The 57,093-nt window shown below is 71.0% G+C and carries 48 protein-coding genes and 4 pseudogenes (1 of these 52 cut by a window edge); 18 read left to right on the top strand and 34 right to left on the bottom strand.

The window, feature by feature from the left end:
• Positions 1–91: 91 nt before the first annotated feature.
• The 3 genes from ACFQUZ_RS13515 to ACFQUZ_RS13525 form a co-directional block, all read right to left on the bottom strand.
• Positions 92–1,345, bottom strand: a complete 1,254-nt coding sequence (locus tag ACFQUZ_RS13515; RefSeq protein ID WP_377441827.1) for an RNA polymerase sigma factor — start codon at positions 1,343–1,345, stop codon at positions 92–94.
• A complete protein-coding gene (locus tag ACFQUZ_RS13520) occupies positions 1,342–1,698 on the bottom strand; it encodes a YciI family protein (protein WP_377442010.1) in 357 nt (118 codons plus the stop codon). The genes ACFQUZ_RS13515 and ACFQUZ_RS13520 overlap by 4 nt, the downstream gene beginning before the upstream one ends.
• A 139-nt stretch (positions 1,699–1,837) precedes the next feature.
• Complete coding sequence (locus ACFQUZ_RS13525; RefSeq protein WP_377441829.1) at positions 1,838–3,034, bottom strand: MFS transporter; 1,197 nt, start codon at positions 3,032–3,034, stop codon at positions 1,838–1,840.
• A gap of 313 nt (positions 3,035–3,347) precedes the next feature.
• Here ACFQUZ_RS13525 and ACFQUZ_RS13530 point away from each other — a divergent pair, with 313 nt between their 5' ends.
• Complete coding sequence (locus ACFQUZ_RS13530; protein WP_377441831.1) at positions 3,348–4,565, top strand: lycopene cyclase family protein; 1,218 nt, start codon at positions 3,348–3,350, stop codon at positions 4,563–4,565.
• Positions 4,566–4,606: 41 nt separating this feature from the next.
• Positions 4,607–6,097 carry a flavin-containing monooxygenase gene (locus ACFQUZ_RS13535; protein WP_377441833.1) on the top strand — a complete coding sequence of 497 codons (1,491 nt, stop codon included), beginning with the start codon at positions 4,607–4,609 and terminating at the stop codon, positions 6,095–6,097.
• A gap of 10 nt (positions 6,098–6,107) precedes the next feature.
• On the opposite strand, the gene ACFQUZ_RS13540 is transcribed toward ACFQUZ_RS13535, so the two are convergent.
• From ACFQUZ_RS13540 to ACFQUZ_RS13600, 13 genes are all read right to left on the bottom strand, one after another.
• Positions 6,108–6,341, bottom strand: coding sequence for a zinc-ribbon domain-containing protein (locus ACFQUZ_RS13540; protein WP_377441835.1), 234 nt, complete (start codon positions 6,339–6,341; stop codon positions 6,108–6,110).
• Positions 6,342–6,504: 163 nt separating this feature from the next.
• Positions 6,505–7,491, bottom strand: coding sequence for a sulfite exporter TauE/SafE family protein (locus ACFQUZ_RS13545; RefSeq protein ID WP_377441837.1), 987 nt, complete (start codon positions 7,489–7,491; stop codon positions 6,505–6,507).
• Between the two features lie 195 nt (positions 7,492–7,686).
• Entirely contained in the window at positions 7,687–8,115 is a 429-nt protein-coding gene (locus ACFQUZ_RS13550) for an ATP-binding protein (RefSeq protein WP_377441839.1), read from the bottom strand.
• A 126-nt stretch (positions 8,116–8,241) separates the two neighbouring features.
• Entirely contained in the window at positions 8,242–11,130 is a 2,889-nt protein-coding gene (locus tag ACFQUZ_RS13555) for a hypothetical protein (protein ID WP_377441840.1), read from the bottom strand.
• An 8-nt stretch (positions 11,131–11,138) separates the two neighbouring features.
• A complete protein-coding gene (locus ACFQUZ_RS13560) occupies positions 11,139–12,926 on the bottom strand; it encodes an HSP90 family protein (RefSeq protein ID WP_377441842.1) in 1,788 nt (595 codons plus the stop codon).
• 160 nt (positions 12,927–13,086) lie between these two features.
• The gene (locus tag ACFQUZ_RS13565; RefSeq protein ID WP_377441844.1) at positions 13,087–14,625 is read right to left on the bottom strand and encodes a glucoamylase family protein; all 1,539 of its coding nucleotides are present in this window, start codon (positions 14,623–14,625) and stop codon (positions 13,087–13,089) included.
• 10 nt (positions 14,626–14,635) lie between these two features.
• A complete protein-coding gene (locus tag ACFQUZ_RS13570) occupies positions 14,636–15,466 on the bottom strand; it encodes a carbohydrate ABC transporter permease (protein ID WP_377441846.1) in 831 nt (276 codons plus the stop codon).
• A gap of 10 nt (positions 15,467–15,476) precedes the next feature.
• Positions 15,477–16,427 carry a carbohydrate ABC transporter permease gene (locus ACFQUZ_RS13575; RefSeq protein ID WP_377441848.1) on the bottom strand — a complete coding sequence of 317 codons (951 nt, stop codon included), beginning with the start codon at positions 16,425–16,427 and terminating at the stop codon, positions 15,477–15,479.
• Between the two features lies 1 nt (position 16,428).
• Positions 16,429–17,700, bottom strand: coding sequence for a sugar ABC transporter substrate-binding protein (locus tag ACFQUZ_RS13580; protein ID WP_377441850.1), 1,272 nt, complete (start codon positions 17,698–17,700; stop codon positions 16,429–16,431).
• Between the two features lie 368 nt (positions 17,701–18,068).
• Positions 18,069–20,741 carry a glycosyl hydrolase gene (locus ACFQUZ_RS13585; protein WP_377441852.1) on the bottom strand — a complete coding sequence of 891 codons (2,673 nt, stop codon included), beginning with the start codon at positions 20,739–20,741 and terminating at the stop codon, positions 18,069–18,071.
• A gap of 119 nt (positions 20,742–20,860) precedes the next feature.
• Positions 20,861–21,157 carry a BON domain-containing protein gene (locus ACFQUZ_RS13590; protein WP_377441854.1) on the bottom strand — a complete coding sequence of 99 codons (297 nt, stop codon included), beginning with the start codon at positions 21,155–21,157 and terminating at the stop codon, positions 20,861–20,863.
• A 27-nt stretch (positions 21,158–21,184) separates the two neighbouring features.
• Positions 21,185–21,898: an STAS domain-containing protein gene (locus tag ACFQUZ_RS13595; RefSeq protein ID WP_377441856.1), complete on the bottom strand. Its 714-nt coding sequence runs from the start codon at positions 21,896–21,898 to the stop codon at positions 21,185–21,187.
• A complete protein-coding gene (locus tag ACFQUZ_RS13600; RefSeq protein WP_377441858.1) occupies positions 21,895–22,293 on the bottom strand; it encodes an STAS domain-containing protein in 399 nt (132 codons plus the stop codon). Before ACFQUZ_RS13600 ends, ACFQUZ_RS13595 begins: the two co-directional genes overlap by 4 nt.
• Positions 22,294–22,443: 150 nt before the next feature.
• Between ACFQUZ_RS13600 and ACFQUZ_RS13605 the strand changes: the two genes are divergently transcribed.
• The 4 genes from ACFQUZ_RS13605 (at position 22,444) to ACFQUZ_RS13620 (ending at position 25,490) form a co-directional block, all read left to right on the top strand.
• Complete coding sequence (locus ACFQUZ_RS13605) at positions 22,444–23,118, top strand: response regulator transcription factor (protein WP_377441860.1); 675 nt, start codon at positions 22,444–22,446, stop codon at positions 23,116–23,118.
• Positions 23,115–24,470, top strand: coding sequence for a sensor histidine kinase (locus ACFQUZ_RS13610; RefSeq protein ID WP_377441862.1), 1,356 nt, complete (start codon positions 23,115–23,117; stop codon positions 24,468–24,470). Before ACFQUZ_RS13605 ends, ACFQUZ_RS13610 begins: the two co-directional genes overlap by 4 nt.
• A 19-nt stretch (positions 24,471–24,489) precedes the next feature.
• Positions 24,490–25,083: a GerMN domain-containing protein gene (locus tag ACFQUZ_RS13615; RefSeq protein WP_377441864.1), complete on the top strand. Its 594-nt coding sequence runs from the start codon at positions 24,490–24,492 to the stop codon at positions 25,081–25,083.
• Positions 25,084–25,220: 137 nt separating this feature from the next.
• Complete coding sequence (locus ACFQUZ_RS13620; RefSeq protein ID WP_377441866.1) at positions 25,221–25,490, top strand: GlsB/YeaQ/YmgE family stress response membrane protein; 270 nt, start codon at positions 25,221–25,223, stop codon at positions 25,488–25,490.
• 122 nt (positions 25,491–25,612) lie between these two features.
• Here the strand turns inward: ACFQUZ_RS13620 and ACFQUZ_RS13625 are convergent, their stop codons facing one another.
• Positions 25,613–26,371, bottom strand: coding sequence for an alpha/beta fold hydrolase (locus tag ACFQUZ_RS13625; protein WP_377441868.1), 759 nt, complete (start codon positions 26,369–26,371; stop codon positions 25,613–25,615).
• A 28-nt stretch (positions 26,372–26,399) separates the two neighbouring features.
• On the opposite strand from ACFQUZ_RS13625, the gene ACFQUZ_RS13630 reads away from it, so the two are divergent.
• Positions 26,400–27,035 carry a TetR/AcrR family transcriptional regulator gene (locus ACFQUZ_RS13630; protein WP_377441870.1) on the top strand — a complete coding sequence of 212 codons (636 nt, stop codon included), beginning with the start codon at positions 26,400–26,402 and terminating at the stop codon, positions 27,033–27,035.
• A gap of 101 nt (positions 27,036–27,136) precedes the next feature.
• Here the strand turns inward: ACFQUZ_RS13630 and ACFQUZ_RS13635 are convergent, their stop codons facing one another.
• On the bottom strand, positions 27,137–28,111 hold the full coding sequence (locus tag ACFQUZ_RS13635; RefSeq protein ID WP_377441872.1) for a PhzF family phenazine biosynthesis protein: 975 nt from the start codon (positions 28,109–28,111) through the stop codon (positions 27,137–27,139).
• Between the two features lie 103 nt (positions 28,112–28,214).
• Between ACFQUZ_RS13635 and ACFQUZ_RS13640 the strand changes: the two genes are divergently transcribed.
• Entirely contained in the window at positions 28,215–29,297 is a 1,083-nt protein-coding gene (locus tag ACFQUZ_RS13640) for an NYN domain-containing protein (protein WP_377441874.1), read from the top strand.
• Positions 29,298–29,384: 87 nt separating this feature from the next.
• On the opposite strand, the gene ACFQUZ_RS13645 is transcribed toward ACFQUZ_RS13640, so the two are convergent.
• A complete protein-coding gene (locus ACFQUZ_RS13645) occupies positions 29,385–29,975 on the bottom strand; it encodes a L,D-transpeptidase family protein (RefSeq protein ID WP_377441877.1) in 591 nt (196 codons plus the stop codon).
• Here ACFQUZ_RS13645 and ACFQUZ_RS13650 point away from each other — a divergent pair.
• Together ACFQUZ_RS13650 and ACFQUZ_RS13655 are read left to right on the top strand one after the other, a co-directional pair.
• Positions 29,974–30,267 carry a hypothetical protein gene (locus ACFQUZ_RS13650; protein ID WP_377441879.1) on the top strand — a complete coding sequence of 98 codons (294 nt, stop codon included), beginning with the start codon at positions 29,974–29,976 and terminating at the stop codon, positions 30,265–30,267. The genes ACFQUZ_RS13645 and ACFQUZ_RS13650 overlap by 2 nt on opposite strands.
• 141 nt (positions 30,268–30,408) lie before the next feature.
• Positions 30,409–31,224, top strand: coding sequence for a VOC family protein (locus ACFQUZ_RS13655; RefSeq protein WP_377441881.1), 816 nt, complete (start codon positions 30,409–30,411; stop codon positions 31,222–31,224).
• On the opposite strand, the gene ACFQUZ_RS13660 is transcribed toward ACFQUZ_RS13655, so the two are convergent.
• The 8 genes from ACFQUZ_RS13660 to ACFQUZ_RS13695 all read right to left on the bottom strand — a co-directional run bounded on the left by ACFQUZ_RS13660 (position 31,199) and on the right by ACFQUZ_RS13695 (position 43,662).
• Positions 31,199–31,990, bottom strand: coding sequence for a helix-turn-helix domain-containing protein (locus ACFQUZ_RS13660; RefSeq protein ID WP_377441883.1), 792 nt, complete (start codon positions 31,988–31,990; stop codon positions 31,199–31,201). The two genes, ACFQUZ_RS13655 and ACFQUZ_RS13660, sit on opposite strands and share 26 nt — an antisense overlap.
• Positions 31,984–32,178, bottom strand: coding sequence for a hypothetical protein (locus tag ACFQUZ_RS13665; protein WP_377441885.1), 195 nt, complete (start codon positions 32,176–32,178; stop codon positions 31,984–31,986). The genes ACFQUZ_RS13660 and ACFQUZ_RS13665 overlap by 7 nt, the downstream gene beginning before the upstream one ends.
• Positions 32,179–32,301: 123 nt before the next feature.
• Entirely contained in the window at positions 32,302–33,531 is a 1,230-nt protein-coding gene (locus tag ACFQUZ_RS13670; RefSeq protein ID WP_377441887.1) for a TIGR02679 family protein, read from the bottom strand.
• Between the two features lie 53 nt (positions 33,532–33,584).
• A complete protein-coding gene (locus ACFQUZ_RS13675) occupies positions 33,585–37,712 on the bottom strand; it encodes a TIGR02680 family protein (protein ID WP_377441889.1) in 4,128 nt (1,375 codons plus the stop codon).
• A gap of 11 nt (positions 37,713–37,723) precedes the next feature.
• Complete coding sequence (locus ACFQUZ_RS13680) at positions 37,724–39,115, bottom strand: DUF2398 family protein (RefSeq protein ID WP_377441891.1); 1,392 nt, start codon at positions 39,113–39,115, stop codon at positions 37,724–37,726.
• On the bottom strand, positions 39,112–40,680 hold the full coding sequence (locus tag ACFQUZ_RS13685; protein ID WP_377441893.1) for a TIGR02677 family protein: 1,569 nt from the start codon (positions 40,678–40,680) through the stop codon (positions 39,112–39,114). Before ACFQUZ_RS13685 ends, ACFQUZ_RS13680 begins: the two co-directional genes overlap by 4 nt.
• A 1,011-nt stretch (positions 40,681–41,691) precedes the next feature.
• Entirely contained in the window at positions 41,692–42,954 is a 1,263-nt protein-coding gene (locus ACFQUZ_RS13690; protein WP_377441895.1) for an ATP-binding protein, read from the bottom strand.
• Positions 42,955–43,095: 141 nt separating this feature from the next.
• Positions 43,096–43,662 (bottom strand): hypothetical protein, encoded by a 567-nt coding sequence (locus tag ACFQUZ_RS13695; RefSeq protein WP_377441897.1) that lies wholly within the window; start codon positions 43,660–43,662, stop codon positions 43,096–43,098.
• 151 nt (positions 43,663–43,813) lie between these two features.
• On the opposite strand from ACFQUZ_RS13695, the gene ACFQUZ_RS13700 reads away from it, so the two are divergent.
• The 5 genes from ACFQUZ_RS13700 (at position 43,814) to ACFQUZ_RS13720 (ending at position 49,206) form a co-directional block, all read left to right on the top strand.
• Positions 43,814–44,509: a response regulator transcription factor gene (locus tag ACFQUZ_RS13700; RefSeq protein ID WP_377441899.1), complete on the top strand. Its 696-nt coding sequence runs from the start codon at positions 43,814–43,816 to the stop codon at positions 44,507–44,509.
• Positions 44,506–45,933 (top strand): sensor histidine kinase, encoded by a 1,428-nt coding sequence (locus tag ACFQUZ_RS13705; protein WP_377441901.1) that lies wholly within the window; start codon positions 44,506–44,508, stop codon positions 45,931–45,933. The genes ACFQUZ_RS13700 and ACFQUZ_RS13705 overlap by 4 nt, the downstream gene beginning before the upstream one ends.
• Positions 45,934–46,031: 98 nt before the next feature.
• The gene (locus ACFQUZ_RS13710; protein ID WP_377441903.1) at positions 46,032–46,739 is read left to right on the top strand and encodes a DUF2993 domain-containing protein; all 708 of its coding nucleotides are present in this window, start codon (positions 46,032–46,034) and stop codon (positions 46,737–46,739) included.
• Complete coding sequence (locus tag ACFQUZ_RS13715) at positions 46,736–48,859, top strand: MMPL family transporter (protein WP_377441905.1); 2,124 nt, start codon at positions 46,736–46,738, stop codon at positions 48,857–48,859. Before ACFQUZ_RS13710 ends, ACFQUZ_RS13715 begins: the two co-directional genes overlap by 4 nt.
• Entirely contained in the window at positions 48,856–49,206 is a 351-nt protein-coding gene (locus ACFQUZ_RS13720) for a hypothetical protein (RefSeq protein ID WP_377441907.1), read from the top strand. The genes ACFQUZ_RS13715 and ACFQUZ_RS13720 overlap by 4 nt, the downstream gene beginning before the upstream one ends.
• A 616-nt stretch (positions 49,207–49,822) precedes the next feature.
• On the opposite strand, the gene ACFQUZ_RS13725 is transcribed toward ACFQUZ_RS13720, so the two are convergent.
• The gene (locus ACFQUZ_RS13725) at positions 49,823–50,194 is read right to left on the bottom strand and encodes an ArsR/SmtB family transcription factor (protein WP_377441908.1); all 372 of its coding nucleotides are present in this window, start codon (positions 50,192–50,194) and stop codon (positions 49,823–49,825) included.
• A 122-nt stretch (positions 50,195–50,316) separates the two neighbouring features.
• Between ACFQUZ_RS13725 and ACFQUZ_RS13730 the strand changes: the two genes are divergently transcribed.
• Entirely contained in the window at positions 50,317–51,363 is a 1,047-nt protein-coding gene (locus ACFQUZ_RS13730; RefSeq protein WP_377441910.1) for an ArsO family NAD(P)H-dependent flavin-containing monooxygenase, read from the top strand.
• A gap of 42 nt (positions 51,364–51,405) precedes the next feature.
• Here the strand turns inward: ACFQUZ_RS13730 and trxB are convergent.
• The 6 genes and pseudogenes from trxB to ACFQUZ_RS13760 all read right to left on the bottom strand — a co-directional run bounded on the left by trxB (position 51,406) and on the right by ACFQUZ_RS13760 (position 56,637).
• A pseudogene (gene trxB, locus ACFQUZ_RS13735) lies at positions 51,406–52,340 on the bottom strand (thioredoxin-disulfide reductase).
• Between the two features lie 93 nt (positions 52,341–52,433).
• Positions 52,434–53,659: pseudogene (locus ACFQUZ_RS13740) on the bottom strand (IS110 family transposase).
• Positions 53,660–53,900: 241 nt separating this feature from the next.
• Positions 53,901–54,308, bottom strand: coding sequence for an arsenate reductase ArsC (locus ACFQUZ_RS13745; RefSeq protein WP_377441912.1), 408 nt, complete (start codon positions 54,306–54,308; stop codon positions 53,901–53,903).
• 206 nt (positions 54,309–54,514) lie between these two features.
• Positions 54,515–55,232 (bottom strand): annotated as a pseudogene (locus tag ACFQUZ_RS13750) (aquaporin); the annotation flags it as partial.
• A 54-nt stretch (positions 55,233–55,286) separates the two neighbouring features.
• A complete protein-coding gene (locus tag ACFQUZ_RS13755; RefSeq protein WP_377441914.1) occupies positions 55,287–55,949 on the bottom strand; it encodes an arsenate reductase ArsC in 663 nt (220 codons plus the stop codon).
• Positions 55,942–56,637 (bottom strand): helix-turn-helix domain-containing protein, encoded by a 696-nt coding sequence (locus ACFQUZ_RS13760; RefSeq protein ID WP_377441916.1) that lies wholly within the window; start codon positions 56,635–56,637, stop codon positions 55,942–55,944. Before ACFQUZ_RS13760 ends, ACFQUZ_RS13755 begins: the two co-directional genes overlap by 8 nt.
• A 104-nt stretch (positions 56,638–56,741) precedes the next feature.
• Between ACFQUZ_RS13760 and ACFQUZ_RS13765 the strand changes: the two are divergent.
• Positions 56,742–56,825: pseudogene (locus ACFQUZ_RS13765) on the top strand (hypothetical protein); the annotation flags it as partial.
• 244 nt (positions 56,826–57,069) lie between these two features.
• Positions 57,070–57,093 carry the start of a transposase gene (locus tag ACFQUZ_RS13770; RefSeq protein ID WP_377441918.1) on the top strand. It continues 435 nt past the right edge of the window, so only the first 24 of its 459 coding nucleotides appear in the window; it begins with the start codon at positions 57,070–57,072; its stop codon lies beyond the right edge, outside the window.

Below are 57,093 nucleotides of genomic sequence, written 5' to 3' on the forward strand. Positions count from 1 at the left end.
CGGCGGTCCCGTGCGGATGTCACCTTCCCGCCGGGAGTTCCGCACCGTCGGCCCAGGCCCGCCGGGTGTTCCGCACGGTCGTCCGGGCCCGTCACCGCGAGAGCAGGCGGGCCGCCCGTCCGGTCAGGTAGCGCTGTTCCGGCAGGCTTGTGGTCCGGCGGGCGGCTTCCTGGTACGCCGTCCTGGCGCCGGCGTCGTCGCCGGCCAGCTCCAGCAGGTGGGCGCGTACGGCAGCGAGGCGATGGTGTCCGGCCATCCGCTCGTCGGACTCCACATCGCGGAGCCGGGCGAGGCCGGCGTCCGGCCCGTCGACCATCGCGACCGCGACGGCCTCGTTGAGGGTGACCATGGGGCTCGGGGCGAGCCGCGACCACAACCGGTACAGGGCCACGATCTGTGGCCAGTCGGTCTCCTCGGCCCGGTCCGCCTCGGCGTGCACCGCCGCGATGGCCGCCTGGAGTTGGTAGGGCCCGGGCGGTGACCACGTGAGCGCCTCGGTGATCAAAGCGGTCCCCTCCGCGATGGCGGCCCGGTCCCAGCGGCTGCGGTCCTGCTCGGCCAGGGGGATCAACTCGCCGGCCGGTCCGGTGCGCGCGGCGCGGTGCGCGTCGGTGAGCAGCATCAGCGCGAGCAGCCCCGCCACCTCGCCGTCGTCGGGTAGCAGGCCGTGCAGCATCCGGGTGAGGCGGATCGCCTCCGCGGTCAGGTCGGCGCGGTGCAGATGCGGGCCGCTGGTGGCGGTGTACCCCTCGTTGAAGATCAGATAGAGCACCTGCAGCACGGCCTGGATGCGCTTGTCGCGTTCCTCGGGGCCGGGCATCGCGAACCGCGCCCCGGACGCCTGGATGCGGTTCTTGCCCCGGCGGATGCGTTGCGTCATGGTCGGCTCGGGAACCAGGAAGGCTCGGGCGATCTCGGCGGTGGTCAACCCTCCGACGGCCCGTAGCGTCAGGGCCACCTGGGCGGGTTTCGACAGGGCCGGATGACAACAGAGGAACAACAGCTTCAGGGTGTCGTCGCCGGTTGTACCCGGGGGCTCGTCACCCGGGGCAGGCACCACGCCGGTGTGCTCCGGCTCCCGGACCGCCACCGCGGTCTCCCGATCGCGGCGCGCGCGTTCGCTGCGCCACTCGTCGGTCAACCGCCGGCTCGCGACGGTGAGCAGCCAACCGCTCGGATTGTTCGGTACGCCCTGGTCGGGCCATTGCACCGCGGCGGCGAGCAGTGCCTCCTGCACGGCGTCCTCGCAGGCGTCGAACTGGCCGTGCCGGCGGACGAGGGTCCCGAGGACCCGCGGCGCGAGCGTGCGCAGCAGGTCCTCGGCATCCCGCGGAAGCGGTGTCACATCTCGGTCCCGCCGTCACCCATCACGGCGCGCACCTCCACGGCACCGCCCAACCGGACGTCGGGCCAGCGGGCGGCGATCTCGACCGCCCGGTCGATGCTCTCGCAGTCCACGAGCGCGTACCCGGCGAACTGCTCCTTGCTCTCCAGGAAGGGGCCGTCGACGATGTCCGGTCGGTCGGCCGGCTGGCGGACCGTACGGCCGGTGGACGGGTCCGCCAAGCCCATCCCGCCGACCCATTCGCCCGATTCGGTGAGTTCCTTCATGATCGTATCGACCTCACCGAAGAGTTCGGTGCGCTCCTGTTCGGTCAGTTCCTCGGCGAAGCCGGGGCGGTTGTAGATCAAGAGCATGTACTTCACGGTGTCTCCCTCTCGGCGCCGGCCATCCGCGTACCGGATGGTCTCGTTACAGGGTCGGAGCCGGCACGGCGATACCGACATCCTGCCTCGGGCGGTGGCGGAGACGGGCGGTGACGCGGTCCGGATGGGGTCAACCGTTCGCCGGCCGCCCGCCCGCCGGTGCGAGCTGGTGCCGGCGGGCGCGCAGCAACACCGCCGCGCCGAGGACGAGCAGCGGTGCCGGCAGGAAGCCGGCGAGCACCACGCCGGTGCCGTCCTGTACCGCTCCGTCCAAGGCGGAGCCGGCCGCGCTGCCCAGCGCGAAGGCGGTGGCCACCCAGGCGAACGACTCGGCGGCCGTTCCCGGGGGTGCGACCCGGTCGGCGAGCAGGAACACCCCGGTAAGTGCCGGCGGCAGCGCCAGGCCACTGATCGCCAGGCATCCGGCCATCGCCAGCGGTGGTGGCAACAGCAGCAACGGCAGATGCCCGGCGGCCAGCACCAGGACCATGATTTCGAGACCGCGTTGCGGGTCGGCCGGCGGGCGGCGGGCGGAGGCGATGCCGCCGACCAGCGCACCGGTCGCCTGGGCGGCGAGCAGCCAGCCCGCCCAGCTCGGCACGCCCTCGGCCTCGGCGTACCCGGCGGTGGCGACCGTTGTCGCCCCGACAGCCGCCCCTACCAGCAGGGTGGCTGCCAGCAGGATTCGTAGCCGGGCCGCCCGCAGCGGCCCGGCCCAGTGACGGGCCGCGGGTGTCCCGGACCATCCGCGTACGACTGGTGCGGTGGCGAACGCCACCGCGCCGGCGACCTGGATGGCGGCGATGGCCACCAGCGCCCACGCCGTGTCGAGCATGGCGATGGCCGCCACGGTGATGATGGGTCCGATGATGAAAATCAGCTCTTGGGCGGTGACGTCCAGGGTGTACGCGGCGTGCAGCAGTCGATCGGCCACGAGGTCCTTCCACAGCACCCGCAGGAACGCCTCGAACGGTGGTGCGCCCAGCCCGGCGGCGGCGGCGGCGAGCACCGCGTACACCGGATCCGGTCGGATCGCGGTGAGCGCGAAGCCGGCGGTGGACAGGGTGACCGCCGTCCAGATCACCGGTGGTTGGCGCCACCGGTCGGCCATCCGGGCCAGCATCGGCTGGCCGACCGCCAGCCCCGCGCTGTACGCGCCGACCAGCAACCCGGCCGTCGAGATGGTCATCGTTTCGCGGGCGAACAGCAGCAGCGCGAGTGGCGCCGAGCCGAGCGGGATGCGTCCCACCAGGTTGGCGAGCAGCACCCAGGGCACCTGCGGAGCGCGCAGGACGGCGCGGACCGGCGAGCGCGGTCCAATAGACAATTCGGACATGGTGGATCGCTCCCGAACAGGACGAGGGGGACAGGTGGCGGGCAGGAGCCGGTCTGTCAGGGAGCGAAATCAGAGCGTTCGTGATCGTTGCCGTAGAGCGGCAGGTGCGGCATCACCCATTGGGCGTAGGCGGCAGCCACGGCTTCCAACGGGATCACGACGGTCAGAATAGCAGCGCTGAGAAGCGCTTTCTGCCGCTGACGTCCTGCGGCTGGAGAGCCATACTCGCTACGGCCGGTGCGAGTCGTCGGGACGACCGGGGATGCGGGCCGAGCCAGAATCCCGGATGTGACAGCGTGTAGGGATGAGCAGCGCAGCCCCGCTCGACGTCGACCTCGCCCTGGTGGGCGGGGGTGGTGCCGCCTCCCTCCTGCTGGCCGCGCTGGATCGGCATGGCGTACGGGACCTGCGGATCGCCGTGGTCGATCCGGTGCACCGCCGCGGACAGGACCGCACCTGGGCGTTCTGGGGACCACCGGGCGGTGACCTGGAGCCGATGCTCAGCGCCAGGTGGGACCGGGTGGAGGTGATCGGCCGGTCCGGGCCACGGGTCCTCGAACTCGCCCCCCTGCGGTACGCGATGCTCCGCTCCGGGCCGGTCTACGAGCGGGCCGCCGAGGCCGAGCGGCGGCTCGGCGTCACCCGGATCGTCTCCCCGGTCGGTGCCCTCGACGACGACGGGCACCGGGTCCTGGTGCGCGGCGCGGACAACACGCCGCTGGTACGCGCCTCCTGGGCGCTGGACTCCCGCCCCCGCCGGCCGGACCGGCCCGGCCGGACCAACTGGCTCCAGCACTTCCGGGGCTGGTGGGTGGCGGCGGACGCGCCGATGTTCGACCCGGACCGGGCGGTGCTTATGGACTTCCGCACCCCGCAACCGGCCCGCGGCCTGTCGTTCGGCTACGTCCTGCCGGTCGACAGCCGGTACGCGCTCATCGAGTACACCGAGTTCTCGGCCCGGCCGCTGGCGGACGGCGAGTACGACGCGGCGCTTGGCGCGTACCGGGATCTGCTGGGGCTCGACCCAGCGGGGTTTACGGTCCGAGAGGTGGAGAACGGCGTGATCCCGATGACCGACGGACCGTTCCGCCGCCGGCCGTCGCCGCGCGTGGTCCGGCTCGGCACGGCGGGTGGCGCTACCCGGCCGTCCACCGGCTTCACCTTCGCGGCGATGCACCGGCAGGCCGACCAGGTTGCGCGTTCCCTGGCCGCCGGTGGGCCACCGGTCCCGGCGCCCGCCTATCCCCGCCGCCACCTGTGGATGGATGCCGTGGCGCTGCGGGCCCTCGACCGGGGCCTGGTCGACGGGCCGGGGTTCTTCGAGCGGCTGTTCGACCGCAACCCGGCCGAGCGGGTGCTGCGGTTCCTCGACGGTGCCACGACGCCTGCCGAGGACCTGGCCGTGATGAGTTCGACCCGGCTGGTGCCGATGGCCACCGCGGCGGCGGGAGACACGCTCGGCCGGCTCCGCGCGACCCGGACGGTGCCACCTCCGGGTGCGGGTGACCGGCCGCCGGGGTGATGATGGCAGGGCCGGTCCGCCCCCTCCGATCGGAGCATCCCATGGTTGCCGAGCACGTCGACGTGCTGATCGTCGGCGCCGGCCTGTCCGGCGTCGGCGCCGCCTGCCACCTCAGACGGGACTGCCCGGACCGGACGGTCGCGATCCTGGAGGCCCGGGACGCCATCGGCGGGACCTGGGACCTGTTCCGTTACCCCGGCATCCGCTCGGACTCGGACATGTTCACCCTCGGCTACTCGTTCAAGCCGTGGACCGACCCGTTGGCCATCGCCGACGGCGACTCGATCCGCGACTACGTGCGCGAGACGGCCCGGGAGTACGGCGTCGAAGACCGGATCCGGTTCGGGCACCGGGTGGAGGCCGCCGAGTGGTCCAGCGTGGCGGCCCGCTGGACGGTCCGGGCACGGCGCGTCGACACCACCGAGACGGTGGAGCTGACCTGTTCGTTCCTCTTCGTCTGCGCCGGCTACTACCGGTACGACCAGGGTTACACGCCGCCGCTGCCGGGGATCGACCGGTACGCCGGACAGCTCGTGCATCCCCAGCACTGGCCCGCGGACCTGGACTGGACCGGCAGGCGGGTGGTGGTGATCGGCAGCGGCGCGACCGCCGTGACGCTGGTGCCGGCGATGGCCGACCGCGCCGCCCACGTCACCATGCTGCAACGCTCGCCCACGTACGTCATCTCCCTGCCCGCCCGCGACGCGCTGGCCGACGCGCTGCGACGGTGGCTGCCGGCCCGGGTCGCGTACCAGGTGGTGCGGTGGAAGAACGTCCTGCTCGGCGCCGCCAGCTACCGGCTCACCCGGCGGGCGCCCGGCCTGGCCAGGTGGTTCCTGCGTCGGGGCGTGGCGGGTCGGTTGCCGGCGGGCTACGACGTCGATCGGCACTTCTCGCCCCGTTACAACCCGTGGGACCAGCGGATCTGCGTCGCTCCGGATGGCGACCTGTTCGGCGCCGTCGCCAGTGGCCGCGCGTCGGTGGTGACCGACCGGGTCGACACGTTCACCGAGACCGGCATCCGGCTCGCGTCCGGCGTGGACCTCGCGGCCGACGTGGTGGTCACCGCCACCGGGCTGAACCTGTTGGCGCTGGGCGGCATGACGGTGACCGTGGACGGCATCTCGGTGGACCTCGGTCGGACCGTCGCCTACAAGGGGATGATGCTTTCCGGCGTGCCGAACTTCGCGATGACGATCGGCTACACCAACGCGTCCTGGACGTTGAAGGCCGACCTGGTGGCCCGGTACGTCTGCCGGCTGCTGCGCCACCTGGACCGGACCGGGCGGCAGATCTGCACCCCGTTGGCGCCGCCGGACGGCGCGCGGGAGCCGCTCATCGGTCTGACCTCCGGGTATGTGTTGCGCAGCGTCGACGCGCTGCCGAAGCAGGGCGCGCGGGCGCCGTGGCGGCTGCGTCAGAACTACCCCCGGGACCTGCTGACGATGCGGTACGCGCGGCTGACCGACGAGGGTATCCGGTTCTCCCGTGCCGTGCCGACGACCGAGCTGGCCGACACCCCGGTGCGCTGACCCGCGCGGATCAGCCGACCGGCAGGCTGTGCGCCTCGCTCTTGGAGATGCCGTACTGCGCGGCGCAGAACGTGCACTGCTGCGTGTACCGCGTCCGGATCGGGATGAGCGGGACGAAGAACAGGCTGAACCTCGTGGCCCGGCGGTCGATGACCTGGGCGGCCTGGTTGCCGCAGTTGCGGCAGACCCGGTTGACGACGCCGAGCCGGCTGACCTTGGTGCGTAGTCCGAAGATGAGGAACATCCCTGGGTAGTACCCCGACGCGAGGCGATGAACGCGGGTTGGTGGCGCCGGTGGTGCGCCACACCCGGCGTACCGCTGACTGTGGTTTCCGCACCCGGTGCCCTGCGGTCCGGCCTCGGGAGTCGGACGGCGTACCCCATGTCCGTCGGTGACGGGAGGGCGGTCAGTCCCGCGGGTCGGAAGGCGGCGGCTCGGTGCCCTCGGCGCCGTCGGACCGCCCGGGACTGGCGGGCTGGCCGACGAGGGCCGGCTGGTCGTCGGTCGGCGATCCGGCCGGAACCGGCCGGCTGGCGGCACGGTGCTGGCGGATCGAGTACGCCAGCGCCGCCGCCCAGACGAGGTAGATGACGGCATAGGCGGTGTAGCGGGTGGCGTCGGGCGCGTCGATCCAGTCGCTGCGCAGCAACGTTCGCACGTTCGTGAGGATGATGACGCCGCCGACGGCCGAGCCGAGGACCCGTGGCGGGATGTGCCGGACCAACCAGGCGGCGATCGGTGCGGCGATCACGCCACCGATCAGCAGCGCGGCGACCCAGGCGAAGTCGATGTTCTCGGAGCCGAGCCCGACGAGGAAGCCGATGCTCGCGGCGACGGCGACCAGGAACTCGCTGGTGTCGATGGAGCCGATGACCTTACGAGGTTCGAGGCGTCCGCTGGCCAGGATGGCGGGGGTGCCGACCGGGCCCCAGCCGCCGCCACCGGTCGAGTCGACGAAGCCCGCCACCAGGCCGAGTGGGGCGAGGAAGCGTTTGCGGAGCGGCTTGTGGAGCCGGTCGGTGGGCAGGCCGAACGTGGTGAAGCGGACGAGGATGTAGAGGCCAAGGGCGAGCAGGATGAGCGACATTACCGGCGCGGCGATGTCGGTGGAGAGACTGGCCAGGAAGGTCGCGCCGGCGAACGCACCGATCGCGCCCGGGATGCCGATCTTCGCGACGACCCGCCAGTTGACGTTCCCGAAGCGCCAGTGGGCGGTACCGGAGGCGAGCGTGGTGCCGATCTCGGCGAGGTGGACGGTCGCCGACGCGGCGGCCGGGTTGGTGCCGATGGCCAGCAGCAATGTGGTGGAGGTGACGCCGTAGGCCATGCCCAGGCTGCCGTCCACGAGTTGGGCGCCGAGGCCCACCAGGGCCAGGAGTAGGAGCTTGCGCATGGCTTTCCCTTCCAGGAGGGCTGGCGTCCGCGGTGACGCCGTCCATCGGTATCCCTATCTAGTCGATAGGAATTCTCGGTTGGATGGTCCCGGAAGGGCAACGATCGGTTCACCTGGTGGGATGCGGGCGACGTAATCAACACTGCGCGGCCTGGCGGGCCTGGCGATACGGCCGTCTTGGCTGCTCCGGCCCGGTCAGCGGCGCGGGAACGAGGCCCAGATGTTCTTGGTGTGCTCGGTCGCGTACCAGCCGACATCGAGCGAGAACGACTGGGCCAGTTGCAGCCCTCGACCGCCGGCGCCGAGCGGTCGGGTGTCCGCGAGTTCCGGTACGGACGTCAGGTCGTGGTCCGCGACCACAAGATAGAAATGGTCGTCGTCGGCGAGGAGGCGCACGATCGTCGGTGGGATCCCGTGCCGCAGCGCGTTTGTCGCCAGCTCCGATGCGACAAGCGCCACCAACTCGGGAATCTCGTCGAGCCGCTCACCGGCCAGCAGCTCTTCACCGGTCAACGCCTCGTGCAGTCCCGCCCGGAGACCACGCAGCTCGGTCGCCGTGTCCAACGTCCAGCGGCGTAGCTCATCAGCCCTGGGTGGGGGCGGCGAGGTACGGAGAGGTGCCATGATCTGTGTTTACCCTGAGTAGCGGCTCACCAATCCGCCCCGCCGATCTAGGGCAGATGGTCGTGATTGGAGATCCTTTCACGACCATCTGCCCTAGATCGGCGGGGTTACGCGGGCGGGGCGGGGTTACTCGTCGGAGAGGCCGTGTTCCTGGCGGAGGGCCCGCGCCTCGGCCGAGCGTTCCAGCAGGTCCAAGGCGTGGGCCAGCAGCGCGGCCGCCCGGGCCGCCGGCGGACTGCCGGTGGGCAGCCCGCCGAGCACCGTACGCAGCAGCCGTTCCGCCTCGACCGGTTGTCCCCGTCGCAGCAGCAGCTCCCCGACGAGCAGTTCGGCATTCGCCGCCTCGCCGAACGCCTCGATCGACCGTAACCGGTCCGGCACCCCGGCGAGCCGGTCCAGTGCGTCCCCTTCCCGCCCGTCGCCGGCCAGGATGCGGGCCCCGGTGTCGGCCACCATCGCCAGCTCGTAGGTGAGCATCGGTGGCTCGTCCGGTTGCCCGGCGAGCGCCGCCGCCGACGTGTCCATCGCCTCGACGCCAGCCACCGCCCCCGGCAGGTCACCCGACCAGTACCGGGCCGAAGTCTCCCGGCGGCGCGCCCGCATTTCCTCGACGGGCAGGTCGGCCAACCGGTAGGCGGTCGCCGCCGCGGCGAATCGCTGGACCGCCAACGCGTCGCGGTCGGCGTCGTAAAGGATGCCGCCGGCCTCCTCCAGCACCTGAGCCCGGTGCGGCAGGTTGTCCGGCCCGTCGAGGTTGTCGGCGAGCTGGTCCAGCAGGGCGAGTGCCGGCTCGGTGGCGCCGAGACCCTCGTAGATGCCGGCCAGCAGGTGTCGGCACCGGTCCGCCTCGGCCTGGGCGCCGAGCCGGTCCAGACCGATGATTGCCTCCTCGGCCACCTCGGCGGCCTCGCCGAGCCGACCGGCCAACCGGTAGGCGTTCGCCAGTTCCCAGCGCAGGAAGGCATCACCCTCCTGGCCCTGCTCCACGCAGAGCGTCACCGCCTCGACGAGGTCGTCGACCGCCTCCTCGGGCCGACCCGCGGCCAGCAGCGCCCGGCCCCGGGCCACCCGTACCGGCAACTGAGCCGACGGCAGCGCGACGCCGGCCGCCTCGTCACAGGCGTCCACCGCCTCCTCCGGGTCGTCGGTCGCCCGCGAGCAGGCGAGGCACGCCGCGGTCAGCACGTCGTCCAGCCCCAGCTCCCGGCCACGCCGGCGGGCGTCGGTGGCCGACTCCCGGAACTCCGCCGGCCGGTCTGCCAGTTGCTCGAGAATCGCGGTGCGGTGCAGGGCAACCCGGGCCGCGAGGTACGGGTCGACCTCCGCCTCGGTGGCCGCCCGGTCCACCTCGATCAGCGCCTCCGGCCAGTGCCCGATGTGCATCAAGGCGATGGCCAGGCGGTCGTGACCAGCGGCCCGTTGCCGTACGTCGCCGTGCTGGTCGAGGTAGGCGGCCGACTCCCGGGCCAGCGCCAGCCCTTCCTCGGCGCCATCGGACGCCATGCACAGCAGCACACCCAGCCGCCCGGCCACCACCTGGGCGTGGACGGGATCCGGCAGGTCCTGGAACGCCGCCAGCGCGGCCCGGCCGGCGGCCAGCGCCGCCGACCGGTCCTCCCCGTCGGCGCGTTGGGCGCACCGCAGCTCCAGGCGGCGGGCCGCCGTCCGTGGCGGGACCTCGACGTCCGCGAACTTCTCGTCGTACGCGGCAAGCGCGGCGGCAAACGCCTCCTCCCGATGCGTACGCCAGCACTCGTCGGCGAGGTCGAGCAGGTCGTCGGCGGTGGCGTCGGCGGGGATCTCCACCGGCTCCCGCCGCTTCGCGTGATCCGGGCCGGCCTGCGCCGCTTGCCCGGTGCCGGTCGGCGGCGCGTGATCCGGGCCGGCCTGCGCCGGCCGGCGGCCCGACCGGCGGAGGCTGGCCGAGAGCGGTAGGTGCGTGCCGGTGGGCGTCACCGCGAGCCGGCGGGCGATCCACTCCGACTGGTGCGTGGTGCCGTTCCGTTCGTCGAATCGGGCGGCCAGGGCGGTCGCCGTGTCGGCCAGTTCGCTGGCGAGCACCGCCGCCGGGATCTCGCCGGCCGGCCGGTCACCGGATGCTCGCCGGTACACGGTGATGTCGGCACCCGCCTGGCGTAGCGCCGCCGACGAGGTGGCCGCGAAGTGCATCGCGGACGCCGGGGACGGGGCCCGGTCGAGCCAGTCCAGGTGCCGCTCGACGATCTCCACGGCTCGCGCCCCGTTCCCGGTCAGGGTGCAGAACTCGACGTGGTCGCCGATGTCCCACAGGTCCGCGAGGTTGCCCCGCACCCGCCGGTACGCCTCCCGGTGCGCGTCGCGGGCGGCGTCCAGCCGGCCGGTACGCAGGTACGGCAGCAGCAGTGCGGTGAGGATCGCCTGCGGCTGCTCGTTGCAGGTGAGCCGACCGGCGAGGACCGGCTCGGCCAACGCCACCGCCTCCTCGTCCCGGCCTGCCTCGGCGAGGCTCCTGACCTGGGTGGTGGGGTCGCAGCCGGCGCAGTCGGACAGCTCGTCGCGCGGGGTGGTCAGCCACCGCCGGTACCACTCGGCCGCGTTGTCACGCTCGCCCACGTGGTCGGCGACCAGGTAGCGGTGCTTGTAAACGGCCTGGAGGCTGTGCCCTCCCGCGCGGTACCGCTGCTCCATGTCGTCCAGCACCGCGTACGTGCGGTCCAACGGTACCTCGGGAAACGTCAACATCGCGTTGACCATGTGTTTGAAGAACCACAGCAGATAGTGGGTGTAGCGCTCGTGATAGGGCTGCGGATCCCGGTCGAACTCGGCGAGGCACCAGGAGAAGGTCACGAAGGACTTGGCCGGCTCGCCCCCGTAGCCGTACCCGGTGGTCGCCTCCATGCGGACGGCGAACGCCAACTCCCGGTCCTCGCTGGCGTCGGCGCGGCGGATCAGTTGTTCCAGCGCGGCGATCTGGCCCGCGCCGTACGGCATGTTGCTGACCTCGCGCAGCGTTCGCCACAGGTCCTCATCGCTCATGAAGGAGGTTACTCCCGTTCCGGTACGGCCCGGCCGAGCAGGCCGAGGAAGGAACTGTTCAACAGGGCGGCGTCGGCCGCCCGGATCGGATGGTGCCCGAGCAGCAGTGCCTGCCCGTACAGGGCCTCGACAGCGAGCCCGACCAGCTGCGGGTCGCCGAGCGTGGTGATCCGGCGGACCAGCGGGTTGCGGTGGTTGAGCACCAGTTGCGGGCGGTCCGGCGGAGCGGACGCGGCCAGCGCGTCGAGCACCCCGCCCCACACCTCGTCCGCGCGGTCGCGGGTTGCCGCGAGCTGGTCGTTGAATGCCGCGGTACGGCTGATCAGGTAGAGCGCCGGCAGGGAGACCGGGTCGTACGCCCGGATCACCACCTCGCAGCCGAGCCGCTCCAACGCTCGCTGCGCATTGGCGAGGAACGGGCGCAACGCCAGCTCGACCTGCGGATCGAGATGCTCGAACCGGGTGGTCAGGTCGCTCGGTTCCAGCCGTTCGATAAGGACCGAACGGTCCACCATGGGCAGCCGCTCGATCAGTTCGGTGTCGTACGTGTAGCCGGCGTTGACCACCGGCAGGTCCTGCGCGGCGGCCACCGCGGCGAGCTGGCGGAACTCGTCCAGGCTGGCGGCGTAGCGGATCAGGCCGTGTCGCTGCCGGAACTCGGCAAGCGTCACGGTGCCGACGTTGGTGTCCATCGGCCACCACTTGTCGACCAGCCGGAGCATCTCGTCGTCGTGCAGGGCGAGCGCCTTGACCCCGAGGTGATGCACCCTGAGGAAGTCACCGAGCTGGCGCGGCTGATGCTTGGCGAGCCGGACCAGCCACCCGCGGATCTGGTCGCCCAGCGCCTCCCGCGTGCTGGTAAGCAGGTTGTCCTCGTACAACGCCTCCCGACTCGCGGTGGGCCGCAACTCGCTGGCGTCCACCACGCAGTGCGCGAAGAACGCCCAGTCCGGCAGCAGGCCGTCGGCGTGCTCGGTGAGCAGCATGCGCTTGAGATAGACCCGGTGTCCGGCCCGCGCCGCCGGATTCACCGCCGTCGGCAGGATGAAGGCAGCCCCGGTGAGGCCGGCCTCCGGTACCGACAGCGGCACCACGTCGAACGGATCGAAGCCGAGCATTTCGCGGGCGTACGCGGTCAGGGCCGGCCGGTCCACCGGCGCACCGGGCGTGGTGGGCCAGGGCGGCGGGCCGGCGGTGGTCGGCACGTCGCCGACCCGGACGGTGACCGGCAGCAGCGAGCCGAACAACCGGGCCAGATCGGTGACCGTCGGGGTGGTGAACCACTGGTCGGCGTCCCGGCGCGGCAGCAGCATCACGGTGGTGCCGGTGGCGGTGCGGCCCTCGCCCGGTGGGGCCGGTTCCACCGCGTACCGGCCGTCGGCGTACCCGGTCCAGCGCACCGTCGGCTCGTCGCCGTGCCGGGTCAGCACCCGGATCTCGTCGGCGACGAGGAAGCAGGAGAGCAGGCCGATGCCGAACTGGCCGAGGAACTCGTGCCGGGAGAAGCCCAGCTCGTCCCGCTTCGAGCTGCGGCCGATGGTGGCCAGCAGCTCGTGCACCTGCGCCTCGGTGAGGCCGATGCCGGTGTCGTGCACCCGCAGCGTGCCGTCGCCGGTCAACTCGGGTGGCTCGATCCGGATCAGCGCGGGGGCGTCCGGGTCGGTCGCCCGGCGGGCCGTTATCGCGTCCACCGCGTTCTGCAGCAGCTCCCGGACGTACACCCGCGGGCTGCCGTACAGGTGATGACTGAGCAGGTCGACCACGCCTCGGAGATCGACCTGGAAGGTGCGGTCCACGCTGGCCTGCTTCCCCCGGATCCGGCTTACCGGCGCTCCACCGTACCGGCGATCCCCAATCCCCGCGCCCCCGTCCCCCTCCCCGTCGATCTAGTAGGGCAGATGGTCGTGATTGGATCTCCAATCACGACCATCTGCCCTGGATCGACGGGAAATGGGGTCAGCGCGCGGGGAGGTAGAACTCCTCCATGCGCATCAGCGGGGCGACCCGGCGCACCATGTCACCGGTGCTGAACGGCTCGCGCAGCACGTCGTGGGCGAGCGCGTTGCCGAGCGCTGCCATGATCATGCCCTGGTCCAGGGACAGGTAGCGCTCGGACGCCTGCCCGGTCGACACGTTTATCGCGTCGTAGAAGCCGCCCGGCCCGTACGCGTCGAAGTCGCGCCGCAGGTTCGCCAGGTTCCGCAGCGCCTCGTCCTCGGCGTACCGCAGCGCCAGGAACGACGCGTGCGGCGTGACCACGCCCTGCCCGTACTCGGTGGGCAGCGGCTGCGCCGGCCGGCACTCACCGTATCCGTAGTCGACGCCTGTGCGTTCCTGGTCGGAGGTGTACCCGGCGGCGTCCATCCCGATCGCGTCCACGCCGTACTCCCGGTAGCCGCCGGCGGGGTTGTTCGACGGCGAGAAACCCCAGTAGCCGTAACCCGCCTCGCGCATGCCGTGTTCGATCTGCGCCTGGACGTACGTCGGATGGTTGCGCGCCCAGCTCCGCTTGCCCCACTTGTCCTCGGGGACGAACAGCGGGACCATCAGCGCCTCGAACATCGACCCGCCCCAGGTGGGCACCAACTGCATGCCGCGGTAGCGGTACGCGCCCTCGAAGGTGCGTACCCCCAGGTAGGTCCGCCACTCGCCGACCGCGCGCTGCTCCGACCACGCCCAGTCGCAGCCTTCCGGAGCGAAGGTGCGGAAGGTCCCGAAGTAGTGCTCGGGTGGGATCTGGCCGGCGGCGATGCCGAGATAGCTGGCGATCCGCGGCTCGGTGTTGAAAGCACCGTAGTGGTGGCAGGTGTAGTAGACCTCCGCGCCGCCCCGGTAGTTGCCGGGGGTGGAACAACCCGGCGGTGCCGCCACCCAGAAGCCACCGCGGATCTGCCGCTCGGCCGGGTTGTAGTAGTAGCCGAAGTCCATCCGGCGCAGCAGCGCGTCGGCCGGTCGGGCCAGCTCCGGCACCTGGTCCTTGACGATCACCAGCGCGGTGGCCAGCCAGCCGTTGTCCACGCTGGACAGGAACGGGTGAACAGGGCTGCCGTCGACCGGCCAGGTGGTGAGCTTGGCGCCGGTGGCCGGGTCGTACCAGTTGTAGTACATGCCCGATGGCTTGTGGATTTCGAGGCGAGCCAGCGTGTCCAGGGTGCGGGAGACGCGGGCACGGGCCTCACCGGCCGGGATGAGCCGGAGTTCCCGGGCCACCACGGTGCTCCACAGGTACGAGCCCACGTTTGTCGGCGAGGTGTACGCCGACCGGTCCGCCGGGTCGAGGTCACCGCCGATGTTGTCGGCGACCAGGCCGGTGCGCGGGTCGACCATGGCGGTGAACGAACGCCAGGTGTCGGCGGCGTACTGGCGCAGTACGGTCCGCCGGTCGGCGGCGGAGGCCGGATCAGCGCCGGGTGCCGCCGCCGCGACTGTGCTGGAACTGACGAGCAGGCCGACACACGCGACTGTCGCGACGGTCAGCCGGGGGATGGATCGCATTGCGGGCTCCTCACTTGAGGCCGGTCATGGCGATGCCCTTGACGAAATGCCGCTGCAAAAGCACGAAGACGACCAGGATCGGCACGATGATCACGACCGAGCCGGCCATCAACAGCCCGTAGCGGGTGTTGTTCTCCCCGATGGCGTAGAGCGCCAGCGCCACGGGAAGGGTGTACCTGTCCTCGGACTGCGCGACGACAAGCGGCCAGAGGAAGTTGTTCCAGGAGGAGAGGAACGTCAGGATGCCGAGGGTGGCCAGGGCCGGGCCGCACAGCGGCAGGATGACCCGGCTGAAGATGCGGAACTCGCCCGCGCCGTCCACCCGGGCCGCGTGGATGAGGTCGTCCGGCAGGCCCAGAATGAACTGACGCATCAGGAACACGCCGAACGGGCTGGCCAGCCAGGGCAGGATGAGCCCGGGATAGCTGTTCACCATGCCGAGCTGGCTGACCAGCATGAACAGTGGAACGAAGGTGACCATGCCGGGCACCATCAGCATCCCGAGGACGAGGCCGAACACCAGCCGGTTGCCGGGAAACCGGAGTTTGGCCAGCGCATACCCGAGCATCGAACAGAAGACCAGGTTGCCGAGGGTGATGACGGTGGCCACCACGACGCTGTTGAAGAAGAACATCGGGAAGTCGAGCTGGGTGAACAACTGGCGGTAGTTGTCCAGCGTCGGCGATTCCGGCAACCACGTCGGCGGGACCTGGCGGATCTCGGCGTTGGGCTTGACCGAGCCGAGCAGCATCCAGACGAACGGGCCGACCAGCACCACGAGTCCGCCGGTGAGGACCACGTACACCCAGACGTGGCCGCGGTCACCCGGTGTCGTCTTCACGGTAGCCCCTTCACGTCTTCGACCGGAGCAGCCGGAACTGCACCAGGGTGAACAGGAGAATGGCGGCGAACAGTACATAGCTGATGGCAGCGGCGTAGCTGTAGTTGCCGAAACCGAACTGGTTGTACGTGTAGAAGGCCACGGACAACGTGCTGTCCAGCGGCCCGCCCTTCGTCATCACGAACGGCTCCTCGAAGAACTGGAGGTAACCGATTCCGGTGATGACGCCGCCGAAGAGCAGGGTGGGTCGCATAAGCGGCAACGTGACGTGCCGGAAGCGGGACCACGCGCCGCTGCCGTCGATGGCCGCCGCCTCGTACAGGTCACCGGGGATGGCCTGCAAGCCGGCCAGGAAGATGACCATGAGGAAGCCCAGGTTGCGCCAGGCCGCCATGACGATGAGCGAGGGCATCGCGGTGTCCGGATCGCCCAACCAGACGGGCCCGTCGATGCCGACGTAGCCGAGCACCGTGTTGACGATCCCGGTCTCCGGCTCCAGCAGGAACCGCCAGACCACCGCGACGGCGACGATGCTTGTCACCACCGGTAGGTAGTAGCCGACCCGGAAGAACGTCCGGAACTTCGAGATGCCGGCGTCCAGACCGACGGCCGCCGCGAGCCCGAGGGCCATCGTGAGCGGTACGCCGACCACCACGAAGTACGCGGTGTTGATGGCGGTCTGCCGGAACGTGTCATCACCGAACAGCCGGGCGTAGTTGTCCAGGCCGACCAGGTTGACCCCCAGCGGGTTGCGAAGGTCGGCGCTACGCAGGTCGGTGAAGCTCATGGCGAACGACGCCAACACCGGCCCCACCATGAACACCGCAAAGATGATCAGGAATGGGAGCGCGAGGCCCCAACCCGCGATGCCTTCGCGGCGTACCCCGCGCGGCCGTCGCGGCCGTCGCGGGGCCCGGTTGCCGCCGGTACGCGCGGAGGGTTGCGCGGTGGCGGTCGCCATCTCAGTTCCCGGTGCCGATGGACGTCGCCTTGGACTGCATTTCCTTGGCGGCGGTCGCGGGATCGGCGACTCCGCGGACCACCTTCTCGATGGCGCCGTCGATGATGTCGGCGATCTGCTCCCAGGTGGCCATGGCCGGCGGTGACTTCGCGTCCTTGAGCTGTTCGCCGAAGGCAGCCAGGAGCGGGTCGCTGGCCAGCTTGCCGGACTGCCAGGTCTCGGTCACCGCGGGCAGGCTGCCGACCAGGTCGTACAGCTTCTGTTGGGCGGCCGGGGTGGTGAGGAACTGGACGAACTTCCAGGCCGTGTCACGGTTCTTGGTGTCTTTGTAGACCACGAGGTCGGAGCCGCCGATGAACGACGTGCCGGCCTGTTCCTTCGGCATCTGGGCGACGTCCCACTTGCCCTCGATGGCGGCACCACCCTGCTCGCGCAGGATGCCCATGTGCCACGGGCCGGACACGAACGCGCCGACCTCGCCCCTGATGAAGCCCGACTCCTGGAAACCTGGTGCGACCTGAGCGGGCGAGAGGCCCTGCTTGAAGAAGGAGGCGTAGTATTCCAGCGCCTTCCGCATCTCCGGGGTGTCCAGGGTGAACTCGTCGTCCCGCATGATGTCGGCGCCGGCCTGCCAGGCGAACGGCATGAACGACTGCCAGGTGCCGGGCCCGCCCGGTTGGAGAGTGATACCCCATTTGGCACCGCCCTTGTCCTTCATGGCGGTGGCGAACTCGGTGAGTTCCTGCCAGTTGGTCGGCTTCTGCACACCGGCCGTGGCGGCGACGTCCTTCCGATGGAAGATCAGGCGGGTTTCGACATACCACGGGACGCCGTAGGCGGTGTCGTCGACGACCGCGGTGTTCCACGCGCCCTCGAAGAAGGTGCTCTTGTCGAACAGGCCGGTCGGCACGGGATCGAAGGCGCCGGCCTTGGCGAACTCGCCCATCCAGGTCGACCCCATCATGCTCACGTCCGGGGTCTGTCGACCGGCGATAGACGTGGCGATCTTGTCGTGCGCCGCGTCGAACGGGAACGACGTCACCTTGACCTTCGCCTCAGGGTTCTCCTTGGTGAAGTCGTCGGCCAGCGCGTTCAGCTTCTCGCCCTCGGCGCCCATGGCCCAGACGGTGATCTCACCCGTCGCCTTGCCTTGCGAGATCTCCTCGCCGGCCGGCTGGTCGCCACCCCCGGAGCCGTTCTCGTCCCGGCCGCACCCGGTCAACGCGACCGCGAGCACCGCCACGACCGCGATCGTGGATCTCCATCGTTTCATGGGCCCTCCTCGATGTAATCGGACGCGCCGTGGGGGCGGGTCGGCGCCTGCCGAGCTGCCTTCCTGAAACCGGTTACAGACTGCACCATATCGAGGCCGGTAGCAACGGGAGCCACCCATCGAACTGCCTGGGAACGTGTGCGAACGCCGAGGCCGAGCGCCTCCGGACGTCGAGCGGACGGTCAGCGGACGGCATGCGCGGTCAACACCGGGATGTCGCCGACAGCCCCGGACCGGTCACTCGCTCACAATGCGGTAGCCACCCTCCGAGGAACGGGGCGGTCGGCTGCGGGCGCGGCACCCAGGTGCCGGTCCGGGCCATCGTGACGGGTCCACCCGGTCGCCCCGGGTGGACCCGTCGCCGATGCCTACAGGTCCCGCAGCGGGGTTTTCCAGATACCGCGCCCGTGGGTCGCGGCGTACAGGTTGCCGTCACCGCTGACATGCAGGTCGAACACGGCGGTCAGCGGCAACGCGTACCGCGAACTGCCGGAATTCGCGCCCACCCGCCGCCAGGTGATCCGGTCCGGTCCGGCGCGCCGGTCGGCGACCAGCACCCCGAGGTCCGTGCCGACGACGAGCTTGTCGCCGACCACCACGACGTCGGTGGCGGGCACGTCCGGGAAGCCGACCGACAGGTCGGTCCAGTCCACCGAGACCCCGCCGGCGGTCTTCGCGAGCTTGCCCCGGTAAACGTGCTTGACGCCAGCTCCCGGACCCTCGATGAAGCGCCGGTTGAAGCCGTTGAAGACCAGATAGATGGTGGAGTTCGTCCGATCGTTCGGGTCGAAGGCCACGGCGTTCGGGAAGCGGTTGGGCAGACCGGTCAGGTCCAGGTCGATCCAGGCGCCGCCCCAGTTGGTCACCACCCCGCGGGTGAAGCCGGCGCTGTTGCAATTGGATTGCCCACACCAGGCGGCGAGGTAGGTGTCCTTCGCAGGGTCGGCGGGTGCCGTCGGGTCGGCCACCGCGTCCATCCCGACGATCAACCGGGCGCCGGTGTCATCGAGTTGGTATAGGCGCTGCCAGCCGTTTGACTCCTCGGCGTCGGCCTCCGCCGGCGTGTAGCCGAACGCCAGATCGTGCCGCCAGAACGAGTTGCCGCCGGCCACCCACCGCTCGCTCGCACCGTCGCGGACATTCCTCGATCCACGGATCACGCGGAATGGCGCCGTGAACCGCGCGTTGACGTCCGGCACCGTGATGTCGAAGATCGCGCTGGTCGTGCCGTCACTCTGGCCGCAGTTCTTGGTCAGCCACAGCGCCAGGAAGACGTACTCGTCGAGGATCTCGCAACCGTTTCGCGGGTTCACGATGATGTCACCACCGTCCCCGCCGAACGGACCGACAAGTTCGCGAGCGCCGCCCCGCAGCAGCGAGCCGCCATTGTCCTGGAGGCCACCGGCGACGGTGTGACCACGACCGTTCGGGTCCCGACCGGTACCGACTGAGTAGTACTGCAACGTCCGCAGGGTCGAGTTGTGGTTGGTCCAGTCGACGGCGTGCCCCGCGGTATCCTCCCGGCTGGCCGCGGGGGCCAACGGTCGGGAGTAGACCCCGCCGTCGTTGCCGATCAGAACCGTGCCGCCAACGACGGCGATCGAGTGCTGGTCGGGGTGGGTGGTCGACGGACAACCACCGGACGGCACCGACGGGTCGAAGCAGGGAAGCGAGAAGTTCCAGTACGGCCCGATCGTCTTCCAACTCGCGCCGCCGTCCTCGGTCTCGTAGACCTCTTCGAGGCCCACGTAGACGTGTCGAGGATCGGTCGGGTCCACCTCGATGAAGTTGTTGTACCAGGTCTGAACGCCAACGGGGTAACCCTGGTCGACACCGATGGCCGAGCCCGAATTCTCCAGTTCGGTCGAGTCGGCGACCCGGGTCCACGGACCCAGCACACCGTTGACCGAGTGGTACACGCCGGACAGCGAGCTTGCTCCGGCGGCCAACCCGGCCGGGCTGGACTGCACCAGGTAGAGGTGCCGGCCGTTGGCGGAGGCGGAGAACTCGGCGTTGCCCACGTCGGCGTTGTCGATGTCGCCGGCCAGGTTGACCCGGACGAAGCTGCCGGCCCGCCCACCCCGGGTGGACAGATAGTAGCCGTTGTACGCGGCCCCCGACCGCCACGCGGCGTTTACCAGCACCGTCCTGCCTCGGGACCCGGGCTGGATCAGTACGTCGTTGACGATGTTGTCGTACGGCTTGGTGATGTCGGTGTCCGAGGCGGGGTTCGGCAGGAAGACGAGTTGCCACCGCTCGCTGTGCCGCTTCGGATCGGTGGAATGGCGCCACAACCCGCGGCTGGTGGCAGCGTATACCCAACCGTGCCCGTCGAACTTCAGCTGGTTGATGCTGCGTGACTCCAACTCGTCCCCGCCGACCCGGTCGGCCTGCGTGAAGCCGGTGGACCTGCTGGCCTTGCGGAGCCGGTAGACGCCGGCCCCGGTGTAGGTGGTGGCACCCGTGTTCGCCTCGCCGGTGGCGTACCAGAGGGTGTCCTGTTCGGCGTCGTAGACCAGGTCGCCGGTGGACAGGGCCAGGACGCCGTCCGAGATCGGCTGCCAGGAGCCACCGGTTCCGAGCCGCTTGCGGAACACACCGCCGTTGGCGCCGCCAGCGAACATCCATCCCTTGCCGGCGGCCAGGCCGGTGACGCGGCCGGCGACGTTGCCCCAGCCGCCACCGGAGTTGGAGTACTGCGGGTCACGGTAGTTCGGGTCGTCGGCGTCGTACGGCTTGTCGGTAACCTCGTGCCACCGCGATCCGGTCCCGCGCAGGCCCTTGAGGTCGGCCAGGGCGTCGCCGTACTCGCCCGGGTCGACTGACCCGTACGGTGCCATCCGCGCGACGGCCTCCTGGGTGGCGAAGGTCTTGAGGCCCGCCTGGCCGGCGCTCGCGCCAGCTACGGGCTTCGGCCGTTTGATCGGCCGATCGTCCTCGGCGTACGCGGGTGACATCCCGGCCACCGCGGTGACCAACGCTGTGAGGGTGGCGATGGCGGCACGACCGGCGCCCCGCCCGAAACGATGCCCGTTGAACATCTGCGATCCTCTCGGCAGTGTCCGACGGGCAGCGACATTGCGACCCGTCTACTGCGGACCGTAGCCATCGAGGATCGTCGAGAGAATATCTGTTCGGACGCAACAGGCGCCCGACCCGGCTACCGGATCGGCCGGCCGTCGGAGCTTCGCAGCGCGTTGCAGACGTCGAACACCCCGGGCACCGACCAGGCCAGGTTGCCGGCGACCTGCCGGACCTGCCGATCGGCCACCACGCCGGTGAGGATGACGACCCGATTCTGGACCGTCACGGTGATGCGCTGTTCCCGGGTAGCGTCGTCGGTGTTCAGCCAGTGCGCGACCGACGCGGCGAGCCGCATGTCTCCGGCGTCCGGCTCGGGGGGCACGGGCTCCGACGGCCAGTACCGGTCATCGGGCATCGGCCAGGGCATGACCACGAGATATGTCCTCTCCGTGGTGAGGGGTCACGGTGCGATGCGGGGCGGATCGACCGGAGTCGAACTCCGGGGCCGGGACACGGCCACGGGTTTCGTCCGCCGCCCGGTAGCTCGGGTGCCGGTGCTCGACCCGAACGCGGCGCGCCGTCGGGAGATCCGGGCCAGCGCCTCGGCGCGGCTGTCGAAGATCGGGAATACGCCGTCCAGGCGCATGGTGTGCAGGACGGTCCGGACGAATCGGGATGGTGCGGCGAGCGCCAGCGCGGCGCCGCGGTCGCGGGCGTCGCGGTGGGCCCGGACGAGCAACCCCAGCCCGGTGGGGTCGATCAGATGCACCCGGGTCAGGTCGACCACGATGTGACCGCCGGCCTGGATGGCCCCCTGCAACGCGTTCCGCAGGCTGTCGGCGGACTCGGCGTCGACGTCGCCGGCGGCGGTGACGACGGTGATCCCGGCGATCCGGTCGACGCCGATCCCACCGCGGTCGCGATCGCGGTGCCGCAGGCGGTTGCGGTTGCGGTGCTGCGCGCGAGCCCGGGCCAGTGGCGGATCCGGTGGCAACACGCTGCACCGGGGGCAGTGGTGCGGGCCCGTCGCGAACGGGGAACCGCTCCAGCCGTGCTCGGACACCAGGGTCCAGACGACCTCGGCGTCCGGAAGCACCCGCGCCGTGCCGGAAATGGTGTCGCCGCATCGGTCACAGATCAGGGTCATTCGCTCGTCGTCCGGAACCACGGTCATGGCCGCGTACCTCCCGGTCGTTCACTCGATGCCGGCAGGGCGCCGGCCGTACCGCACCCGGCTACGACGGGCGCCGGTCGGGTGACCATCGGTAGCACCCGGTGCAGTCCGGTGGATCGCAGGATGTCCTGGACGTGGGGGCCCGGGTCACGGATGGTGAGGCTCCCGCCGGCCCGGACCAGCCGGCGGTGCACGTCGAGCAGCAGTCCGATAGCGGCGGCGTCGATGTGCCCGCAGCCGGAAAGGTCCAGCACCACCTGTCCGGGACGCAGCACCATCAGCCGGTCGAACACCACCGTTGTCTCGGGCAGCCGGGCCAGGTCGAAGTCGGTGACGCAGACTTCGACCAACGGCACGGTGCACTGGGTGGAGTCGGGCGGTTGCGGCGAACCCACTGCTGCCCCTTTCGCGGTGAATCCGGGTCGTCCATCACCCTGCTGCCTCGGCTTGGCGGCGACCGCACGGATGTGTGACAGTTGCGTGACAGATCTCGCGTACGCCGAACGCCGTTAGGTGGGCCAGCAGCCGATGGGCATGATTCGGGTATGACGTCCGTACTGGTGATCGAGGACGACGACCGCATCCGGCTGGCGATGCTGCTCGCCCTGGAGGACGAGGGCTACCTCGCCCGGGGTGCGGGGACCGCCGAGGAGGGGTTACGCGCGCAGCGGCGCGACCCGGCCGACTACGTCCTGGTCGACCTGATGCTGCCGGGCTTGGACGGCTTCGAGTGCATCCGGCAGGTGCGGCGCGACGACGATGTCCCGATCGTCGTGGTCAGCGCCCGGGACAACACCCACGACGTCGTCGCCGCGCTGGAGGCTGGCGCCGACGACTATGTGGTCAAACCGGTGGCGATCGAGGAACTGACCGCTCGGCTGCGCGCGTTGCGCCGGCGGGCCCGCGGGCCGGTGGACCCGATCCCCGTGCAGGTGTTCGGGGAGTTGGAGATCAGCCCGGAGGCGGGGGAGGTGCGCCGCGCCGGCCGGCCCGTCGGGGTGACCCGCACCGAGTTCCGGCTGCTCTGCGAGTTGGCCGAGCACGCCGGCCGGGTGCTCTCCCGCCAGCAGTTGTTGCAACGCGTGTGGGGCTACGAGAGCGGTGACGAGCGGGTGGTGGACGTCCACGTGGGACGGTTGCGCCAGAAGATCGAGGCGGACCCGGCTAACCCGCGCCACCTGGTTACCCTCCGGGGCCTCGGCTACAAGCTGCAGCGATGAAACGCCTCGGACTGCGAGCCAGGGTCACCGCCGCGTTCGCCGTCGGCGCGTTGGTGCTGGCCGCGTCGATGGCGTTGGTCTCCTACGAGCTGACCCGTCGATCCCTGCTGACCGAGCGGGAACGTACCGCGGTGCGCGCCGCATATTTCGACGCCGGCGTGGTGGAGTCCGGTCTGGATACCGACAACCCCGACATTCTCGAGGTGCTGCGGACGCTGGACACGGGTGGGACCCGGCGTGCGGTGCTCCGTCGCGACGGCAAGTGGTACGCCCGGCTGCCCGATTCGGGCATCACCGCCGCCATCCCCGGCGACCTGCGACAGCTCGTCGAGAGCGGGGAGCCGGCGGTGCAGCGGGTGCGGGTGGAGGGCCAACCGGTCCTGCTGGTCGGGGTGCCGGTGTCGCGCGGGTCGACCTACTACGAGGTCAACTCGCTGCGGGACCTGGAGCAGAGCTTCCAGATCCTGGGCCTGGTGCTGACCGCGGTGGCCATCGTGGTCGCCGGCTCGGGCGCGACGCTCGGTTGGTACGCCACCCGACACGGCCTGCGCCCGTTGACAGCGGTCACCGACGCCGCCGAGAGCATCGCCGCCGGCGACTTCACGACGCGGTTGGATCCCGCCACCGATCCGGACCTGGCCCGGCTGTCCACCTCGTTCAACCACATGGTGGACCAGCTCGCCCGGCGCATCCAGCGGGACCGCCGGTTCGCCGCCGACGTCAGCCACGAACTGCGGTCGCCACTGCAGACGCTGGCCGCGGCCACGAGTGTCCTGGCCCGCCGCCGACCCGACCACGACGAGCGTACGGCCACCGCCGCCCGGTTGGTGGCCGACGAGGTCGACCGCTTCCAGCGGCTGGTCAACGACCTGCTGGACCTGGCGCGCAGCGATCAGCCGGCGCACCGCGCGCCGGTGGACGTCGAGGATCTGGCCCGCGAGGCATGCCGCGACCGGGAGCTGCCGGACTCCCTCGTCCAGGTGGACCCGGGAACACCCGTGCGGTGGCGGGTGGAGCGGCGGCGGGTCGCGCAGGTGCTGGCCAACCTGCTGGACAATGCCGTCACGTATGGGACGGGTCCGGTCGCGGTACGGCTGGCCCGGGTTGGCGACACCGGGGTGCTGGAGGTCGACGACGCGGGTCCTGGCGTACCGGCCGGCGACCGGGAAGCCATCTTTGACCGGTTCGTGCGGGGTCGGGTGTCCCACACCCGGGGGGCGGGGGAGGGCACCGGCCTGGGGCTGGCGCTCGTCGCCCAGCACGCGGCCGCGCATCGTGGGTCGGTCGGCGTCTCCGATCGACCCGGCGGCGGTGCCCGCTTCCGGGTCACGTTGCCGGAGAGCCTGCCATGATGCCGCCCGGGAGCCCGCCATGAGCCTTGCCGGGCGGGCTGCGGTGATCCGCGGGTACGCCGTTGTGGCGGTCCTGGTCGCGGCCCTGACCGCATGCGGGGTGCCGACGGAGGACGCTCCACGTGCGGTGCAGCCCCCGCGCGGACCCGTGTTCGCGTCGGCCACCGCGACGGCCGACCCGTCCGCCTCGGTGGGCGGGGTGACCGAGGAACTCTGCTTCGTCCGCGACGACCAGTTGGTGTCGGTGGTCCGCCGGATCGCCGATCCGGCCGATGCCGACAACCACCTGCGCGACCTGGTCGCCGGCCCCACCGCCGCCGAGCGTGACAGGCAACTCGCCAGCGCCCTGCCGGGGGCCATCGACGCCACCCGGATCGAGTTGGCGGGCGGGCACGCGGTGGTGAGCGTCGCCGAGATCGGTGAGGGGACGGGCCGCAGCGATGCGGTGCTCGCCTTCGGCCAGGTCGTCTGCACGCTCACCAGCCGGGACGATGTGTCGAGCGTGTCGTTCCGGCTCGACGGTCGTCCGCTGGGAGTGCCTCGGGCGGACGGGTCGCTGACCACACAACCGTTGACGGCCGCCGACTACGCGATCCTGATCGCGCCGCGCTGACAGATCTGGCGCGGCGCCTCCCGACAGCCCATGACAGTCGTGTGACAATCCGGTCCGGGTGCCGATCGACAGTTTTGCCGGTTCGCGGGTTGGGGCACCAGATAGCCGACGTTTCACCCCTTGAAAGGACGGCTCTCGTGGAAATCACCGGTTTCTTCACCGCGATCGTCATAGGGCTGATCATCGGTGCCCTCGCCCGGTTGATCCTGCCCGGGAAGCAGAAGATCGGTCTGATCCTCACCCTGCTGGTCGGTGTGCTCGCGGCGATCCTCGGCACGCTTGTCGCCGGAGCGTTCGGCGTCGCCGACACGCCCGGGATCGACTGGATCGAGCTGCTCATCCAGCTCCTGTTCGCGGTGGTCGGGGTGGCGCTCGTGGCCGGCACCTATGGCCGGCGCCACCACTGACACCAGCTCGGCCCGAGGAGGCGACGGATCGTGGCATCCGTGGCCTCCTCGGCTGTCTGCCCGCGTTCGCAGGACTGGCGCAGCCGGACAGACAGGGCCATGGCGGGCCGCGGTCGCGACGCTCAGCGCAGGAAGGACGCCACGACCGGGGCGAGGGTCGCGGCCGGCACCCCGTGCCACTCACCGGCCAGACTACGATGTACCGCGTTGGGCAGCATGGCCGCCGCGGTGGCGGCCATGCCGGTGAGATCGTCGGTGCTGCCCGTGCTGTCCAGGACCAGCGTCGGCGCGGTGACCCGGGCGAGCAGGTCGGCGTCGACAGCCGCGCTGAGCAGACCGTCGTACGGGAGGGTGTGCGCGACCGACACCATGGCCCGCCAGTGCGGGGTGCCGCGCATGGTGTCCACCATGTCCGGGGGTACGCCGATCGTGGTCAGGAAGTAGGAGACCGCGTCCTCACCGGTCAGTTCCCGCAGCTTGATGATGAAGGCGTGCTGCTCGGTCGAGTCCTCGGCGGGATCGATGGGTGGTTCCAGCAGGGCCATCCGGTGCACGTCGAGGCCGGCCGCGGCGGCGTGCAGGGCCACCAGGCAGCCGGACGAGTATCCGTACAGCGAGACCCGCGGCCCGGCGTGGTCGACAAGGGCGGCGAGATCCTCGACCTCGCGGGCGGGCGCGTACGGCGGGGTGTCGGTGCTGTCGCCGCGGCCTCGGCGGTCGTAGCGGTAGACGGTGAAGTCGGCGGTCAGCAGGTCGGCGAGTTCGTCCAGCGGGCTGTTGGCCCGGAAGTGACCGGCGGCGTCGATGAGGATCAGCGGCGGGCCGGACCCGGCGCGTTCGTACGCGATGCGGGTGCCGTCCGGTGCGGTGACGCTTGGCATGAACTGAACAGTACAGTACAGTCCGGCGATGAGAAAGGACGAAAAACGCCGAGCCATCCTCTCCGCCGCGCTGGCGGAGTTCCTGGAGCACGGCTACGTCGGCGCCGGAGTGGACCGGGTCGCCGCCCGGGCCGGCGCGTCGAAGGTGACGGTGTACGCGCACTTCGCCGACAAGCAGGCCCTCTTCATGGCGGTCATCACCGACGCCATCGCCGAGGCGGAACGGACCGGATTGGCCGCCCTGTCGGCGCTCGCCGAATCCGACGACCTCCCGCGCGACCTGCGCGCCTTCGCCCGTGAGCACATCACCACGGTGACCCGGCCACACCTCGTCCGGCTGCGCCGGACGCTTATCGGAGAGGCCGGCCGCTTTCCCGACCTCGCCCGCGCCTGGCACCGCGCCGCTCCCGAACGCGGCCACGCCACCCTCGCCGGGGTCATCACGCGTCTCGCCGAGCGGGGCCTACTCGTGGCGGCCGATCCGCTACTCGCCGCACAGCATCTCAACTACCTCATCCTGTCGGTCCCGCTCAATGAGGCGATGTTCGGCGTCCGCGAGGCGTACGAAGAGGCGGAGCTGCACCGGTGGGCGGACGAGGCGGTCCGGGTCTTCCTCGCCGCCTATGGCCGGCCGCACCCGCACGGGGACCTCAGTCGGGGATAGGCGGGTCTGACCGCGACATCCAGCCTGGTCGAGCCATCCACCAGTCCGGCGGACCGTCGAGGACCATCCCGGTGACGTCCCGGCGCGCCCGGCCACGCCGGTCAGCCGGTGCGACCGGTGCTGGCCACGCCGCCGACCAGGATCGACACGCCCGTCGGAACCCGGCGTGCGGTCGCGGTGACACTGGCCGGACTCCCGAGCGCGTCACCCATGTCGACGGTCAGGTCGGTGACCCCCTGCCGAGCCAGGTGGGCGGCGAGACAGGCCGTGCTGTTGGCGTTGGCGATGTCCTCGGGAACCCCGATCGACGGGGCGAACATCCGGGCCGTCAGCCGACCGGCCGCGTCCACATTTCCGCTCCGGCGGGCGTGGGTCCTGTCGTTCCGGCAGGGGTGGACCGCCGGCCGCGAATAGACGTAGCAGCCCAGCAGCCCGAACCGGTCGCAGGCGGCGCGGAGCCGACCCAGGTCGGGGGCGAGGGCCGCGACGGCCTCGGGGGTGTCCAGCGGGACCAGCATTCGGGCCCGTCCCAGCGACGCGACGCACGCTCCGGGGGCGACCACGTCGGTGCGCACGCCGAGCGCGGCCAGGACCAGGTCGATCTCGACCGAGGTGGGTTCGCGTACGGTGACCGGGCCGGGATCGAACGCGGCGCGGAACCGGTCGCCGTCCGGGGTGGCGTGGCCGACGAAGGTACGACCCGACACCCGCACCTGGAACTCGTACCTCATGTCCTGGCTCTGGCACCGGTGGCCGACGTGCCGCCGGACCTCGCGATGTCGTCGCCCGGCCAGGAAGGTCAGGGCCGCCACGGTGCCGTGGCCACAGGCCGGCAGTTCCCCCTCCGCGGTGAAGAAGCGCAGGTCCACCGGGCGAGTCGGGTCACCGTCCGCCGGTTCGGTCACGAACACCGCGTGTGACGTGCCGAAGCGGAGCGGCACCTGGCTGCGCTCGGCCGGCGGGATCAGATGCCGCCGGCCGGCCGCCCAGGCGGATTCGTCGACAACCGCGGTCGGACTGCCGCCCCGACCGTCCCGGAGGCAGGCATCGACGATACGCACCGCGGGTTCCGCCACCGGGCCAGGCTAAGGCACCGAGGCACCTGCCCGCCCGCCGCGCTTCGCCTGCCATGCCGGTGACCTCGGCCTGTTGAGCCGCCCCCGGGCGTACGCTGCTTCCGTGGATCAAGAAGACCGGATCGCCCTGTTCCTCGACTACGAGAACCTGGCGCTGGGGGCACGGGACCACCTTGGTAGCGGAACGTTCGACTTCCGCCCGATCGCCGACGCGCTCGCCGAGCGGGGGCGGGTGGTGGTGCGGCGTGCGTACGCCGACTGGTCGTACTTCGACGAGGACCGCCGGATGCTGACCCGGTCCCACGTCGAACTGATCGAGATCCCGCAGCGGATGGGCGTGTCGCGCAAGAACGCCGCCGACATCAAAATGGCCGTCGACGCCATCGAGTTGGCGTTCGAACGGGACTACATCTCGACCTTCGTGATCTGCAGCGGTGACAGTGACTTCACCCCCCTGGTGCACAAGCTGCGCGAACTCAACAAGCAGGTGATCGGCGTGGGGGTGGAGAAGTCCACCTCGGCCTTGCTCCCACCGGCCTGCGACGAGTTCCTGTACTACGACCGGCTGGAGGGTGTCGACCTCACGCCGACACGCGAACGCCGACCAGCGCGACCCGCCGGAACGACCCGCCCGGAACAGCAGCGGGCCGAACGGGTCGAACCGGAGCCGCACCCGGTCCCCGAGGAGCCGGCCCGAGACGTCGAGTCGCTTGTGGTCCTGGTGGTCCAGACCGTCGCCGGCCTGCAGGGCAGCTCCGGCGGCGAGGTGACCGCATCCCAGCTCAAGCGCACCCTGCTGCGCAAGGACCCGACGTTCAGTCAGTCCGACTACGGGTTCCGCACCTTCGGTGAACTCCTGCGGCACCTCGCCCGCAACCGCGCCATCGAGCTGACCGAAGGACCCGCCAAGGGCGACCCGGAGGTCTCGCTACCCGAGCACGGGGACCAGGAGGTGGCCTTCTCGCTGCTGCGCTCGGTGATGCAGGACCTCGCCGGTCGCGACGGCGAGGTGGCGCTGTCCGGGCTGAAGAACCAGATGCGGCGGGCTCGACCAGACTTCAGCGAGAAGAAGCTCGGCTACCGCAGCTTCCTCCAGTTCTGCAAGGCCGCCGCGACGGCCGGTGTGGTCGACCTCCAGTGGAGCCCGGACGCCGACGACTACCTGCTCAGAGTCCGGCCCTCCTGAACCCGGTGCGGCACGCCGGCGGACCGGGTCGGGTGCGCCGGGCGTTTCTTCTGGCCGTCCCCGGTCACCGACAGGGCGCGGGTGACCTCAGTAGACCCAGACCGACGTGCCGACCGGGAGCTCACCGCTCTTCCAGAGCCAGTCCATGGCCGCGATGGACAGCCGGGCGCAGCCGTGGGACGCGGGATAGGGCGGGATGCTGTACGCCCCGTGGACCGCGATGCCGCCGTTGAAATACTTGGGACGGTAGAGCTCACCGAGCGGGGCGTGCCGCCAGCCGTCGATCTGACGGCTGACTGTGAACTTCCCGGTGGGGGTGGTGGCGAGATAGGTGTTGCCGTCCTGCTGGTAGTTCTCGTTCGAACCGGTTGACGTGTTGAAGGTCCTGGTGACCCGGCCGTTGTCGACGATCATGAGAAGCTGCCGCTTGAGATCGATCTCGATCCGGTGACCGCTCCTACTCTTCGCCTTCGGCCGGACACCCTGGTCGAGCGCCTTGCGCGTCTTCGGACCGACGGCGCCGTCGCGGCCGATCCCGGCGGCCTTCTGCAAGGCGTACACGGCCTGCGTCGTGAGGTGTCCGAACTCCCCGTCCGCGGTGCCGTTCCAGTAGCCGAGTTCGGCGAGCCGCCGCTGGAGCGCCACGATCTCCGGGCCGGACTCGCCGTTCTTGAGCATGCCGTCGCTGCCCGCGGACGGCTTCTCGCTCCCGCTCGGTGCGGCGCCGGGGGTCGTCGTGGCGCTCGCCGAAGTGCTCGGCTGCGGCGCAGGTGAGGCGGTGGCTGGCGACGACGCGTTGGGGCTGCTCGTGGCCGCTGGCGACGACGCGTTGGCGCTGCTCGTGGCCGCCGGCGGTGGCGCGCCGGTGGTGTCCGATCCACCACTGCAACCGCCCGCGACCAGGACCACGAGCCCGAGTCCGAGGACCGCCGCGTGTTTCGTCCCTCGAAGCGTCATCGCGCCATTCTGACACCGGCCGGCGAGGGCAGCCACGTCGAGCGTTTGTCCTCAGCCCGATCGCGAGATCACGGTGGCGGTCCGGTCCCCGCCCGGCCTCTGATCCCGACAGAATCTTCAAGACCTGGGGTCGACAGGCAGCGACAGTGGGTGCATGACGACGACGATGACGCCACGGTTGGTGGTCCCTGATCCGGACGCGGCCATCACCTTCTATCGCAAAGCCCTGGGAGCGGACGTCGTGGCGCGGTTCGTGCTCGGGGACGGCTCCGTCACACACGCGGAACTGGCCGTCGGTGAGGCGCGGTTCTCACTCACCGCGGAGGTTGCCGGGTGGGGTCTGCTGAGTCCGGCGGCGGTTGGCGGGACCCCGACGCTCCTCACGCTTGCCGTGCCGGACGCTCGGCGGCAAGGTGAGCGGATGGTCGAGCACGGTGCGGTCGTGATCGTGCCGGTCGAGGACCGACCCTATGGACGCTGCGAGGGTCGTCTTGAGGACCCTTTCGGGCACCTGTGGATCGTCAGTCACGTCACGGAGTCGCTCTCCGATGACGAGATCCGAAATCGTCTGAGCGGCATCGCCGTACCCCCGATCGACGCCGAGGGTGCCGGAGCCGCGTCTGTGGCCCGGATCGTTCCCGACCTGCCGTTGGTCGACCGCGACGGCTCGGTGCGATTCTACGAGGACCACTTCTCGCTGGAACTCGCGATGGATCTGGAGTGGGTGATGACCTTCGTCTCCCCAACGGCTGCCAACGACCAGGTGATCCTCATCCGGAAGGACCCGACGGCGCCGGTTCGCCCGGTGACGACGATCGAGGTCGCGGACGTCGACCATGTCCACGACCGACTGGTGGCGGGTGGGTTCCGGATCGTCCATCCCCTGAGCACCGAGAGCTGGGGCGTACGCCGGTTCTTCGTCGAGGATCCGAACGGCAACGTGATCAACGTGCTGAGCCACGACCGTTGATGCCGGTCCAGGCCCCGGCGAGATCCAGGGGCACATGGTTGATCTGGGCCGTTGCCGCGCCGCGGAGCCGGCTGGGCGCGATTCCCGCCATCTCGGTGAACTCGCGGGACATATGCGCCTGGTCAGCGTAGCCAGCATCGGCGGCAATGGCGGCGAGCTGCGCGGGATCCGCGACCCGCAAGCCGCCCAGTGCCGCTTGGAAGCGGAGGATTCGCTGGTAGTGCTTGGGCGCGACGCCGACGACCTGGCGAAACCTCGGCACCAGCCAGCGCCGGTCGGCCCCGACTGCATCGGCGATGGAGCCTGTCGCGACGCCGCGGCGGATGGCCTGCTCGGCCGCGACCAGCCGGGGATCCGGGGCCGCAGGCCGAAGGTGGCACACGGTCTCCCGCTCCAGGCCGGACAACAGCTCCTCAGCGGAGCGGGCGTGTTCGAGACGCCGAAGCCAGCGACTGCCACCCCAGAAGTCGTGGAGGTCAACGACCTCGTCGACCAGCTCGTGAGCCGGCACCTGAACGACGCGGGACAGGCCGACGGCAGTGAGGGCCAGCCCTGCGGTGGTGCCGGAGATCTCCACCCGCGCGCTGGTCGTACGCGGGCCCACCAGCAGCGCTGTGCCGCCGTGGAGGTCGACAACGATCTGTGCCCGGCCATTCGGTAGCACGACGTGCGCTCCCGGTTGCCCGGTGAGATGGCTCAACCAGAACCACGACACGACGCCGCGGAGAGCGGCGTGGCGAGGGGGGCGACTGGCCGGATTCACCATCGCAACGATACGACCAGACCGCTTCGGCCGGCCTCGGTGTCCGGCTCGGGCCGGAACCCTTTGCGAGGGCCCGGCAGCCGGCGGGTGGGCCAGAGCCGCCGGAGCAGGTCGGCGTCGAGCCAGGTGTGCAGATCCCGCGCCTGACGGACAGTTTCCCGGCTGTATCCCGGGACCCGCTGCAGATCCACCGGCCGCCATCCGGCCGCACGAAACGCCCGCAGCTGCTCGCCCCGCTCGGTCAACGCCTGCGCCCGTGTCGCCTCGGACCGGGAAGCAACCGCGTGCAACTCACGAGCAACGCCTGCCAGCCGCTATCTGGCTTCGGCCGCGCGTAGGTCGGCGATGAGCCGATCGAGCAGCCGTTCCTCCATCACCGCTCGGCCGGTGCGCCGCATCGCCTCGCCCAGCGACTCGTCCCACGGCGTCCGGGTGGGCGTACCGAGCAGTGCCGTGCCGATGCCCGCCACCGGCAGGTAGTCAGCTGCGGCCATCCGCCACGGGACCGCGCCCGGATACCGCTGGAGAGCCGCCGCCGTCAGTCGTACGCCGGTCCAGTCGAAGTCGTTACGCCATCGGATCACCGCTCCCTGAGCGGCACGTAGCAGCGTGTGGACGGCGACCGACGGCACCCCTTCGGTGCAGATCAGCGGTGGGGCCTGGGCGCCGAGCGCGGTGGTGGCCGCGCGCAGCACGGCAGGGTTCTCGCAGACGTAGACCTCGCCGCAGTTCAGCGTCAGCGGTGCCAGGCGCAGTTGGTGCAGGGTGACCCGGATCGGCACACCGGCCTGCGCGGCCTCGGTGAGCCACCGCCCGAGCAGGCCGCCGGTGGCCGGTACGTTGAGCACCAGCACCTGGCTGGCGAGGTCGTCCGGGACCAGACCAACCGATTCCCACAACGCCCGTTCCCGCTCGCCGTCGACCGGGAGCGCCGTCTGCTGCCAGGTGGCGACGGCACGGAGGACGAGCCCGCGCAGCGGCCCGTCGGTGAGGGCCTTCGTGTCCTCCAGCACCCGGTCGGCGAAGACCGGTATCGGCTCGCCGGCCGCGGGCAGCGCGTCCAGAACGCGGATCACGTCATCGAACGGCAGTCCGGTGCGGACGACGCGGGTCAGGGTGCCGTCGCGGCGCAGGCCGTCGAGCCATTCGGCGTACCACGCGGTGTTGGCGTGCCGGCCGTCGTTGGCCACAGCGAGGACGGCGTCGCGGGCCACCGCCTCGCGTTTGAGGTCGGACGGTCGGTTACGCAGCGGGGCCGTCGCGGCGAGCACCTCGATCAGGCCGACTCCGTGGGCGGCGCGTAGGTGGTCGTCCACGTCGCTGAGTCGGACGCTGAGACGGGCCGCAGCGGCGGAGCGGTGGGTGCCGGTGATGCCGATGACCAGGAGACGTTCGTCGTCGGTGGGGGTGGCGAGCGTCACGGTGGTGTCGAGCCGGCCACCGGTGCGTTCGATACTGCGCCGGGCGGCCGCCAGCAACCGCCGCCAGCCGGGCTGATCCACGAGATCCGCCGGACCGTCCGGCCGGTGCCGCCCGGTCGGCACGAGCGACGGGTGTGCTGCGGCCCGATCCGACGGCGGTTCGCCGCGACCGTCGGTCATTCGCCTGCGAGGTCGAGCAGGACGCCGCTCCGGTCAGTTCCGTCCGGATCACCGGGGGCGCGGCGGGTCTCCGGGGAGCCGAGCGCCCGGGCCAGGGTTCCGTCGAAATCGGCGATGTTGGTCGAGCCGTCCCAGACCAGCAGCACGGTGGACACGGCGTGTTCCACCGCGGAGTGCGACAGGTCGTAGTGGGCGGCGCCGCTGACCGCCGGGTGGGTGGCCCAGAGGTCGTAGCCGGTCATGAACAGGTCCAGGTCGAACTGTTTCGCCAGCGCCATCAGCTCACCCCGGCCGGTATCGTCCACGCCGGCGAACGCCTCGTCGAGGCCGAGCAGCCGGGGTGCGTCGGGTCGCGCCGAACCGAACAGCGCGTTGGCGGCGGCGAACAGCGGCAGGTGTAGGGAGACTGACTGTTCGCCGCCGGAGAGCTGGCTGTGCCGGGCCCGGGTCAGCGCCTCCGTGCCGCCGCCGGGCCGGTGCAGGGTGAATGCGAACGTCCGCCACTGCCGGTAGTCGAGGACGTCGCCGAGCAGTTCCCGGTAGGGCCGTTCGGGCGCGCTGGCCCGCGCCGTCTTGATCCGGGCGGCGAAGTGCCGGCGCATGGTGGTGAGCTGGGCCGGCCCGAGCCGGGCCGGGTCGCGTTCGAGGAGCTTGCAGACGTCGCGTTGCTCGGCGTCGAGGTCGTCGGCGAGCCGCCAGCCGACGCCAACGGTGAGCCCCGAAGACATGCGCCGAGCGCGCATCTGGCTGTCCATCGCCGCCACCAGGTCGCGAGCCTCGATGGTGCGGTAGTGGATCTGCCGGGCGAGTTGCCCGAGCAGGGCGTCCTCCAGCACCCGCTGCTCGGAGTCGGTCAATAGCTGCTCCTGGTCGCGACGCTCGCGGGCGATCCGGTCGGCGAAGTGGGCGACGGGGGTGAGGCCCTGCTCGTCGGCGACCCGGACCACGATCACCCCGTCGTCGGTGTCCCACTCGGGCCGGTGGTCGAGGCCGGCGGCGGGAAGCTGCGCCTGCAGATCGGTCAGCGCGCCGGTGAGCCGGGTGGCGCTCTGCTTCAGCGATGTCTCGGTGGGGCTCAACTCCCGGGTGGCCGCGAGGATCGCCTCGTGCAGGGCTGCCACCTGCGGATGCAGCTCGTCGTCCGGGGTCTGCGCCGGCCAGCGTAGGTCGGTGGGGCAGCGCAACAGACCCAACAGGTCCGGCTGGGCGTACGGGCGCAGCCGCTGGGCGTCGTGCTGCGCCTCGGTGACGGCGGCAGTCAGGGCCTGCTCACCCAGTTCCACCCGGGTCAGCGCGGCGACCCGCTGCTCCCGGGCGGCGCCGAATGCGGTACGGGCCTGCTCGACGGTCTGCTCCGCTTCGACGATCGCGTCGGCGGTCCGGGCCACGTCGGCCAGTACCTGTTCCGCGTCAGCGCCCACGCTGTCGCGTAACGTCCGGTACGCCTCCGCCTTCTCCTGGTGCCGCGCGCGGGCGGTGCGAGCGGTCTCCGCCGCTGCGGTGAACCGGTCGACGGCCTCGTCGTGGCGCTGCCGGGCCTGGTCCTCCTGCTCCGCGGCGCGCATGGCGGCTGTCCGCGCCCCCTCCAGGCGTACGCCTCGCTTCTCGAAGCGGCTCACCGCTTCGGCGGTGTCGTCGAGCCGGTCGACCGGCAGCGACCGCTCGGCCGCGCTCCGGCGCAGCGCGGCCGCGGCGGCGGCCCGCTCGGCCAGGGCCTGGTCGAGGCGGGCGGCGGCGGCAGCGCTGGCCTCCTGCCGGGCACGCAGCGTCGCGGCCGCCCGGTCCAGCTCGCGCAGCGCCGTGTGGACCGGCGCGGGCGCCGGCAGGTGCCCGGCGGCGGCGTCCACCGCCGCCAGCAGCGCCTCGACGGACGCCCGCTCGCGGTCCACCGCGCCAAGGTCGGCGTCGATGACTGCCAGCAGCCGGTCGCACTCGGCGACCCGAGCGGCGCGGCGGGCGGACCGGGCAGTCGCGCCGATGTACTCGCAGGAGGTCTTGGCGAACCGGCCGGCGGCGACGCCCTGGGCGTACCGGCCGTCCACGCCGATGGTGACCGACGTGGCGTCGGGCGTGGTCACGTCGGCCAGCAGCACCGAGCTGAGCACCTCGCTGATTCGCGCGGCGGGCACGTCGTCCTGGTCCTCGGGGGTCAGCAGGTCGGCGAGGGTGGACCCGGAGGGCCGCCGGTGCGGCGGCAGCGGCAGCAGGTAGCCGTCCAGGTCGTCGCCGGCCAGCGCGGTCGCCGCGGTCCCGGGATCGGGGTGCAGCCAGGCGTCCAGCAAGCCGGCCGCGTGCAGCGCCGCCTCGACGGATGCCGCGTCCGCGCCGCTCACCCCGTCGGCGAAGCGGACCAGCTGCCACAGCGGCGCGCCGGGTCGGCCGGCACGTGGCGCCGGCCGGGTCACCGGAACCGGCGGCGCGTCGTCGTGCTCGGCGGCGATCCGGTCCCGTTCGGCGGCTACCTCGGCCCACCGGCCGGCCAGCGCCGCCCGCCGCGCCGCCAACGCCGCGAGCCGGTCCCGGCGCTGGGTCACCGCGGCGGCTGTGGCCTCGGCGTACACCTCACGCAGGGTCCGCGCGCCCGGCTCGCCGGTGGTGTCCACGACGGCGGCCAGCGCCTCGGTCAGGTCTGGGCGCGCGAGGTCGGCCAGCAGCCCGGCGTTGCCCTGCGCCCACTGTTCGAGCTGGACGCGCAGCCGGGAGCGGGCCTGCGCGACGGCCTCCTCGGCGCGCCGCTCGGCCTGCTCGGCGTCGGCGGCGGCGGCCGTGGCGCCGGCCGCGTCGGCGGCGGACCGGGCATGGTCCCGGTCGGCCTGGTCGTGCCGCGCCAGCTGCACGCGGACGGCGCGCACGTCGTCGCGGCGGCCGGCGACCCGCGCGGTGATCCGGGCCGCCAGGTCGTCCGGGGCGGCGTCGTCGGCGCTCCAGGTGATCCCGGCTGCCTCGGCGTCGAGCAGGAGATCGTCGGCGAGCCGGTCGGCCGCTGTCCGCGTGTCCCGAGCCGCGACCGTCGCCCGTTCTGATTCGGTACGCCGCCGCGCCGCGGCGCTCTCCTCGGCGACGACGGCCTCGTCGGCCCGCCCGGCCGCCTCGGCCAGGTCCCGCACGTGCCGTTGCAGGTCGGCGAGCTGCTCGTGGGACTGGTACGCCGCCGAGGCCTTCAGACTGTCCAGGTGGGCGCGGAGCCGTCCGGGCTCGCCCTCGACAGCCCGGAGCCGCTCACCCGCCGCGGACTCCGCCTCCGCCGCCGCGTCGGCCGCGTGACAGGCGTCATCGAGTGCGTTCGACTGGCTGGCGACCGCGTCGCGGCGGGCGGTCAGGGCGTCGGCGGCGGCCCGCGCGTGGGTCCGCAGGTAGGTTGAGTACACCGTCAGGAACGCGACCGTGGCACCGTCCGCCGCCACCAGCCCTTCGAGGGTACGGGCGACCGCCTCCATGTCGTCAAACGAGCGGGCGGCCTCCACCAGCAGGTGGTCCTCGACCGGACGCAGCCCCCGTTGCAGCGTGCGGGACAACTCGACCGGGTTCAGGTCTTTGGCCAGCTGCGGCTTGCGCAGGGTCAGCACCAGATCCAGCAGTTGCTCGTAGCGGGCCGGGCCGAGGCCGAACAGCCGTCCGTCGACGAGTTGGCGGTAGTCCTCCGCCGAGTCCCGCACCGCGTCCGCGCCCAGCCGGTCGATCAGGTCGCGGCGGGTCAGCGGCCGGTCGTCGGCGTCCAGCAGCGAGAAGTCCACCCCGACCCGGCCGTCGACCACGAAGTGCCAGCGGGTGACCCGGTCGACGTGCCGGTGGGCCCGCAACCCGATGCCGACGGTCACGTACCGCTCGCCGTCGCCGAACTCCATCCACACGTACGCGTGGGTGACCTCCTGCCCCCGGTAGAGCAGGTTCGACTTCATCGTCCGGTCCTCGCTGGCGAACGGGTTGAGCCGGCGCGGTTCGATCCGCCCGTCGAGGACGAACGGGAACAGCACCTCCAGCGCCTTGGTCTTGCCGGATCCGTTGGGCCCGCGCAACACCAGCCACCCGTCGACGAAGCTGAACTCCTCGTCCCGGTAGTCCCACAGGTTGATGATCCCGGCCCGGGTGGGGGCGAACCGGCGGACGGCGCGTTGCTCGATCACGAAGGTCTTCCTCAGAACAGGGTTTCAGTGGTGGCGCGGGGTTTGACCTTGGCAATGGTGTGGCGGTACCGCCCCACCAGCGGCCGGACGAGCACCCCGCCCGGCGCGGCGGTGACCGCGCCGAAGCGTTCCAGCAGCGCGACCGCCTCGAATCGCAGCCGGTCCGGGTCGGTGTGCCACTGGGCCCCGAACGCGGTCCCGTACCGCTGGAGGATTTCCCCGACGGCGGTACGCAGGAAGCTGTCGGTGATGAACGGCAACCGGCCGGCACCGTCGGCCTCGTCGTGGTCACCCCGGTCCTCGGCGGTCCACGGCTTATCCGGACCGGCGTCATCGAGGCGTACCAGGGTGGCCGCGGGCAGGCCGGCGTCGATGTGACTCGCCAGCGCCTGCTGCCGGGCATCGCCGTCGGGCGGGGGCAGCCGCTTGACCCGGCGGCCGTCGGGATCTGTCACCCGGTCGGCCATTTCCACCGCCAGTAGCACCGCGGCCTGCGCCACCGAGCCAGTACCCGGGAACCGCTCTGCGGTGAACCCGGCGGTGTCCACCAGCAGCACGCCCTCGGCCCGCCGTTCCACCCGGAGCCCCGTCAGCCGGGCCAGATCGGTGGCGAGCGCGGAGCCGCGCAGATGGTTGGCGATCGCCGGTTCGACGTCGGCGTGGTAGACGACCGCTGACTCCACCACCGCTCGCCGGGCCGCCTGGGCCGCCTGCCTGCGCTCGGCATTGCCGCTGCTGCTCACCGCCCGGTCCAGCAGTGCCGACACCGAGTCGATGTGCTGCAGCACCCGGGTCGGCCGGAACAGCGCGAACACCACGTCCCGCGCCACGTCGTACAGCGCCTCCCCGGCGCCCGGGTCACTGGCCCAGGCGGCGCTGGAGCCGTCGGCCAGCCGCAGCACGCCCCGCTCCTCCAGCCAGCCGACCGCGTCCACGAACGCCCGCCGGTCCGGGCCGTGGTCCGGATCCAACCCCAGGCCGGTGATCCGGTTCGCGTCGCCGGCCACCGAGTCGGCCAACTCGCTGAGGGTGATCTGGATCCCGGCGCGGCCCAGCACCGCCAGGCACAACGACAGGTACGCGTAGCGTTGCCGATCGAACGGCCGCCCGGTGCGCGACACCGCCGGCTGGGTGCCGTCGAGCCGGTCCTTCGCCCGTACCAGCCGGGCCGTGGCACCGTGCAGCTCCAACCGGTACCCGAACGCCTCGGCGAGATCCCGGCGCAGGGTGGCGGCGAACCGCCGTGCCCGGGGTAGCGCCCGCTCGTCGGGCCAGGTCGCCGTGATCAGCGGGTGGCGCAGGACCAGCCGGACCGCCCGCTGGTAGTCCGCCAACTCCAACTCCGGGACGTCGACGGCGAACCGGTGGACCACCGGCCGGGGAGCGCTGGATTCCGCGGTCACGCCGGCACCAACTCGGGACGGCGGACCGCGGTGTGCTGCGCGGCGGTGACCGTCAGCGCGTACCCGTCCAGATGCAGCAGGCCCTCGGCGGTGCGCACCGTGGTGAACCGGCCCGGCGTCGGGGTGAGGGTCAGCCGCACGCCGTGCGCGGCGGCCGCCAGCGGCACCCCGGCTCGGCCGCCCACCCGAGCGGCGAGGGCGATGTCGAGCAGACGCAGCAAGACCTGGATCTGCGATGCGTCCAACCGGTGATCGTCCACGCCCACATCAGCGAGCGCGGTCGCCGCGTCGGCCAACCGGCGCTCCCGGGCGAGCTGATCGCCGCGCAGCCGGTGCCGGCGCTCGTCGACCCGGTCCAGCCGGGCCGGCCGTCCCCGGCCCTGACCCGGTGACCGGCCGGTGGTCACCAGAGTGCGGGACAGCTCCACCGCCGGCGCCTCCCACCACGACAGCCGGCTGGCGATCGCCTCCGGATCCGGGTGCGCCACCCCGGCGTGGCGCGGAGCACCCAGGCCGAACACGACGTCGAACAGGGCGTGCGCGGCCTCCTGGGTGCCGGTGTGGGTGAACCACGCGGCCAGGTGCCGCAACTGCGACTCCCGGCTGACCCCACCACGTCGCGCCTCGGTGACCCGGCGCAGCAGAGCCAGAACGTCACCGATCGCGGCGATGGTGGCGTCCGACAACCGGTCCGCCTCGCTGGGCTGCTCCGGGCCCGGCGGCGCCAACCAGGACCGCAGCCCCGCCCAGCGCCGCCGCCAGTCCTCCAGCCGCTGCACCGGGGTGTGGAACAGCCGCTCGTCGGCCTCGGCGGCCGCCTCGATCAGCCGGTCCAGCCCGGTCGCCTCGACCTCGTGCACCGCCGCGCGCAGCCGGGGCGTGTACCGCTGCAACTCGTCGTGGAAGTCCCGCAGGTGCGCCAGCAGCGCGTCCTTGTGCGCCAGGAACACCTCCGGCCGCACGTCGTTGGTCCGCCCCAGGTCACCCAGCATGTGATAGAAGCGCGCGGCCCGCTCGGCGATGTCGGCCAACGCCCGGTCCAGCCGGTTGAACTTGCGGTAGACCTCCTCGGCGTCCCCGGCCTCGTTGGCCACCGCGAGCGCGTTGAGGTCGGCGAGGAGGTCGGCGAAGACCAGCCGGGACAACGTCGAGTCGTCCATGCTCGCCGACAACACCGCCTCCACCGCCCGGTGCGCCCGGTATCCGGCCTCGGTGAACTGGTACACCGAGTGCCGGTTGCGATACTCCGCCAGCGTCGTGGCCCGGGAACCGTCCTGCCCCCGGTCGAGTACCCCCCACTCCACCAGGGCGTCGAGCAGTCGCGGCAACTCCAGCCCGGCCGGGTCCGGGCAGTCGGCGTCCGCCTCGTGCAACGTCGCCAGCGCCGCGGCCACGTCGGAGGTGTGCAGCACCACGTGGTAGCTGGACCGTGCCGAGTCGAACGCCCGTAGCAGCCACAGGTAGGCGAACCGGTTCTCTGCCGTCACGTAACCGAACAGCCGCATCCGGTCGTCCAGCGCGAAGTCGTCCAGCCCGAACGTCGGTCGAGATGGCTGCGCCGTCATCATCTACCTCCCACGGGACGCGGACAGCCACCCACCCTACCCAGGAGGGCCTTTACGGCAGCCGGGCGCGCAGGGATCGGCGGCAGCCTGTCCTGTGGTGGTGGTCGCAGCCCGGACGGGAAGCGGACCTACGGCAAGCCGACCAGCGGTTGCCAACGGCCGAGGAGCGGCAGGGATAGTCCTCGTCGAAGGGTGACCGCGGCCCCCGGGACGTGAGCCGTCACTCGCGGGTCAGCCCTGGTGGCAGCGCGTCTTCGTCGGGTCGGACCTTACTCCGTCGGTGACGGCCAGCCGGGCGAAGGTGTCGTAGTGGCGCTCGGTAGGAGTGGCGGTGTCATGTTGGCCCTCGAAGGGCGACCGATCCGGGCCATCTCCTGATCCTCGCCGAGTTCCGACAGGAAAATACTCGCAAGATCCCGTCGGAAGGATGGTGCCCTAGTGACCGACGAGAGCCGGGTAAGGCAGCGGTTCCCCAGGTTGACGGCTTACCTCGATGACAATCCATGGATTAAGTGGCCGTGGGCTGACGCAGCGGATTGACTCGCGCGCCACCCAGCGGCGGAGCACACCTGACGATCCAGGACAGATCATGCGCGGCCGTTGTTCCATCTGCCAGTAACCGGCGTCGAGGTGGTGGGCGGCTGGTAGGGCAACCCCCTGATTCCGACCGCTGGTCGCAAACCGGGGTTCGTGCGCTCCAGGTGTGGTCCTGGCCGGGCGAGCGGGGGTCCGGGTGACGTGGGTGAACGTGGGCCACTCCCTGCCAGTCCAGGTGAACCCGCAGGTCGCTAGACTAGGCGCTCGCGCCCTCGTAGCTCAGGGGATAGAGCATCGGTTTCCTAACCGGCCGCTCCGGGGCTGTCCGCAGTCCGATGACCTGCGGCTCTGTGCGTCTTGGCTGCGTGTGCCGGCCGTTGTGCGATCCGGTTGCGATCGCTTGCCGAAGATCAGCAGCCACGCCTCTCGGTCTTCGGTAGCACTGAGGGGCTGAGGAGCGACTTGTGAGCGGGCTCAGCCTGTTGTCGAGGCGGAAACCTGCCACAGGGCGCTGACCGGCATTGCGCGGAGCCTGTCGCCGAACGGCAGCGTGGAGGTTCCGGTGTAGAGGACGATGCCGGCGATGAAGTCCTCGCCGAGTCGGTCGGCGAGTCGGCGTAGCCCGCGGAAGTTGTCGGGTCCGACGGTGGTGGCCGCCTTCATCTCGATCCCGACCACCTGGCCGGATCTGTTCTCGAGCACCGCGTCGACTTCGTACCTGCTCTGGTCGCGGTAGTGAGAGAGGTCGACGGGCTGCGCGGACCAGGTGAGCTGGCGGGAGAGTTCGGACAGGACGAATGACTCGAGGAGTGGGCCGAACGGTGCGCCCGGCCGGAGCAGTGCCCGGGCGTCGGTCGCGATCTCGTTGGCGGCGATGCCCGAGTCGACGAAGATCAGCTTTGGTGCGGCGGTGGTGCGGGTGCCCAGGTTGCGGGACCAGCCGGGGATCCGTTTGATCAGGAAGATCTCTTCCAGGGCCTGGAGGTAACGGGCGATCGTCGGTCGACTGAGCCCGAGGGCGGATTCGAGGGAGTTGGCGGCGATGATGGTCGTGGATCTGGCCGCGAGCAGGCGTACCAGCTTGCGTAGCTCGCCCTTGTGCTGGATGTCGGACAGTTGCCGGACGTCGCGGTCGATGAGCGCCTGGACGTAGGCGTCGAGGAATCGTTGGCGGCGGCGTGGGTCGGTGCGAGTGGTGGCCTCGGGGAGGCCGCCGCGTACGATTCGGGCCGCGTAGTCGGCGCGGGTCACCTCCGACTCGTGTCGCAGCTCCGCGCCGAGCGCGAAGACGGCGTCGACGAATCCGTCCGGCGCTGCGTCGAGTTCGCCTTGGGAGAACGGCCAGAGCTCCACGGTCTCCATCCGGCCGGGCAACGCGTCCGGGGCAGCCACCATGCCGAACCGCCGTGATGATCCGGTGAGCAGGTACCGGCCAGGACGGGGATCCTCGTCGACGGCAGCCTTGATGGCCAACAGGAGTTCCGGAGCGCGCTGGATCTCGTCGATGACCAGAGGTTCGGAGGAGTCCACGAACCCGACCGGGTCGGCGATCGCCGCCGCCCGGTCCTGAGCCCGATCAAGATCGCGGCGCTCGGCTAGACGATCGCCGGCAACGAGGCGAACCAGGGTGCTCTTGCCTGCCTGGCGCGCTCCGCTGATCAAGACGACGCGGGTGTCCGCCAGGGCAGCATTGACCTGCGCGGCGGCGCGGCGGGGGATCAGGTGCGAGGTGGGCACGGCGTCATGATAGCGGGTGCATTTCGATCTGCGAGGGCTCATTCTTTCGATCTGCGGAACCAGTCGCGTTCGCTATGCGGTGATCTGGTGTTCGATATGCGGGCCACGTGGGCGGGGGGCGTTCGTGGAAGGGGTCCACCGCTACGCCGCGTTGCTGCGGGTCGCGGCGAGTTCGGGAAAGGCGTCCTCCCAGCGCTGGCGGAGCTGGGGTGGCAGCCGGAGGGTGGACCAGAGTCGCTGGAGGAGGTCAGCATCGAGCCAGGTGTGTAGATCCTCGACGGTACTGGCTTCGGTGAGCACCACCTTGTACATGCTGGCCAGGCGTGCGGGCCGGTTCAGGTCGTACTCGGCGTGCCCGGACCAGTCGACATGCCGCGGAAGACTCACCGTGCCTTCGGTGGGGCCGTGCAGCGCGGCGAGGGTTTCGGCCACCAGGTAGGGCTTGCGGTCACCATAGGGCCGGTAGTCCGCCGGCGGCCGGGGCGATGCCCTGCGCCGGCTGATGTTGGTCGCCCGCCGGACCTCCGGCCTGAGCGCCTGACGGATCGTCTCCCGGCTGTACCCGGTGACCCGCTGCAGGTCCACCGGCCGCCAGCCGGCCGCGTGGAACGCCCGCAGCTGCTCGTCCCGCTCGGTCAACGCGGCGGCCCGCGTCGCCTCATACCGGGAGACGACCGCCTGCAACTCATCCTCGGAGAACCGGCCCATGCCTCTCAGCCTAATACGCTAGGCCCAGCACGCTTGGCGTCTGGTCGTATCTCTGTGCGCAGAGCCAACCGGGCCCTTTCACTGAGCGGAAACCCCGGTCAGCGGCAATTCTCATCGAACTCACACGTGGGTGTGATCTCCTGGGGTGGCTATGAGCACCGGTGCGCGAATCCTCGTCGTCGACGATCAGCCGAACATTGTCGACATGTTGATCACCGTGTTGACCTTTCACGGGTTCACGGTCACCTCGGCGTCGACTGCTGCGCAGGCGCAGGCGCGTGCTGAGGAGGACAAGCCAGACCTGGTCGTGCTCGATGTGATGCTTCCCGATGGCGACGGTTTCGAGGTCTGCCGGCAACTGCGCGCCCGTGGCCATCGGTTCGGGATCGTTTTCCTCACCGCCAAAGACACCCGGCAGAATCTCGTGTCCGGGCTCACCTACGGCGCCGATGACTATGTGGCCAAGCCGTTCGCCGTGGAGGAATTACTGGCCCGGATCAGGGCAGTGCTCCGCCGCGTCAACGGCGTGCAGGAGACGCCATCGCCGGTCCTGCGCTACGCGGACCTGGAGCTTGACGAGGAAACCCTTCTGGTACGCCGAGCCGGCCAGCCGGTCTCGTTGTCGCCGACCGAGTTCAAGCTGCTGCGCTACCTCATGCTCAACGCCGGGCGTGTGCTGTCGCGCACGCAGATCCTGGAGGCGGTATGGAGCTATGACTTCGGCGGCGACTCGAATGTTGTCGACACCTACGTCGGGTATCTCCGCCGCAAACTGGATCGGCTGGGCGAACCGCTTTTCGTGACCCATCGCGGCTTCGGCTACGCGCTGCGGTTGGACCGGGGATGAAGCGCTGGTCCCTGCGCGGTTCGCTGACCTTCGCCGTGGCCGGGCTAACCATCGGTGCGTTGCTCGTGGCCAGTGTGGCCAGCATCCTGGCCTTGCGTGCGTACCTGCTGGACCGCATCGACAGCCAGCTGGTCGCGGCGGCGGCGCTGGTGTCCGAGCGAGGACAGGCGCTGGCCGGCTCCGGCGACTGGGACCAAGCCGTGCGCACCGCCGTAGCGCCGACCGAATTCCTGGTGGAGGTGCGCCAGCGCAACGGTGCGCTCTCGCGGGTGGCAGGCACCACGCGGCTGCCGGCGCGGCCACTGCTCGACCTGGCGCCTTCACCGCGGCCTGGCGGCGTGTCCGCCCTCACCACGATCACCTCGACCGGGCTGGACGACCGATACCGGGTGGTGACGGTCGATGCCGGCGGAAACACAATCCTCATCGGACAGTCAACTGGCTCGGTGCAGGCCACCGTGGGCAAGCTCGCCGCCGTCCAGGCAGTGGTGTCGGCGCTCGTGGTGGCGCTGCTGGTGCTGCTGTCGCGACTCCTTGTGGCGCGCAGGCTGCGCCCGCTGGATGAGATCGCCGCCGCGGCGACCGCCATCGCCGACGGCGACCTGGAGCGCCGGGTCCCGGCCGAACCAGACCATCCGGAAAGGACAGAGCTAGGCCGGTTGACCACTGCCGTCAACGGGATGCTGGAACGCATCCATTCCGCGTTGGCCGCCCGGGCCGAGTCAGAGGATCGCATGCGCAGGTTCGCTGCGGACGCCTCCCATGAGCTACGCACCCCGCTAACATCGATCCGTGGTTACGCGCAGTTGCTGCGCTCGGGAACGATCGATATGGACAACCGGCCCGACGTGCTCGCCCGCATCGAGGACGAGTCCACCCGGATGAGCAAGATCGTTAACGACCTCCTCTTTCTGGCGCGCCTGGACGCGTCCCGGCCCGGCGATGCTGGCCTCGATGCGGAGCCGCTGACGCGGTCCGATCTGGTGGACCTGGCCGTCGTCGTGCGTGACTCGGTGGCCGACGCCCTGGCCGCGCAGCCGGAGCGGGAGATCGCGCTGGACTCGCCGCCGCATGTGCTCGTCCGAGGTGACGAAGCGATGCTGCGGCAGGTGATGGCCAACCTGCTGGCCAACGTCCGCACGCACACCCCGGTCGACGCGGCAGCCTGTGTCGCCGTGGCAAAGCACGCCGCCGATGTGCGAGTCGAGGTCCGCGACGACGGCCCCGGGCTGCCTGAGCCGGCGCGTGGCCGGATCTTCGAGCGTTTCTACCGGGCCGATCCGGCGCGTAGCGGCGCCGGCAGCGGGCTTGGCCTGGCCATTGTCGCCGAGGCGGTCCGCGCGCACGGTGGCAGCGCCGGTGTGGAAAGCGAACCCGACGGCGGCACCACCGTTTGGTTCATGCTGCCCTTACCCACTTCTTAACAAACTCTCATCACGCTCGCGTCTGGCTCCGGCCGGCTGTTGGTTGCATAGGCCGGGTGTGGACGAGAATGCCGCGTGCATGGCGGCGAAGGATTGTGGTGGCAGCGGCGGTACTGGTGAGCGGTGGCATGGCCGTCGCCGTCGATCAGGCCGCCGCGGGATTCGCGGAGGACAAGCTCGCCAGCCGGCTGGCGTGCGTGGCGGGCCTGCCCCAGGTGCCGGAGGTGAACATTCATGGAGTGCCGTTCTTCGCCCAGGCGATGGACGGCCACTACGGCGCGGTGTCAGTGCTGGCTCGGCAGATCAGCCTTGCCAAGCTGACTGTCCGCGAGGCCAGCGCGACGGCGCACGACGTGTCCGTGCCGGGCGGCGAGGGGCAGGTGCGCATTGGGCGGGTGGAAGCCAGCCTCGTCATGGACTATTCCTCGCTCGTGGCGCAGGCGCCGGCCGGGGCGAGACTGTCGGGTTCGGATGGTCTGGTGGCGATCGAGACCACCGCGGAGCTCTTGGGCCGCCGAGTCCCGGTGACCGTCTTCGCCGAGGCGTTGCTGTCCGGCGCTACGTTGCGGGTAGCGCCGTTGGAGGTCGAGGTGCTGGGTCTGCGAACCTCCGTCAATGCCCTGCCCGCCAAGATCCCTGGTGCCAGCGGCATTTCCCGCGAGCTGCCCCCGCTGCCGGGCGGCTTGAGCTACCGGCAGGTCACGGCGGCAGACGATGGCCTGCGGCTGTCGATCGGTGGCGAGGATCTCTCACTGGAAACCGCCGGCGGCAATGACGGTGCGAAGTCTTGTGGAGGCGCGGCATGAACGCCGTCGAGACCGGGGCGACGCGCCGCGCCATGACGTGCCTCGGCCGCCTGGCCGTGCGGCGGCCGTGGCCGGTGATCATCGGCTGGCTGTTGCTGACTGCAACCATCGGCGCTCTCGTGGCCGGCTTCGGCAGGCCGGTCGAGGAGGACGTCTCTTTGCCCGGCAGCGACGCCCAGCTGGGACGAGATCTGGTCGAAGCGCACGTTCCCGGCGCGAGCAACGCTACCGGGCAGATCATCCTGAAGATTCCGCAAGGACGCCTCGACGACCCGGCAAATCAAGCCGCGATCGCCGCCGCGGCGGCGCAGGTGCGGCAGGTCGAGCACGTCGTCGAGGTCGTGCCGCCCAGCGCGCCGCTAGGCACGATTAGCGCTGATGGCCGCATCGGATACGCGACGGTCAACTTCGACCTCGGCCCGCGAGAGGTGGGCCACGACCTGTCCGATCGGGTCGTCACCGCCGCGTCGCCGGCCGCCGAGGCCGGCATCCAAACCGTACCCGGCGGCGCCCTTGCCCTGCCGGAGACCGAGACGCGCACCAGCGAGCTGCTGGGACTGGCCGTAGCGCTGGCCGTGCTGCTGGTCGCCTTTGGCGGGCTGGTGGCGGCGGGATTGCCCCTGCTCGCCGCTGTGGTCACGCTCGTGTGCGGACTTGGCCTAATCGGACTGGCCGGCCACGTCACCGGCATGCCGAGCGTGGCGACCACCCTCGCCACGATGATCGGGCTTGGCGTGGGCATCGACTACGCCTTGTTTCTTCTGACGCGGTACCGGGCGCTGCTCGCCGCCGGCACGCTGGGTAAACAGGCGATCGTGGAAACCGTTGCCTCGTCGGGCAGCGCCGTGGCCTTCGCCGGCGGCACGGTGATCGTCGCCCTGGGCGGGCTGGCGATCGCCGGGGTGCCAATCCTCGCCACGCTGGGCTGGACGGCGGGACTCACCGTGGTGCTCGCGGTCGCCTCGGCGACGACGTTGCTTCCGGCGCTGCTTGCCGTGCTCGGCCCGCGGGTCAACTCGTTGCGGCTGTTCCGCGCGCGCGACGGGGAGATCGACGACTCCCGGTGGGGGCGGATCGCCGACCGGGTCACCCGTCATCCCTTGCGGTACGCGATTGCCGCGTCGATCGTGTTGCTGGCCTTGGCGGCGCCGGTGCTCGGGATGAAGCTCGGCCAAACCGACGCGGGCGACCAGCCGAAGGGGACAGCTGCCCGCACCGGTCATGAGATCCTCGCCGAGGGCTTCGGGCCGGGAATCAACGGGCCGATCAGCGTCGTGGCCGAGCCGGACAGCCCGATCACAGGACCCGCCGACCCGCGCCTTGCCTCACTCACCCAGCATTTGAAGGCCACACCCGGTATCGCCCGCGTGGAGCAGCCGCGCGTCGCTCCGGACGGCGCCCTGGTCACGGTCCGGGTGATCCCGGCGACCGCGCCCAGCGATCCGGCCACCATCGCCGTCGTGGAGTCCGTCTTGGATACGCCGGTCGAGGGGATGCGCCTGCACGCGACCGGCCAGACCGCGATCCGCGGCGCCCTGGCCGACCGCATCGCCGACCGGATGCCGTGGCTGATCGGCATCGTAGTCCTGGTGTCCGCGCTGTTGCTGCTGTTCGCCTTCCGCGCTCCCGTCATCGCGGTCAAGGCCGCGCTGATGAACCTGTTGTCGATCGGGGCCGCCTACGGCGCGCTGACGGCCGTGTTCACCTGGGGCTGGGGCGTGGAGCTGACCGGCCTCGACGGCCCGATCCCGGTGGAGGCCTACCTGCCGATGATGTTATTCGCCCTCCTGTTCGGACTCTCCATGGACTACGAAGTGTTTCTGCTGACTGCGGTGCAGGAGTCTTGGCAGGCCACCCGGGACAATCGGCTCAGCGTTCGGCGCGGCCTGGCCGGCACCGGCAAGGTGATAACCTCCGCAGCCCTGATCATGGTGTGTGTCTTCGCAAGCTTCGTGCTGCACACCAATCCGGTGGTGAAGATGTTCGGCCTGGGCATGGCCGTTGCCATCGCCGTCGATGCCACAATCATCCGCGGCCTGCTCGTCCCGGCGACCATGGCGTTGCTAGGCAAGGCGAACTGGTGGTCGCCGGCCTGGCGGCGGCGGGGACGGCAACCGTGATCGATGAGTACGACTTCGATCGCTGCTACGAGGTCTACTATCCGCGGCTGGTCCAGCTGGCCTACACCTCAACCGGCGACCCCGCGTCGGCCCATGCCATCGCACAGACAGCCTTCCGCGAGGCATGGCGGCATTGGAATTGGCTCTCAGCCGCCGATCCCATCGACTGGCTGCGTCAGCGCGTGGTGTCGCTGTCAGCCGCACGCCACGGTTCACCTGACGCGACGCGGCCGGCGCCGGGCCTCGATCCGCGCCCCCCGCTGACCGCGGCGCAACTGCGCAATCAAGCGCGTCACGGTTTCGCGGCATGGCTGCCGGCGTGGTGGCGCCGACCCAGAATCGACTAGTACGGCAGCCGCCGTTCGGGGTCATGGCTGGAGTTCGAGGTTGAGGCGGCGTGTGTAGTGGGCTCGTCGGGCGCGGGCTTGGTGTCGGCGTCACCAGCCTGACCAGTGCAAACGGTGGGCGAGGTCGGTGATCGGGTGGATGATGCAGGCGTTGATCAGACGGCGGATCTCGATGACAGTCAGCTTGATCATTCCGGTGTCGTCGGGTCGTCGTCGGTCGCGTCGGCGGCGCTGATCGCCAGGACGGCGAGGGCGGCCAGGGCGAGGGTGGTGAACCGGTGCCAGGAGTCCCAGCGGCGGACCTGGTGCTGGTCCAGGCCGACCTGGCCCTTGGTGGCCTGGAAGGCTTCTTCGACGGTCCAGCGGATGCCGGCGACGCGGACGAGTTGGACGAGGATGGCTGGCCTGGGGGCCCACCAGCGATAGAAGGCCAGCTCACCGGTGGCGGTGTTCTTCCGTCCGTCGATTCAGGTCCCTTGCCCCGGTCGCATGCGCGGGTCGCTGCGATCCCCTGCTGAAGATCAGCAGGGGTGCATCACCGCTGCTCAGAGCCACTTCACGCGGCGGCGAGCCACACGTCGTAAGTCGGATGCTGCCGCGAGGTCGGTGACGTCGGTCAGCGGGTCTTCTTCGTTGCCCGCTTGCGGGGTGGGGTCAGCAGGTCGGCGATCGTGGCGATGGCGGACGGCACGAGGCGGTAGTAGGCCCAGACGCCGCGCTTGTCCCGTTCGAGCAGGCCGGCCTCGGTGAGGATGCGCAGGTGGTGGCTGACGGTCGGCTGGGAGAGCCCGAGGGGCGCGGTGAGGTCGCTGACGGACGCCTCCCCCTCCGGAGCCGACTGGATCAGGCTGAGCAGTCGCAGCCGGGCCGGGTCGGCGAAAGCCTTGAGCACTCCGGCGAGCCGTTCGGCGTCGGCCCGTTCGATCGGCTCGCCGGCGAGGGGCGAGATGGCAGGCGTCTCGGTTTTCACAGATCCCACGCCTTGCATCGTTACAGCAGAGCCCGTCGATCCGCTGGTGGACGAGGGGAGGATCACCGTGAGTTCCTGTGGGAGCCCGTCGCCTCTGTCGTCTCGGCATGATGATCTGCGAATCGAGGGAGGTGCCGCGCGTGGCGTCACGTGACGTGGTGGTCGTCGGCGGCGGGCAGGCGGGCCTGGCGGCGGGCTACTACCTGCGCCGCGCCGGTCTGGATTACGTCATCCTCGACGCCCAGTCGCGGCCGGGTGGGGCGTGGCGGCACGGCTGGGAGTCGTTGCGGTTGTTCTCGCCGGCGGAGTACAGCCCGCTGCCGGGGTGGGGGATGCCGCGTCAGGAGGGCGAGGAGTTCCCGACCGCGGGGCACGTCGTGGACTACCTAGAGGCGTACGAGCGGCGCCACGGCCTTCCGGTGCGCCGGCCGGTCCGTGTCCGTGAGGTGCGGCGGGACGGGGATCGCCGGGCGGTGGACACCGACGCCGGGGTGTGGTCGGCCCGGTACGTCATCTCCGCGACCGGTACGTGGGAGTGCCCGTACGTGCCCGACATCCCGGGCCGTGAACAGTTCGCCGGCCGGCAGTTGCACACGGTGGACTACACCTCGCCGGACGAGTTCCGGGGGCAGCGGGTCGTGGTCGTCGGCGGGGGTAACTCGGCGGCGCAGATCTTGGCGGAGTTGTCGAGGGTCGCCGAGGCCACCTGGGTCACCCTGCGCCCGGCGCGGTTCATGCCGGACGACGTCGACGGTCGGGTATTGTTCGGGGTGGCCACCCGTAAGGCCGCCGGTGGTGCCGGTGAGGGTGTCAGCGACCTGGGCGACATCGTGATGGTGCCCAGCGTCCGCGACGCGCGGGACCGGGGTGTCCTGCACTCCCGGCCGATGTTCGCGCGGTTGACCGAGCGCGGTGTGCGGTGGGCCGATGGCACCGAGGAGTCCTGCGACGTCGTGGTCTGGTGTACGGGTTTTCGGCCGAACCTCACCCACCTCGCGCCGCTACTGCCCGGTTGGCCGCAGGGGACGGTGGCGGTCGATGGCAACCGGTCGGTGGACGAGCCAGGCCTCTACCTGCTCGGCTACGGGGATTGGACGGGTGCGGCGTCGGCCACGCTGGTGGGTGCCGGCCGGACCGCGAAGGCGACGGTTGCCGACATTGCCTCTCGTCTGCGCGAGTCGCCGTAGGCCAAAGAGCCGGCCGCGCTGGCCGGACCTCGGCGGCGCCGGTCAGGTGAGGGTGGCGAGGTAGCGCTCGGCGTCGAGGGCGGCGGCGCAGCCGGTGCCTGCGGCGGTGATGGCCTGGCGGTAGGTGTGGTCGATGAGGTCGCCGGCGGCGAATACGCCGGGCAGGTTGGTGCGGGTGCCGGGGGAGTCGACGGTGACGTAGCCGTCGGCGTCGGCGTCGAGGGTGACCTGGCCGCGGAACAGTTCACTGCGCGGGTCGTGGCCGATGGCGACGAACACCCCGGTCACGTCCAGGATCCCGGTCTGACCGGTGTGGACGTCCCGCAGCCGGGCTCCGGCGACGGCGCCGTCGTGGCCGAGGATCTCCTCGACGACGCTGTTCCACGCCACCCGGACTTTGTCGTTGCCGAGCGCCCGGTCGGCCATGATGCGGCTGGCGCGGAAGGTGTCGCGGCGGTGGATGATGGTGACGCTGCGGGCGAAGCGGGTGAGGAAGGTGGCTTCCTCCATGGCGGTGTCGCCGCCGCCGACCACGGCGATGTCCTGGTCGCGGAAGAAGAACCCGTCGCAGGTGGCGCAGGCGGACACGCCGTGGCCGAGCAGTTCCTGCTCGCCGGGGACGACGAGGGGCCGCCAGGCGGAGCCGGTGGCGAGGATGACCGCCCGCGCCCGGTGCGCCTGCTCGCCGACCCACACGGTCTTGACGTGGGCGGTGAGGTCGACGCGGGTGACGTCGTCGGTGATGAACTGGGCGCCGAACCGGTCGGCCTGCTTGCGGATGTTGTCCATCAGCTCGGGGCCGGTGATGCCGTCGGGGAAGCCGGGAAGTTCTCCACCTCGGTGGTGGTCATCAGCGCGCCGCCGGACTGGCTGCCCTCGATGACCAGGGGTGCGAGGTTGGCGCGTGCGGCGTAGACGGCGGCGGTGTAACCGGCGGGCCCGGAACCGATGATGATCAGCGGGTGGGGGTCAGACACGAGGGGCTCCTGCTCAGGGGTGAGCCGCCCGCCGGGTGGGTGGTCCGGCGGGCGGTGAACAAGGGGATGTCCGACACCCCAGCTTCTTGGATGTCAAGCTGCGGCGGGTTGGGTGCGGTGTGACCAGGCGGTTGTCTGGTCGTAGTGGGTGGTGTTCTTGAGGCAGCCGTGGAGGATGCCGACGAGGCGGTTGCCGACCTGGCGCAGGGCTGCGTTGTGGCCGACCTCGCGGCTGCGGAGTTCGTCGTAGTAGGCGCGGACGCCAGAGTCGTGCAGGATCGCGGCTCCGGCCTGCATGTGCAGGGCGTCGACGAGGCGGTTGTTGTGGATGAACCGGGCGTGGACGGTCTTGGATCTGCCGGACTGGCGGGTGATCGGTGCGGTGCCGGCGTAGTTCTTGCGGGATTTGGCGTCGGCGTAGCGGCCGGTGGCGTCGCCGAACTCTGCGAGCACCCGGGCGCCGAGGATCACGCCGATGCCGGGTTGGCTGAGGTAGACCTCAGCGTCCGGGTGCTGGCCAAAATGGGCCTCGACCTGCCCGTCGAGGGTGCGTATCTCGGTGTTGAGGGTTTGCAGGATCGCGACGGTGGCGCGGACGGTTGCCGCGTAAGCGCCCGTGACCACGTCGGCTTGGCCCAGGTGATCGGTGCGCAGGGCCTGCTGGATCGCGGTGGCCTTGGCCGGGATGTCACGGCGTCGGGCCTTCTTCAACGCCGCGCTGATCTGCGTGAGGGTCAGCTTGGCCGCCGCGGCCGGGGTGGGTGCCTTCGCCAGCAGTTCGAGGGCGTCAGCGCCGGTGAGCGTCAACACGTGGTAGGCCACCAGCGCGGCCGGGAAGTAGTCACGTAGCGCCGCCCGCAGCCGCAGGGTGTGGCGAGTACGTTCCCAGATCAGCGTCTGATGCGCCCGGCCACGACTTTGACCGCCTCGGCGACGTCGGAGTCCGCCGCGACCTGGCGCAGCTGGTGCCGGCGGGTCCGGGCCATGTCTGCCAGGGTGTGCGCGTCGGCCTTGTCGCTCTTGGCACCCGACAGTGACAGCAGCTCACGATGCCGGGCGGCCTGTTTCGGGTTCACCCCGTAGACCTGGTAGCCGGCGGCGACCAGCGCCCTCACCCACGGCCCCCGGTCGGTCTCGATACACACCAGCACGTCAGAAGGCTTCGCGTCATCGGGTAGGAACCCGGCGACGAGCTCGTGAAAGCGGGCCATCCCATCCACGCCCTCGGATAGCCGGGCTGTGCGTACCGCCCGGCCGTGTTCGTCCTGCACCTCCACGTCGTGGTGGTCTTCCGCCCAGTCATCACCGACGAACAGCACTACGCGTCTCCGCTCTGCCACGGTCCCTGCCAGCAGCCCGCGGAAGACTCCAGCGCCCCTAATGGACCAGTGCTCACGCCAACGCCCAGCGGGCACGACACCCCATCAGCCGTTCGTCTCCCGACCACGAGCGGGGGCACGTTCTGACACTAGGACTCGCATTGGTCCATGCGGCGGGAGTGCTCACCCGCTCGCGGCTACCAGGCACCGAGTCTGCCAGCGGCTCACCCGGTAGCTCCCATTAGGCGGTGGGACGCAGCTCGGTGAGGAGCTTCTCCACGCGGGCGCGGATGTCGTCGCGGATCGGGCGCACGGACTCGACGCCCTTGCCGGCCGGGTCGTCGAGCTTCCAGTCCTCGTACCGCTTGCCGGGGAAGACGGGGCAGGCGTCGCCGCAGCCCATGGTGACGATCACATCGGACGACTCGGCGGTGGCGTACTCGAGTAGCTTGGGGATCTGGTCGGTGATGTCGATGCCGACCTCACGCATCGCCTCGACGGCGGCGGGGTTGACGGTCTCGGCGGGTGCGCTGCCGGCGGAGCGGACCTCGACGGTGTCGCCGGCGAGGTGGCGCAGCCAGCCGGCGGCCATCTGGGAGCGGCCGGCGTTGTGGACGCAGACGAACAGGACGCTGGGCTTGTCGCTCATGAGGTGCCTTCCATGCAGTACGAGTCGCGGGCCGGTTGACCGGCACGTCGTTGAGGTGGATGAACAGGTGAGGATCGGGGGTGTCGTTGCGGTCGAGCGTTGGGTAGCGGCCCGGGTCGTGGCGGCGGTTGAACAAGCTAGGCGAGAGTTCAGCCGCGCTGGTGCCTTGCGGGCACTGCGTCATGAGCGGTGGTTGACGGTGGCGTCCTCGTCGGTGGGGACGACGACCTGGTCGGCGGCGGCGCCGGCATCGGGGTAGAGCGCGGCGAGCAGGCCGACACCGACCGCGAGGCCGAAGAGCTGCGCCACGACGAAGCCGGGCACGGACGTGGGGGCGATGCCGGCGAAGGTGTCGGTGAACGCCCGGCCGATCGTCACGGCGGGGTTGGCGAACGACGTGGACGAGGTGAACCAGTAGGCGGCGCCGATGTACGCGCCGACGGCGGCGGGTGCGACCGGGGCGCGACCGGAGCGGGCGAGGGCGAAGATCAGCATGATCAGGCCGGTCGTGGCGACGACCTCCCCGAGCCACAGGTGCCCGGCGGCGCGGTCCTTGCCGGAGAAGTCGACCGCGGCGAGGTCGAACATCAGGTTCGCCAGCACCGACCCGGCGATCGCGCCCAGCACCTGCGCCACCACGTAGCCGCCCAGGTCGCGGGCGGTCAGGCCGGTGCCGGCGCGGCGGCCGAGGAACCAGTCGGCGGCGGAGACGACCGGGTTGAAGTGCGCGCCGGAGACCGGCCCGAAGATCAGGATCAGCGTGCCGAGGGCGAACGCGGTCGCGATCGAGTTCTCCAGCAGCTGCAGGCCGACATCGTCCGGGGAGAGGGTGGCGGCCATGATGCCGGAGCCGACCACGGCGGTGACCAGCAGGGCGGTGCCGGTGAACTCGGCCAGCAGGCGCCGCCAGAGTGCGTTGGTCATCAGTTCGTTCTCTCCCATGTGCGGTGACGTCCCGGACCGGTGTCGGCCGGGGTTCTATCGGTTGGCGGGAACGTGCAGGTCGTCGAGGAGGCGGCGGACCTGGCGTTCGATCTCGTCGCGGATGGGTCGCACGCCAGCGGTGTCGAGGCCGGCGGGGTCGTCGAGGTCCCAGTTCTCATACCGGGTGCCGGGGAAGACCGGGCAGGCGTCGCCGCAGCCCATGGTGACCACGACGTCCGCGGCCCGAACCACCTCGTCGGTCCAGGGCTTCGGGAACTCCTCGCCGATGTCGATGCCGCGTTCGGCCATGGCGGCGATGGCGGCGGGGTTGACCTCGACGCCCGGCTCGCTGCCGCCGGACCAGGCGACCGCCCGGTCGCCGGCGAGGTGGGTGAAGAACCCGAGCGCCATCTGGGAGCGGCCGGCGTTGTGGGTGCACAGGAACAGCACCACCGGGCGGCCGTCGCGGTGGTGGCCCTCGACCCGGGCCAGGGCCTGCAGGCGCTGGCGGGCGAAGCGCTCGGCCAGCAGCGGCAGGTAGTGCGGGATGGTGCTGGCGGTGGCGAACTGGTCGTAGCTGGAGAACAGGAACCGCTCGATGGTCTCCGGACCGTAGACGCCGGTGAACTCCTCGGCGAGCCGGGTCGCGGCGGTGCGCAGGGCGACCTGCTGGTCGATGGAGACCTCGTCGTAGCGGTGGGGGCTGGTGTCAGTCATGGCGGTCTCCCGGAGTGGGGGTGATGGCGGGGGCGACCCGGTCGACGCGGGCGGCGAGGTCGGCGAACGCGGCCTCGAACGCCTCGTCGGTGTCGACGCGGACCGGGTCGGGCACCGACCAGTGCAGGCGGGGGCGGACGGGCCCGGTGAGGTCTTCGTGGGCGTTGTCGCACACGGCGATGAGCAGGTCGTCATCGCGGACGACATCGACCACGTGGGCGGTGGCGATGGGATCCAGACGCAGCCCGTGCCGGCCGGCGACGGCCACGGCGCGGGGATGCACCCGGGAGGCCGGTTGCGTTCCGGCGGACGCGGCCGGGCTGTGGGTGCGGTCCTGCCACAGCGCCGCGGCGAGCTGGGAGCGGGCGGAGTTGCGGGTGCACACGAACACCACCCGGCCGACGCCGGTCAGCGGCGGCGGGGTCAGCGCGGCCAGTGTCTCCGGCCGAAGCCGCAGGTAGGTGCGGCGCTTGTCGCCCTCGGAGCGGCCCCTGGTCACCAGGCCGGCTTCGGTGAGGACCTTGACGTGGTGGGCGACGAGGTTGGTGGGCAGGTCGAGGGTGTGGGCGATCTCACCGGGGGACGCGTCGCCGAGGGTGAGCGCGTCCACGATCGCCAGCCGCGCCGGGTCACCGAGCGCGGCATAGATCCGCGCCCGCCCAGCCAAGGAATCATGCTCAACTTTCATTGACTCAAATATAGCTGATCGAAATCAGGTTGGCAACGAGAGGTCGGCTGAGATGCGGTCGTCGGGGTGCCGCATGCGCGGTCGTCATCGCACAGACCATCCGCATGCGCCCCGACATCCCGATCCTGGAACCCTCCGACCGGCTCCTCGCCGAGTTGACCGTCCTGACCAGCTACCGCACCGACCTCGTCGGGCAGCGCGTCGCGACCCTGTTCCGCTTGCAGGAGCTGCTCACCGGGATCAGTCCCGCCCTCGAACGGGCCGTGGACCTGAACCGCAAGGCCCCGATGATGGTCCTCGCCTGCTGGCAGACACCGGCCGCGATCCGGCACGGCGGCGTCGACCGGATCACCGCCCTGCTCCGCCGCGGCCACGTCAAGAACGCCATCCAGGTCGCCGAAGCGATGGTCACCGCCGCCCGGCAGTCAGACCGTGAACCTGCCCGGCCAACGCGCC

The organism is Plantactinospora sp. GCM10030261, assembly GCF_042666615.1.
Lineage (GTDB): Bacteria > Actinomycetota > Actinomycetes > Mycobacteriales > Micromonosporaceae > KBS50.

Excerpts from the sequence above, each read along its gene's own strand:
- ACFQUZ_RS13520 (WP_377442010.1), bottom strand. The coding sequence starts at position 1,698 with ATGCTCTTGATCTACAACCGCCCCGGCTTCGCCGAGGAACTGACCGAA.
- ACFQUZ_RS13530 (WP_377441831.1), top strand. The coding sequence starts at position 3,348 with ATGAGCAGCGCAGCCCCGCTCGACGTCGACCTCGCCCTGGTGGGCGGG.
- ACFQUZ_RS13535 (WP_377441833.1), top strand. The coding sequence starts at position 4,607 with ATGGTTGCCGAGCACGTCGACGTGCTGATCGTCGGCGCCGGCCTGTCC.
- ACFQUZ_RS13540 (WP_377441835.1), bottom strand. The coding sequence starts at position 6,341 with ATGTTCCTCATCTTCGGACTACGCACCAAGGTCAGCCGGCTCGGCGTC.
- ACFQUZ_RS13545 (WP_377441837.1), bottom strand. The coding sequence starts at position 7,491 with ATGCGCAAGCTCCTACTCCTGGCCCTGGTGGGCCTCGGCGCCCAACTC.
- ACFQUZ_RS13550 (WP_377441839.1), bottom strand. The coding sequence starts at position 8,115 with ATGGCACCTCTCCGTACCTCGCCGCCCCCACCCAGGGCTGATGAGCTA.
- ACFQUZ_RS13555 (WP_377441840.1), bottom strand. The coding sequence starts at position 11,130 with ATGAGCGATGAGGACCTGTGGCGAACGCTGCGCGAGGTCAGCAACATG.
- ACFQUZ_RS13565 (WP_377441844.1), bottom strand. The coding sequence starts at position 14,625 with ATGCGATCCATCCCCCGGCTGACCGTCGCGACAGTCGCGTGTGTCGGC.
- ACFQUZ_RS13575 (WP_377441848.1), bottom strand. The coding sequence starts at position 16,427 with ATGGCGACCGCCACCGCGCAACCCTCCGCGCGTACCGGCGGCAACCGG.
- ACFQUZ_RS13580 (WP_377441850.1), bottom strand. The coding sequence starts at position 17,700 with ATGAAACGATGGAGATCCACGATCGCGGTCGTGGCGGTGCTCGCGGTC.
- ACFQUZ_RS13585 (WP_377441852.1), bottom strand. The coding sequence starts at position 20,741 with ATGTTCAACGGGCATCGTTTCGGGCGGGGCGCCGGTCGTGCCGCCATC.
- ACFQUZ_RS13595 (WP_377441856.1), bottom strand. The coding sequence starts at position 21,898 with ATGACCGTGGTTCCGGACGACGAGCGAATGACCCTGATCTGTGACCGA.
- ACFQUZ_RS13605 (WP_377441860.1), top strand. The coding sequence starts at position 22,444 with ATGACGTCCGTACTGGTGATCGAGGACGACGACCGCATCCGGCTGGCG.
- ACFQUZ_RS13610 (WP_377441862.1), top strand. The coding sequence starts at position 23,115 with ATGAAACGCCTCGGACTGCGAGCCAGGGTCACCGCCGCGTTCGCCGTC.
- ACFQUZ_RS13615 (WP_377441864.1), top strand. The coding sequence starts at position 24,490 with ATGAGCCTTGCCGGGCGGGCTGCGGTGATCCGCGGGTACGCCGTTGTG.
- ACFQUZ_RS13625 (WP_377441868.1), bottom strand. The coding sequence starts at position 26,371 with ATGCCAAGCGTCACCGCACCGGACGGCACCCGCATCGCGTACGAACGC.
- ACFQUZ_RS13630 (WP_377441870.1), top strand. The coding sequence starts at position 26,400 with ATGAGAAAGGACGAAAAACGCCGAGCCATCCTCTCCGCCGCGCTGGCG.
- ACFQUZ_RS13650 (WP_377441879.1), top strand. The coding sequence starts at position 29,974 with ATGCCGTCGCTGCCCGCGGACGGCTTCTCGCTCCCGCTCGGTGCGGCG.
- ACFQUZ_RS13645 (WP_377441877.1), bottom strand. The coding sequence starts at position 29,975 with ATGCTCAAGAACGGCGAGTCCGGCCCGGAGATCGTGGCGCTCCAGCGG.
- ACFQUZ_RS13655 (WP_377441881.1), top strand. The coding sequence starts at position 30,409 with ATGACGACGACGATGACGCCACGGTTGGTGGTCCCTGATCCGGACGCG.
- ACFQUZ_RS13660 (WP_377441883.1), bottom strand. The coding sequence starts at position 31,990 with ATGGTGAATCCGGCCAGTCGCCCCCCTCGCCACGCCGCTCTCCGCGGC.
- ACFQUZ_RS13685 (WP_377441893.1), bottom strand. The coding sequence starts at position 40,680 with ATGACGGCGCAGCCATCTCGACCGACGTTCGGGCTGGACGACTTCGCG.
- ACFQUZ_RS13695 (WP_377441897.1), bottom strand. The coding sequence starts at position 43,662 with ATGGGCCGGTTCTCCGAGGATGAGTTGCAGGCGGTCGTCTCCCGGTAT.
- ACFQUZ_RS13700 (WP_377441899.1), top strand. The coding sequence starts at position 43,814 with ATGAGCACCGGTGCGCGAATCCTCGTCGTCGACGATCAGCCGAACATT.
- ACFQUZ_RS13705 (WP_377441901.1), top strand. The coding sequence starts at position 44,506 with ATGAAGCGCTGGTCCCTGCGCGGTTCGCTGACCTTCGCCGTGGCCGGG.
- ACFQUZ_RS13715 (WP_377441905.1), top strand. The coding sequence starts at position 46,736 with ATGAACGCCGTCGAGACCGGGGCGACGCGCCGCGCCATGACGTGCCTC.
- ACFQUZ_RS13725 (WP_377441908.1), bottom strand. The coding sequence starts at position 50,194 with ATGCAAGGCGTGGGATCTGTGAAAACCGAGACGCCTGCCATCTCGCCC.
- ACFQUZ_RS13745 (WP_377441912.1), bottom strand. The coding sequence starts at position 54,308 with ATGAGCGACAAGCCCAGCGTCCTGTTCGTCTGCGTCCACAACGCCGGC.
- ACFQUZ_RS13755 (WP_377441914.1), bottom strand. The coding sequence starts at position 55,949 with ATGACTGACACCAGCCCCCACCGCTACGACGAGGTCTCCATCGACCAG.
- ACFQUZ_RS13760 (WP_377441916.1), bottom strand. The coding sequence starts at position 56,637 with ATGAAAGTTGAGCATGATTCCTTGGCTGGGCGGGCGCGGATCTATGCC.